Annotated in this window: 56 protein-coding genes, 1 tRNA gene and 1 pseudogene (1 of these 58 cut by a window edge); 18 read left to right on the forward strand and 40 right to left on the reverse strand. The window is 62.2% G+C overall.

The window, feature by feature from the left end; all coding sequences use genetic code 11:
* The first annotated feature begins 291 nt into the window (after window positions 1–291).
* The 3 genes and pseudogenes from FVF58_RS31570 (at window position 292) to FVF58_RS31580 (ending at window position 2,776) form a co-directional block, all read left to right on the forward strand.
* Window positions 292–1,160: pseudogene (locus FVF58_RS31570) on the forward strand (LuxR C-terminal-related transcriptional regulator).
* Window positions 1,161–1,278: 118 nt separating this feature from the next.
* The gene (locus FVF58_RS31575; RefSeq protein WP_149673697.1) at window positions 1,279–1,953 is read left to right on the forward strand and encodes an energy-coupling factor ABC transporter permease; all 675 of its coding nucleotides are present in this window, start codon (window positions 1,279–1,281) and stop codon (window positions 1,951–1,953) included.
* Window positions 1,954–2,119: 166 nt separating this feature from the next.
* Window positions 2,120–2,776, forward strand: a complete 657-nt coding sequence (locus FVF58_RS31580) for a BspC domain-containing protein (RefSeq protein WP_149673698.1) — start codon at window positions 2,120–2,122, stop codon at window positions 2,774–2,776.
* 120 nt (window positions 2,777–2,896) lie between these two features.
* Here the strand turns inward: FVF58_RS31580 and FVF58_RS31585 are convergent, their stop codons facing one another.
* Window positions 2,897–4,051: a M14 family metallopeptidase gene (locus FVF58_RS31585; protein WP_149673699.1), complete on the reverse strand. Its 1,155-nt coding sequence runs from the start codon at window positions 4,049–4,051 to the stop codon at window positions 2,897–2,899.
* Window positions 4,052–4,086: 35 nt separating this feature from the next.
* Entirely contained in the window at window positions 4,087–4,869 is a 783-nt protein-coding gene (gene yaaA, locus FVF58_RS31590; protein ID WP_149673700.1) for a peroxide stress protein YaaA, read from the reverse strand.
* A 57-nt stretch (window positions 4,870–4,926) separates the two neighbouring features.
* Between yaaA and FVF58_RS31595 the strand changes: the two genes are divergently transcribed.
* Together FVF58_RS31595 and FVF58_RS31600 are read left to right on the forward strand one after the other, a co-directional pair.
* Entirely contained in the window at window positions 4,927–5,424 is a 498-nt protein-coding gene (locus FVF58_RS31595) for a putative toxin-antitoxin system toxin component, PIN family (RefSeq protein WP_149673701.1), read from the forward strand.
* A gap of 153 nt (window positions 5,425–5,577) precedes the next feature.
* Window positions 5,578–6,750 carry a pyridoxal phosphate-dependent aminotransferase gene (locus FVF58_RS31600; protein WP_149673702.1) on the forward strand — a complete coding sequence of 391 codons (1,173 nt, stop codon included), beginning with the start codon at window positions 5,578–5,580 and terminating at the stop codon, window positions 6,748–6,750.
* A 106-nt stretch (window positions 6,751–6,856) separates the two neighbouring features.
* Here FVF58_RS31600 and FVF58_RS31605 read toward each other — a convergent pair whose 3' ends face one another.
* Window positions 6,857–7,504 (reverse strand): glutathione S-transferase family protein, encoded by a 648-nt coding sequence (locus FVF58_RS31605; protein WP_149673703.1) that lies wholly within the window; start codon window positions 7,502–7,504, stop codon window positions 6,857–6,859.
* 126 nt (window positions 7,505–7,630) lie between these two features.
* Here FVF58_RS31605 and FVF58_RS31610 point away from each other — a divergent pair, with 126 nt between their 5' ends.
* The 6 genes from FVF58_RS31610 (at window position 7,631) to FVF58_RS31635 (ending at window position 14,048) form a co-directional block, all read left to right on the forward strand.
* Window positions 7,631–9,199, forward strand: a complete 1,569-nt coding sequence (locus FVF58_RS31610; protein WP_149673704.1) for a 3-hydroxyacyl-CoA dehydrogenase — start codon at window positions 7,631–7,633, stop codon at window positions 9,197–9,199.
* Entirely contained in the window at window positions 9,196–9,984 is a 789-nt protein-coding gene (locus tag FVF58_RS31615) for an oxepin-CoA hydrolase, alternative type (protein ID WP_149673705.1), read from the forward strand. The genes FVF58_RS31610 and FVF58_RS31615 overlap by 4 nt, the downstream gene beginning before the upstream one ends.
* Window positions 9,985–10,017: 33 nt before the next feature.
* Window positions 10,018–10,734 (forward strand): histidine phosphatase family protein, encoded by a 717-nt coding sequence (locus FVF58_RS31620; protein ID WP_149673706.1) that lies wholly within the window; start codon window positions 10,018–10,020, stop codon window positions 10,732–10,734.
* Between the two features lie 20 nt (window positions 10,735–10,754).
* Window positions 10,755–11,861 (forward strand): phosphotransferase, encoded by a 1,107-nt coding sequence (locus FVF58_RS31625; protein ID WP_149673707.1) that lies wholly within the window; start codon window positions 10,755–10,757, stop codon window positions 11,859–11,861.
* A gap of 84 nt (window positions 11,862–11,945) precedes the next feature.
* Window positions 11,946–13,205 (forward strand): acyl-CoA dehydrogenase family protein, encoded by a 1,260-nt coding sequence (locus FVF58_RS31630; RefSeq protein WP_149673708.1) that lies wholly within the window; start codon window positions 11,946–11,948, stop codon window positions 13,203–13,205.
* Between the two features lie 141 nt (window positions 13,206–13,346).
* Entirely contained in the window at window positions 13,347–14,048 is a 702-nt protein-coding gene (locus FVF58_RS31635; RefSeq protein WP_149673709.1) for a glutathione binding-like protein, read from the forward strand.
* 128 nt (window positions 14,049–14,176) lie between these two features.
* On the opposite strand, the gene FVF58_RS31640 is transcribed toward FVF58_RS31635, so the two are convergent.
* The 30 genes from FVF58_RS31640 to FVF58_RS31785 all read right to left on the reverse strand — a co-directional run bounded on the left by FVF58_RS31640 (window position 14,177) and on the right by FVF58_RS31785 (window position 42,577).
* The gene (locus tag FVF58_RS31640; protein ID WP_149673710.1) at window positions 14,177–14,653 is read right to left on the reverse strand and encodes a MaoC family dehydratase; all 477 of its coding nucleotides are present in this window, start codon (window positions 14,651–14,653) and stop codon (window positions 14,177–14,179) included.
* The gene (locus FVF58_RS31645) at window positions 14,650–15,108 is read right to left on the reverse strand and encodes a MaoC family dehydratase (protein WP_149673711.1); all 459 of its coding nucleotides are present in this window, start codon (window positions 15,106–15,108) and stop codon (window positions 14,650–14,652) included. Before FVF58_RS31645 ends, FVF58_RS31640 begins: the two co-directional genes overlap by 4 nt.
* 35 nt (window positions 15,109–15,143) lie before the next feature.
* Window positions 15,144–16,271, reverse strand: a complete 1,128-nt coding sequence (locus FVF58_RS31650) for an acyl-CoA dehydrogenase family protein (protein WP_149673712.1) — start codon at window positions 16,269–16,271, stop codon at window positions 15,144–15,146.
* Window positions 16,272–16,281: 10 nt separating this feature from the next.
* Window positions 16,282–17,478, reverse strand: coding sequence for an acyl-CoA dehydrogenase family protein (locus FVF58_RS31655; protein ID WP_149673713.1), 1,197 nt, complete (start codon window positions 17,476–17,478; stop codon window positions 16,282–16,284).
* Between the two features lie 48 nt (window positions 17,479–17,526).
* The gene (locus FVF58_RS31660; protein WP_149673714.1) at window positions 17,527–17,952 is read right to left on the reverse strand and encodes a DUF1178 family protein; all 426 of its coding nucleotides are present in this window, start codon (window positions 17,950–17,952) and stop codon (window positions 17,527–17,529) included.
* Between the two features lie 196 nt (window positions 17,953–18,148).
* Window positions 18,149–18,673: a helix-turn-helix transcriptional regulator gene (locus tag FVF58_RS31665; protein ID WP_149673715.1), complete on the reverse strand. Its 525-nt coding sequence runs from the start codon at window positions 18,671–18,673 to the stop codon at window positions 18,149–18,151.
* Between the two features lie 51 nt (window positions 18,674–18,724).
* On the reverse strand, window positions 18,725–18,970 hold the full coding sequence (locus FVF58_RS53155) for a hypothetical protein (RefSeq protein WP_149673716.1): 246 nt from the start codon (window positions 18,968–18,970) through the stop codon (window positions 18,725–18,727).
* 317 nt (window positions 18,971–19,287) lie between these two features.
* Window positions 19,288–19,881, reverse strand: coding sequence for an NUDIX domain-containing protein (locus tag FVF58_RS31675; RefSeq protein ID WP_149673717.1), 594 nt, complete (start codon window positions 19,879–19,881; stop codon window positions 19,288–19,290).
* A gap of 43 nt (window positions 19,882–19,924) precedes the next feature.
* Window positions 19,925–20,221 (reverse strand): DUF2818 family protein, encoded by a 297-nt coding sequence (locus FVF58_RS31680; RefSeq protein ID WP_149673718.1) that lies wholly within the window; start codon window positions 20,219–20,221, stop codon window positions 19,925–19,927.
* Window positions 20,221–21,693, reverse strand: coding sequence for an NADH-quinone oxidoreductase subunit NuoN (nuoN, locus tag FVF58_RS31685; protein WP_149673719.1), 1,473 nt, complete (start codon window positions 21,691–21,693; stop codon window positions 20,221–20,223). The genes FVF58_RS31680 and nuoN overlap by 1 nt, the downstream gene beginning before the upstream one ends.
* A gap of 25 nt (window positions 21,694–21,718) precedes the next feature.
* The gene (locus FVF58_RS31690; protein WP_149673720.1) at window positions 21,719–23,209 is read right to left on the reverse strand and encodes an NADH-quinone oxidoreductase subunit M; all 1,491 of its coding nucleotides are present in this window, start codon (window positions 23,207–23,209) and stop codon (window positions 21,719–21,721) included.
* Between the two features lie 14 nt (window positions 23,210–23,223).
* Window positions 23,224–25,290, reverse strand: a complete 2,067-nt coding sequence (gene nuoL / locus FVF58_RS31695) for an NADH-quinone oxidoreductase subunit L (protein WP_149673721.1) — start codon at window positions 25,288–25,290, stop codon at window positions 23,224–23,226.
* A 17-nt stretch (window positions 25,291–25,307) separates the two neighbouring features.
* Window positions 25,308–25,613, reverse strand: coding sequence for an NADH-quinone oxidoreductase subunit NuoK (nuoK, locus tag FVF58_RS31700; protein WP_149673722.1), 306 nt, complete (start codon window positions 25,611–25,613; stop codon window positions 25,308–25,310).
* A gap of 20 nt (window positions 25,614–25,633) precedes the next feature.
* Window positions 25,634–26,320 carry an NADH-quinone oxidoreductase subunit J gene (locus FVF58_RS31705; protein ID WP_149673723.1) on the reverse strand — a complete coding sequence of 229 codons (687 nt, stop codon included), beginning with the start codon at window positions 26,318–26,320 and terminating at the stop codon, window positions 25,634–25,636.
* 203 nt (window positions 26,321–26,523) lie between these two features.
* Window positions 26,524–27,012 (reverse strand): NADH-quinone oxidoreductase subunit NuoI, encoded by a 489-nt coding sequence (gene nuoI, locus FVF58_RS31710; protein ID WP_063495298.1) that lies wholly within the window; start codon window positions 27,010–27,012, stop codon window positions 26,524–26,526.
* A gap of 14 nt (window positions 27,013–27,026) precedes the next feature.
* Complete coding sequence (gene nuoH / locus FVF58_RS31715; protein WP_149673724.1) at window positions 27,027–28,091, reverse strand: NADH-quinone oxidoreductase subunit NuoH; 1,065 nt, start codon at window positions 28,089–28,091, stop codon at window positions 27,027–27,029.
* Entirely contained in the window at window positions 28,092–30,425 is a 2,334-nt protein-coding gene (gene nuoG / locus FVF58_RS31720) for an NADH-quinone oxidoreductase subunit NuoG (RefSeq protein ID WP_149673725.1), read from the reverse strand.
* A 126-nt stretch (window positions 30,426–30,551) separates the two neighbouring features.
* Window positions 30,552–31,880, reverse strand: a complete 1,329-nt coding sequence (nuoF, locus tag FVF58_RS31725; RefSeq protein ID WP_149673726.1) for an NADH-quinone oxidoreductase subunit NuoF — start codon at window positions 31,878–31,880, stop codon at window positions 30,552–30,554.
* Window positions 31,877–32,362: an NADH-quinone oxidoreductase subunit NuoE gene (gene nuoE / locus FVF58_RS31730; RefSeq protein ID WP_149673727.1), complete on the reverse strand. Its 486-nt coding sequence runs from the start codon at window positions 32,360–32,362 to the stop codon at window positions 31,877–31,879. The genes nuoF and nuoE overlap by 4 nt, the downstream gene beginning before the upstream one ends.
* 131 nt (window positions 32,363–32,493) lie before the next feature.
* Entirely contained in the window at window positions 32,494–33,747 is a 1,254-nt protein-coding gene (locus FVF58_RS31735; RefSeq protein WP_149673728.1) for an NADH-quinone oxidoreductase subunit D, read from the reverse strand.
* 9 nt (window positions 33,748–33,756) lie between these two features.
* The gene (locus FVF58_RS31740; protein ID WP_149673729.1) at window positions 33,757–34,359 is read right to left on the reverse strand and encodes an NADH-quinone oxidoreductase subunit C; all 603 of its coding nucleotides are present in this window, start codon (window positions 34,357–34,359) and stop codon (window positions 33,757–33,759) included.
* A gap of 23 nt (window positions 34,360–34,382) precedes the next feature.
* Window positions 34,383–34,862 carry a NuoB/complex I 20 kDa subunit family protein gene (locus FVF58_RS31745; protein ID WP_006052903.1) on the reverse strand — a complete coding sequence of 160 codons (480 nt, stop codon included), beginning with the start codon at window positions 34,860–34,862 and terminating at the stop codon, window positions 34,383–34,385.
* A gap of 63 nt (window positions 34,863–34,925) precedes the next feature.
* The gene (locus FVF58_RS31750; protein ID WP_013339872.1) at window positions 34,926–35,285 is read right to left on the reverse strand and encodes an NADH-quinone oxidoreductase subunit A; all 360 of its coding nucleotides are present in this window, start codon (window positions 35,283–35,285) and stop codon (window positions 34,926–34,928) included.
* Window positions 35,286–35,447: 162 nt separating this feature from the next.
* Window positions 35,448–35,532 (reverse strand) — tRNA-Leu (locus tag FVF58_RS31755).
* A gap of 113 nt (window positions 35,533–35,645) precedes the next feature.
* Complete coding sequence (gene secG / locus FVF58_RS31760) at window positions 35,646–36,032, reverse strand: preprotein translocase subunit SecG (protein WP_149673730.1); 387 nt, start codon at window positions 36,030–36,032, stop codon at window positions 35,646–35,648.
* Between the two features lie 82 nt (window positions 36,033–36,114).
* Window positions 36,115–36,897: a triose-phosphate isomerase gene (tpiA, locus tag FVF58_RS31765; protein ID WP_149673731.1), complete on the reverse strand. Its 783-nt coding sequence runs from the start codon at window positions 36,895–36,897 to the stop codon at window positions 36,115–36,117.
* A 144-nt stretch (window positions 36,898–37,041) separates the two neighbouring features.
* Window positions 37,042–38,058, reverse strand: a complete 1,017-nt coding sequence (locus FVF58_RS31770; RefSeq protein ID WP_149673732.1) for an NAD(P)H-quinone oxidoreductase — start codon at window positions 38,056–38,058, stop codon at window positions 37,042–37,044.
* Between the two features lie 217 nt (window positions 38,059–38,275).
* The gene (gene pnp / locus FVF58_RS31775) at window positions 38,276–40,423 is read right to left on the reverse strand and encodes a polyribonucleotide nucleotidyltransferase (protein ID WP_149673733.1); all 2,148 of its coding nucleotides are present in this window, start codon (window positions 40,421–40,423) and stop codon (window positions 38,276–38,278) included.
* A gap of 365 nt (window positions 40,424–40,788) precedes the next feature.
* On the reverse strand, window positions 40,789–41,061 hold the full coding sequence (gene rpsO, locus FVF58_RS31780) for a 30S ribosomal protein S15 (protein WP_149673734.1): 273 nt from the start codon (window positions 41,059–41,061) through the stop codon (window positions 40,789–40,791).
* A gap of 196 nt (window positions 41,062–41,257) precedes the next feature.
* Window positions 41,258–42,577: a branched-chain amino acid ABC transporter substrate-binding protein gene (locus tag FVF58_RS31785; protein ID WP_149673803.1), complete on the reverse strand. Its 1,320-nt coding sequence runs from the start codon at window positions 42,575–42,577 to the stop codon at window positions 41,258–41,260.
* A 190-nt stretch (window positions 42,578–42,767) separates the two neighbouring features.
* On the opposite strand from FVF58_RS31785, the gene FVF58_RS31790 reads away from it, so the two are divergent.
* On the forward strand, window positions 42,768–43,319 hold the full coding sequence (locus FVF58_RS31790) for a hypothetical protein (protein ID WP_149673735.1): 552 nt from the start codon (window positions 42,768–42,770) through the stop codon (window positions 43,317–43,319).
* Between the two features lie 170 nt (window positions 43,320–43,489).
* On the opposite strand, the gene FVF58_RS31795 is transcribed toward FVF58_RS31790, so the two are convergent.
* The 6 genes from FVF58_RS31795 to ilvN all read right to left on the reverse strand — a co-directional run bounded on the left by FVF58_RS31795 (window position 43,490) and on the right by ilvN (window position 51,523).
* Window positions 43,490–45,037: a 2-isopropylmalate synthase gene (locus FVF58_RS31795; protein WP_149673736.1), complete on the reverse strand. Its 1,548-nt coding sequence runs from the start codon at window positions 45,035–45,037 to the stop codon at window positions 43,490–43,492.
* A 373-nt stretch (window positions 45,038–45,410) separates the two neighbouring features.
* A complete protein-coding gene (gene pssA, locus FVF58_RS31800; protein WP_149673737.1) occupies window positions 45,411–46,280 on the reverse strand; it encodes a CDP-diacylglycerol--serine O-phosphatidyltransferase in 870 nt (289 codons plus the stop codon).
* A gap of 23 nt (window positions 46,281–46,303) precedes the next feature.
* On the reverse strand, window positions 46,304–46,942 hold the full coding sequence (locus FVF58_RS31805; protein WP_149673738.1) for a phosphatidylserine decarboxylase: 639 nt from the start codon (window positions 46,940–46,942) through the stop codon (window positions 46,304–46,306).
* 116 nt (window positions 46,943–47,058) lie between these two features.
* On the reverse strand, window positions 47,059–48,759 hold the full coding sequence (gene ltrA / locus FVF58_RS31810) for a group II intron reverse transcriptase/maturase (protein WP_149673739.1): 1,701 nt from the start codon (window positions 48,757–48,759) through the stop codon (window positions 47,059–47,061).
* Between the two features lie 1,125 nt (window positions 48,760–49,884).
* Window positions 49,885–50,901: a ketol-acid reductoisomerase gene (ilvC, locus tag FVF58_RS31815; protein WP_149673740.1), complete on the reverse strand. Its 1,017-nt coding sequence runs from the start codon at window positions 50,899–50,901 to the stop codon at window positions 49,885–49,887.
* Window positions 50,902–51,031: 130 nt separating this feature from the next.
* Window positions 51,032–51,523: an acetolactate synthase small subunit gene (gene ilvN, locus FVF58_RS31820; RefSeq protein ID WP_042327505.1), complete on the reverse strand. Its 492-nt coding sequence runs from the start codon at window positions 51,521–51,523 to the stop codon at window positions 51,032–51,034.
* Here ilvN and FVF58_RS54275 point away from each other — a divergent pair.
* The gene (locus FVF58_RS54275) at window positions 51,522–51,656 is read left to right on the forward strand and encodes a hypothetical protein (protein WP_281291307.1); all 135 of its coding nucleotides are present in this window, start codon (window positions 51,522–51,524) and stop codon (window positions 51,654–51,656) included. The genes ilvN and FVF58_RS54275 overlap by 2 nt on opposite strands.
* Here FVF58_RS54275 and FVF58_RS31825 read toward each other — a convergent pair.
* Window positions 51,634–53,397, reverse strand: a complete 1,764-nt coding sequence (locus FVF58_RS31825; protein ID WP_149673741.1) for an acetolactate synthase 3 catalytic subunit — start codon at window positions 53,395–53,397, stop codon at window positions 51,634–51,636. The genes FVF58_RS54275 and FVF58_RS31825 overlap by 23 nt on opposite strands.
* 365 nt (window positions 53,398–53,762) lie before the next feature.
* Between FVF58_RS31825 and FVF58_RS31830 the strand changes: the two genes are divergently transcribed.
* From FVF58_RS31830 to FVF58_RS31850, 5 genes are all read left to right on the forward strand, one after another.
* Complete coding sequence (locus FVF58_RS31830) at window positions 53,763–54,326, forward strand: RNA polymerase sigma factor (RefSeq protein ID WP_073429561.1); 564 nt, start codon at window positions 53,763–53,765, stop codon at window positions 54,324–54,326.
* The gene (locus FVF58_RS31835; RefSeq protein ID WP_149673742.1) at window positions 54,323–54,745 is read left to right on the forward strand and encodes a DUF3619 family protein; all 423 of its coding nucleotides are present in this window, start codon (window positions 54,323–54,325) and stop codon (window positions 54,743–54,745) included. The genes FVF58_RS31830 and FVF58_RS31835 overlap by 4 nt, the downstream gene beginning before the upstream one ends.
* Before the next feature lie 16 nt (window positions 54,746–54,761).
* Window positions 54,762–55,520, forward strand: a complete 759-nt coding sequence (locus FVF58_RS31840; RefSeq protein ID WP_149673743.1) for a DUF3106 domain-containing protein — start codon at window positions 54,762–54,764, stop codon at window positions 55,518–55,520.
* Window positions 55,521–55,533: 13 nt separating this feature from the next.
* A complete protein-coding gene (locus FVF58_RS31845; RefSeq protein ID WP_149673744.1) occupies window positions 55,534–56,055 on the forward strand; it encodes an RDD family protein in 522 nt (173 codons plus the stop codon).
* Window positions 56,056–56,286: 231 nt separating this feature from the next.
* Window positions 56,287–56,542, forward strand: the 5' end (the start) of a protein-coding gene (locus FVF58_RS31850) for a UDP-2,3-diacylglucosamine diphosphatase (protein ID WP_149673745.1). Its footprint extends 686 nt past the window's final position; only the first 256 of its 942 coding nucleotides appear in the window; it begins with the start codon at window positions 56,287–56,289; its stop codon lies off the right edge, out of view.

Here is a 56,542-nt window from a genome sequence, read left to right on the forward strand (position 1 = left end):
TCAGGTAGGTAAGGTGGGCTGAGAGCATCGCGCCGAAAAGTTAACATCCCGGCGCGCCGTTTACAACTTCTTCCTGCTCCGCAAATGAAAATGCCGTTCAGTTCTTAACTGAACGGCATTACCCGCTAAGCGGGGCTTTTGCTTGTTGGCTCATCCTTCCTATGCCTTTTGGACAGGCCGTCAAATCGAAGGGAATTTGTCATCATAGGACGGCGACGAATCGCAAGACATCCTGCTCATATGCCGGATAGATGCGTCGCGCCACTTCGCCCGAATCATCTGGAGACATGCATGCGATTCTCGATACTCAACTCAAACGCGGAACGACGTGACGGACTCAAGGCAACTGCTGAGACAAATCGACCGGTTGGCACGCTTCACCGAAGCGCAGGACTGGCGGCAAATCGAACGCACGTTCAAGCGTCACCGGCCCGACCTGCTCGTGGTCGACTGGCAGGACTGGATGACTGTCGCGGATGCGCGCGAGCTACTCAGCTACTTCCCCGATCTGCGCGTCGCGGTACTGACCGACAACATGTCGCCGGCCACCGTGCGAGCGCTGATGGACGAAGGCGTGCTCGGCGTCATACCGCGCGAAACCGATCCGAGCCTGATCATACGTGCGTTGGAAATGGTGCTGCTGGGCGGTCACTACGTGCCACCCGGAGCACTGGCGCTCGATCCCCCGCTGCCGCCGGACACCGCCATCCGCATATTCGACGCGAAGAGCCCACCGCCCCGCCGCACCAGGCTTTCCAGCGGATTGTCGCCTCGTCAGGAGCAGATCATGCGCTGCGTTCACATGGGCAGCACCAACAAGATGATCGCGCGCACGCTCGGCATTAGCGAGGGCACGGTCAAGATCCACCTGACCAGCATATTTCAGCAGCTAGGTGCACCCAATCGCGCCGCCGCGGTCGCGCTCTACAACGGCTGGGACCAATCATTTGCAGGTGCTGCGAAACGGCGAGGGCACGGCGCGTCCCGTGATGGGGCAAGCCGGTGTCGTGCCTTTGCGACGCCACAAGCTGCGGCGCTTCCAGTATCCGTTGCCCGCCGACGACACGAGCGCCCCGCTGCCGATGGCAGCCGAGCCCAGCACGCCCTATGGCGACGCGCCGCCCGCCAAGCCGACGACGAAGCCGGGTACACAAGGTTAAACAGGGTATCCATCGCCGCGCGAGCGAACGCCTCGACACGCACTCTCAGGCGGCGTTTGCGTCGGCTGGCATGGAATCCGCTCACACCTTTTCTCGTCCAACGAGTAATATGAGATACATGGGTTTCCTCTACACACCGCTTCCGTTCTGGATCGCTGTCGGTGGCTGGATCGTCACCGCGATGGTGGTCGCGCTCGCGCTGTGGAAAAACCCTTTCAAACGTCTTCAAGACGGCACCCTGCAGCATGTCTGGCTTGCGATCATCGTCGCAGTGTCGGTGCTGTGGGCGAGCAATGCGTGGCTCGACGACGGCACCGTGATGCACCTGCTCGGCGCCACGCTCATCGTGACGCTATTCGACTGGGCGCTGGCACTGGTCGCAATGGCCGTGATCACGGGGCTTGCCGCGGTCGTCTTCGACGCCCCGTGGCAGGGCATCGCGCTGACTTTCCTCGTATACGGCGCGTTGCCTGTCGGCATCTCGACGCTGCTTCAGCGCATCAGCATTGCGTGGCTGCCGCGCAACCTTTTCATGTTCATCTTCGGCCAGGGTTTTGTCTCGCCCGCCATCGCGGTATCGCTCACCGCCGCCGGCGCGCTCGGCATCCACGTCGCGCTTGCCGATGGCTCGATGACCGTGGTGCCCGTCGGCTACGCTTTCAGCGTGCTTCTACTCGCCACCGGCGAAGCCTGGTTTACAGGCATGTCGACGGCCTTGATCGCGGTCTACCGTCCGGCATGGGTCACCACGTATGATGTGCGCAGATATCGTCTGGGCGGCCCCCGCACCTGACTCCCGCGAGCTTCCGACGCGTCTGCTCACCGGCTAGCCGCATAAGCGTGCACGCCCTTTCAAGCCCGCGCCCCGGAACAGGAAAAATATTTATGCGAGGATTGAACTACCCCCTCCCGGCGGGCATCTTACTTGCCTCTCGTCTTATCAGCGTCTAAAGAACTAGATGGATCGCACCAACATGCCGCGCCGATTGCTGCGGTTAGTCGGCCGGTTAGCAACCGTTGCAGCGGGACTCTCGCTCATCTGCGCCGCTCCCGCATTCGCCGCTCAACTTGAACAGCACAACGATCTCGTCAACAAATTCGTCAATGACCTGCATGCAGATCCGCTAGTCGCGGACTGCGCGGCTCATGGCGACTTTGTCGCAAGCACTTCGACTGTCTTCGATCACGTCGAATTTCCACCCAGCTCTTTCGACAGCGCGCACGCGTCGGTCACACCCTGGAACGATTCGTTCGACGAGGGCAAACAGCGCGTCAAGGTAGACAACATCGTCACGGTCGAAGGGCTTGGCATCCGTCAGAGCGGAGAAGGCGATCCTGCTGCGCTGAAATTCCGCTGCGGCTATGTGGGCGCTCAGATGCTGGCGTTCAGTTGGAACGATCCGGTGCCGCCGTCTCGCGCGAGTAGTAGCGGATCCGCGGGATCGGGAGCCGCGCCGGGAAAGCACAAGAGCACAAAAGGCAAGCACTCCACGAGCGACAAAACCACAAAGAAAGCAATCTCGAAGCCGTCCAAGTCGAACTCGGGCAAATCGTCGAAGGCGACATCGACCAAAACGGCCACGAAGAAAACTTCGGTGAAGAAGAAAGCGCACTGACGGGCACAGCCCAGGCCGCATCGCTGCCACACACGCCAGCGATGCCGCCCGCCACCATGAAAACGAGGCGCACACGTCACCGTGTGCGCCTCGTTTTTTGTCCCACGCTCCTGGCCCGCTTCAGGCAAATGTCTCGACGTGGTGCAGGATCGCCTGCAGCATCGCAGCGCCGAGCGACGCGCTGCGCTCGCCGTTCCAGCCCACCCGTTCGTCGGGCAGATTGGCGTTGTCCTTGAACGGCATCTCCAACGTCAGCGACAGGCAACCGAATTCGTTGCCGATGTACTTCGACGCGAGCTTCAACGCATCCTCACGATACTTGCTCGCGGCATAGCCGTACTTGTCCTGAAAGTCGGGACTCGCCTGCTTGAATGCTTCGATGAACGCTTTCTGCTCCTGTGCCTGCCGCTCGGTGAAACCCGGCAGCATTTCGGAGCCGGCCACGAACACGTAGGGCAGCACCTCGTCGCCGTGGATATCGAAGAACAGGTCGCAACCCGTCGCGTGAATCGCATCGCGCACCACCTGCACTTCTGGACTGCGTGCGGCGTCCGGCTCCATCCATTCGCGATTCAGGTTCGCGCCAACCGCGTTGGTGCGGAGATTGCCATGCACGCTGCCGTCCGGATTCATGTTCGGCACGATGTAAAACACCGCATGATCGTAGAGCTTGCGCGCGACCGGGTCGCCCGCCCAATCGCCCCAACCCGCGAGGCGCTTCACGAGCCCCTCGATAAACCACTCGGCCATCGTCTCACCCGGATGCTGGCGCGCGATCAGCCAGATCTTCTTTTTGGGCGTGTCTGCGGTTTGCGGCGTGCCAAGCGTGAGCAGCGACATGGGCCGGCCTTCGACGCTCCTGCCCAGTTCGGTAAGCGTGGCCTGCGGCATCTGCTGCACGGCGCCGAGAAACTCCGAATGACGCTCCTCGCTATATGGCTCGAAATACGCGTAGTAAATGCGGTCGAAATCCGGCGTGTGGTCGATGGTGAGCACACGGCCATCATACGAAGTCGGCACGCGGAACCAGTTCACCCGGTCATAGCTCGCCACCGCCTGATAGTCGCGCCAGCCTTCGGCGAACGCGCACGCGGCGGCATTTTCGAAAGTCATCACACAGCGCGTGCCCGCCGCGCCCGACACGCGGAAATAAAACCACTGCGCGAACTCGGCGTGGCTGTCCGGCCGCACGCGCAGACGGATATTGCCGGCGTCCTCACAGGACAGCACTTCAATCGCGCCCGCGTCGAAATTGCTTGTAATCGATAACGTCATGATGTTCTTCCCTGCTTCGGTGCGCGGCGAAACGCTTATTCAGCGACGCGGCGGCGGAATACGTAAGTGGAATCGTTCGAAGCCTCGGCGACGAACGCATAGCCTTCGGCGTCGAAGTCCTTCAACTGCTCGGGGCGCTCGACGCGGTTTTCCACTGCGTAGCGCGCCATCAGACCGCGCGCGCGCTTTGCATGAAAGCTGATGATCTTGTAGCGGCCGCCCTTCCAGTCCTCGAACACGGGTGTAACGACGGCTGCGTCGAGCAGCTTCGGCTTGACCGACTTGAAGTACTCCCCCGACGCGCAATTCACCAGCACGCGCGACGCCGCGGCGTTCCGGTTCAGTTGCGCGTTCAACGCCTGGGTGATGCGCTCGCCCCAGAACGCGTACAGATCCTTGCCGCGCGGATTGGCCAGACGCGTGCCCATTTCGAGGCGGTACGGTTGCAGCAGATCGAGCGGACGCAGCAGGCCGTAGAGGCCGGACAGTACCCGCACGTGATTCTGCGCATAGTCGAGATCGGCCGGCGACAACGTCTTCGCGTTGAGGCCCTCATACACGTCGCCATTGAAGGCGAGCACCGCCTGCTTGGCGTTGTGCGTGCCGAATTGCGGCGACCATTCGGCGTAACGTTGAAAATTGAGGTGCGCGAGCTGATCGGAAATATCCATCAGCGACGCGATCTGCTGCGGCGACAAACGGCGCAATCCGCCGATCAGTTCGGCAGCGTCGTCGACGAAATCGGGGATCGTGTGCTTGTCGACGTGCGGCGGGGTTTCGTAGTCGAGCGATTTCGCCGGCGACAGAACGATTATCATAGAGGCTTGCAGGCACGCCGTGCCTGGCGGTCAAAGACGAAAGCCAGATTGTAACGAATGCCCGGTTCCCATGCCTCACACGGCGCATTGCGCGTCGTCCTCGATTCCAATGTCTGGATCGATATTCTCGTGTTCGACGACACGCACACGCGGCCGATCGCAGCCGCGCTCGAAAGCGGCGCGCTGGCCGCGCTGATCGACGCGCGCTGCCTCGCCGAACTCGCCTATGTGCTCGACTATCCGCAATTCGTGCATCGAAACGTGGACAAGGCCGCCGCGCTCGCGGTCGTCGCGCGGCTCGCGCAAGTGGTCGATCCTGCCGCGCCCACGGAAGACGCGCGGCCCTTGCCCAAATGCAAAGACCGCGACGACCAGAAGTTTCTCGAACTTGCGCATGCCGCGCAGGCCGACTGGCTGGTTTCGAAAGATCGCGCGGTGTTGAAGCTCGCGAGGCGGATCGCGCGCGACTTCGGGTTCCAGATCGCACAGCCGGCGCCGTTCGTCGCCGCGCTCAGCGCTTCGTTGAGCGCCGCCGGCGAACCCGCGCCAGCGTGAGCGCGGCGGCATGCGCAACCCAGACCGAACGGCCAACGTGGGAACCATGGCGCGCACGCGGCGCCGCGATTCCCTACAATCAGGCTTCGTCCCTGGCTCACGACGCCACTCGCCTATTTCGCCAACTCACTCGCCCACGCTCCGGACAGCGCCATGAATGCACCGCACGACACGCCCACGAGTCCCTCGTTTCCTTCTCGCCTGCCGAATGTCGGCACGACGATTTTCACCGTAATGAGCGCACTTGCCGCCGAAAAAGGCGCGGTGAATCTGGGCCAGGGCTTTCCCGACTTCGGCTGTGATCCGCGCATTGTCGACGCGGTCGCGAACGCGATGCGCGACGGCCACAACCAGTACCCGCCGATGGCCGGCGCCGCGCCGCTGCGCGAGGCGATCTCGGACAAGATTGCGAACCTGTACGGCCGCCGCTACGACGCGACCACCGAGATCACCGTGACGGCGGGCGCCACGCAGGCCTTGCTGACCGCGATTCTCTGCACCGTTCATCCGGGTGACGAAGTAGTCGTGGTCGAGCCGACCTACGACAGCTATCTGCCGTCGATCGAACTGGCCGGCGGCACGCCGGTCTTCGTCACGCTCGACGCGCCCGACTATGCGATCCCGTTCGACAAACTCGCCGCCGCGATCACGCCGAAAACGCGGCTCCTGCTGATCAACACGCCGCACAATCCGACCGGCACGGTCTGGCGCGCGGAAGACATGCGCAAGCTCGAAGAGATCGTGCGCGGCACCAACGTGCTGATCCTCTCCGACGAGGTCTACGAACACATGGTCTACGACGGCGCGCCGCACGAGAGCGTCGCCCGCTACCCGGAACTGGCACAGCGCAGCTTCGTGGTGTCGAGCTTCGGCAAGACCTATCACGTGACGGGGTGGAAGGTCGGCTACGTGGCGGCTCCCGCCGCGCTCACCGCCGAGTTCCGCAAGGTGCACCAGTTCAACGTGTTCACGGTCAATACGCCGATGCAGATCGGTCTGGCCGAATACATGAGAGATCCGGCGCCGTATCTCGACCTGCCGGCGTTCTATCAGAAGAAGCGTGACTTCTTCCGCGCGGGCCTCGCGAAGTCGCGCTTCAAGTTGCTGCCGTGCACAGGCACGTATTTTCAGTGCGTCGACTATTCGGCGATCAGCGATTTGCCCGAAGCCGAGTTTGCCCAATGGCTGACCGGCGAAATCGGCGTCGCTGCCATCCCGGTCTCCGCGTTCTATCGCGAGGCGCACGAATCGGGCGTGGTGCGCTTCTGCTTTGCCAAGCAGGAGAACACCCTCGCCACCGCGCTCGAACGGCTGACGCGGCTCTAGGATGCCCTGCGCGATGCTGCGAACGAACCCATGTTCCTCGCTAGCGCGCGCAGCGGCCGATGGGTGCGTGGCACACGTTGGCCTGTCTCAGCGGCAGCGCCCCCCATCAAGCCGGGCGCGTCGCCGCGATATACGCCTTGCGGTCCTCGGTCACACGCTGCGCGGCCGGCCGCGCATTGATCGTCTTCACATAGCGCTTCCAGTCGAGGCCCGCGTCGAGCAGAAAATCGCGGCCGTAGATGGTCTGCGTCGCCATGCCCACCAGCGGCAGGCTCACATACCCAGCGGTATCCGCCACGCTGAAACGCTCGCCGCACAGATGCGGCCCGAGCTTCGCGATCCGCCTGAAACCGGCGATGTGATGCGCGAGCAGTTTCTCGACACGTCCTTTAGTCGCATCGCTCACAGTCCCGCCGAAAAACGCTTCCTTGTAGAGATTGCGCGCGGTCAGTTCGAGATGCACGTCGACGAACATGATCATCTCGCGCTCTTTGGCCGCCTCCCATGGGTCAGCGGAGAAAATCTGCTTGTCGGGAAAGCGCGCGGCCAGATACTCGACGATGCATTGCGATTCGCACAGATCGCCCTCCTCGGTCTGCAGATAAGGCACCTTGCCGAGCGGGGAATGCTCGAGCATGGCCTCGTCCTGGCTGGGCAGCACGGACACCTCTTCGAATGCAATGCCGTGTTCGAGAAGCACGAACTTCACTTTGTTGTAGTAGTTAGAGAGCGCGAAACCGCACAGCCTGATCATCCGGTGTCTCCTTCCTTCGAGTGGTATGAGACCGCGCAACACAGTCGCAGCAGCGGCCGTCGAACAATCATCCAGTAAATTGCACGATCGTGCTATTCTAAAATAACCATGGAGTCGAGCATCACAATGAACTCTCGCAATTTCAATATCGAGACCATCGGCATTGTCGGAACCGGTGCAATGGGTCGCGGCATTGCGCAGATCGCCGCGCTGGCGGGCCTGAAGGTGCGTCTGTACGACACCAACGCCGCTGCCGTCGGCGCTGCGCGCGATTACCTCGCCGAGACTTTCGCCAAACTGACGTCCAAAGGCAAGCTCGACGAGGCCCGCTCCCTTGCGGCGCTCGCCAACGTCAGCGGCGCGCAAGCGCTCGGCGAACTGGCCGGCTGCGATCTGGTCATCGAGGCGATCGTCGAAAAGCTCGACGTGAAGCAGGCGCTCTTTCGCGAACTCGAAACCGTGGTGAGTGGCCGTTGCGTGCTGGCGTCCAACACGTCGTCACTGTCGATCACCGCGATCGCCGCCGGCTGCACCGATCCGTCACGCGTGGTCGGCTATCACTTCTTCAATCCCGTACCGTTGATGAAAGTCGTCGAGGTAATCGACGGACTGCGCAGCGACCCGGCCGCGGGCGACGCGCTGATGGACCTCGCGCGCCGCATGGGCCATACGCCAGTGCGCGCGAAGGATATGCCCGGCTTCATCGTGAATCACGCGGGACGCGGCATGAACACCGAGGGCCTGCGCGTGGCGGGCGAAGGCGTGGCGAGCTTTGCGGACATCGATCGCATCATGCGCGAGCAGGCGGGCTTTCGCCTCGGGCCGTTCGAGCTGCTGGACCTGACGGCGCTGGACGTCTCGCATCCGGTGATGGAGTCGATCTATCATCAGTTCTACGAAGAGCCGCGCTTCACGCCGTCGCCGATCACCGGCACGCGGCTCGCGGGCGGACTGATCGGCCGCAAGACAGGCGAAGGCTTTTACCGCTACGTCGACGGCAAGCAGCAGGTGGCGGCCGAAGCGCCCGCGCCCACCGAACTGCCGAAAAGCGTCTGGGTCAGCGCGCGTTATCCGCAAGCCCATGACGCTGTCGTGGAACTCATCAACAAAGCCGGCGTGAAGCTCGATGACGGCGCCGCGCCCGCAGCGGACTCGCTGATCGTCGTGACGCCGTTCGGCCATGACGCGACCACAGCGGCGGTCGACGAAGCGCTCGATGCGAGCCGCGTCGTCGCCATCGACGCGCTCTTCCCGCTCGTCGGCGCGCAACGCCGCACGCTGATGACCACGCCGGCCACCACGCGCGCCGCACGCGACGCCGCGCATGCACTGTTCGCCGCCGACGGCGTGCCCGTCACCGTGATCCGCGACTCGACCGGCTTCGTCGCGCAACGCGTGGTGGCGACGATCGTCAACATCGGCTGCGACATCGCGCAAAAGCAGATCGCCACGCCGGACGACATCGATCTCGCCGTGACGCTCGGCCTCGGTTATCCGCGCGGCCCGCTCGCCCTCGGCGACGCGCTCGGCGCAAAAACCATCCTCGCGATTCTGCGCAACATGTTCAGCGTGCTCGGCGACCCGCGCTACCGTCCGTCGCCCTGGCTCGCGCGGCGCGCGCAACTCGGCCTGCCGCTGACCCAGCGCGACGCCGCGGACCTTCAATCGGACACACACACGGAGACCCACGCATGAGCGCCGAACTGCTGACCTCGCGACCGACCGAAAGCGAATCGACACTGATCCTCACGCTGTCGAACCCCGGCGCACGCAACGCGCTGCATCCGGACATGTATGCGGCCGGGATCGAAGCGCTCGACTCGGTGGAGCGCGATCCGTCGATCCGCGCCGTCGTGATCACCGGCGCCGACAACTTTTTTTGCGCGGGCGGCAATCTGAACCGCCTGCTCGAAAACCGCGCGAAAGATCCAGCCGTGCAAGCGGAAAGCATCGATCTGCTCGGCCAATGGATTTCGGCGCTGCGCCTGTCGTCGAAGCCGGTGATCGCCGCGGTCGATGGCGCCGCCGCGGGCGCGGGATTCTCGCTCGCGCTCGCGTGCGACCTGATCGTGGCCGCGGACGACGCCAAATTCGTGATGTCGTATGCACGCGTGGGCCTGACGCCCGACGGCGGCGGCTCGTGGTTCCTCGCTCAGGCGCTGCCGCGCCAGCTGGCCACCGAAGTGCTGATCGAAGGCAAGCCGATCGGCGCCGCGCGTCTGCACGAACTGGGCGTCGTCAACAAACTGACCAAGGCCGGCACCGCACGCGACACCGCTGTTGCCTGGGCCGACGAACTCGGCAAGATCTCGCCCAATTCGGTCGCCCGCATCAAAGGGTTGATCGGTGCTGCCGGCACGCAACCGCTGGCTGACCATCTGATCGCCGAGCGCGACAGCTTCGTCGCGTCGCTGCATCACCGCGACGGTCTCGAGGGGATTTCCGCGTTCCTCGAAAAACGCGCTCCGGTCTACAAATAAACCGCGCGTAAACCAGGAGTGAACCCAGCCACCATGCCCGACTACCAACTGCCCAAACGCCGCCGCATTTTCCTGATGCGTCACGGCGACGTCACCTACTTCGACGACTCCGGCCGCACGATCGACCCCGAGACCGTGCCCCTGAACGCGAACGGCCGCGAACAGGCGAGTGCGGCGGGCCGCGTGTTCGCCGAACAGCAGGTGCGGTTCGACCGCGTGATCGTCAGCGGTTTGCCGCGTACGGTTGAAACCGCGCAGCGGGTGCTGGCCGAAACCGGCCAGCACATCGAACTCGAGATCGAGCCCGCGTGGCAGGAGATTCGCGGCGGCAAGCTCGGCAGCATTCCGCAGCAGGATATCGAGGCGGCTTTTCTCGGCGTGTTCGACGGCATCGTGCCGGAAAGCACGCGCTTTCTCGACGGCGAAACCATCGGCGCATTGTTCGATCGCGTGCTGCCGGCGGTCGTGGCGCTACGCGAGGACAGTTCATGGGACACCGTGCTGCTGGTCCTGCATGGCGGCGTGAACCGCGCCATCCTGTCGCATGCGATCACCGCGGGCGGGCGCACGTTCTTCGGCCATCTGTCGCAGGCCACCGGCTGCATCAACGCGCTCGACGTCGGCGCCGCGCCGCGCGACTGGGTGCTGCGCACGCTCAACTATTCACCACCGTCGCCGCTGCATCGCGACGTGCGCAACACCACGATGGAAATGCTCTACGCACAATTCATTCAATACAAGCGTCGCTGAACCCGAACTGGAGGAGACACATGGTGAAAGCCACACAGACCGGCGAACCCGAGCACAAGCCGGATTATTCGTCCTTCGAGGGCACACGCCCGGTCAACGAGCGGCAGCGCTTCGACAGTGACGCGCTCGCCGCGTGGCTGACCCAGCATGTCGACGGGTTTTCCGGACCGCTCACGCTGGAGCAATTCGCCGGCGGCCAGTCCAATCCCACCTTCAAACTGGTCACGCCGTCGCGCTCGTACGTGATGCGCGCGAAGCCCGGCCCCGCCGCGAAACTGCTGCCGTCCGCGCACGCCGTCGAACGTGAATACCGCGTGATGCGCGCGCTGGCCGACACCGAAGTACCGGTCGCGCAAATGCTTGCGCTGTGCGAGGACGAAAGCGTGATCGGCCGTGCGTTCTACGTGATGGAGTTCGTCGAAGGCCGCGTGTTGTGGGACCAGTCGCTGCCCGGCATGACGCCCGCCGAACGCGCGGCGATCTACGATGAAATGAACCGGGTGATCGCGGCGTTGCACAGCGTCGACGTAGAAGCCGCGGATCTCGCCGACTACGGCAAGCCTGGCAATTACTTCGCGCGCCAGATCGGCCGCTGGAGCAAGCAGTACCTTGCGTCCGAGACCGAACCGATCGACGCGATGCAGCGCCTGATCGAATGGCTGCCGCAGCATATGCCGGCCGAAACGGGCGCGCGCGCATCGGTCGTGCATGGCGACTACCGGCTCGACAATCTGATCTTCCATCCGCACGAACCGCGCGTGCTCGCGGTGCTCGACTGGGAGTTGTCCACACTTGGCGATCCGCTCGCCGACTTCGCCTATCACTGCATGGCATGGCATGTCGATCCGGCGCAATTCCGCGGCATCGCGGGTCTGGATTGGGCCACGCTCGGCATTCCCGATGAAGCCCAATACGTCGAACGTTATTGCAAGCGGACCGGCTTCGAGATTCACGGCGACTGGAATTTCTACCTGGCGTACAACATGTTCCGCATCGCCGCGATCCTGCAAGGGATCATGAAGCGCGTCGTCGACGGCACCGCGGCCAGCGCGCAGGCGCTCGATGCCGGGCGTCGCGCGAAGCCGATGGCCGAGCTTGCATGGCGCTACGCGCAGAAAGTGCGTTAGCCGGGTTTGCGAGCCGAGCTACGCGCCCCAGGCTACGCGCCCCGATCCAACATCATCCGCTGTCCGTTACCCGCGAGGTCTCAGATGAATTTCGATTACACCCCGAAGGTTCAGGCATTGCGCGAAAAGCTGCTCGCTTTCTTCGACGAGCACATTTATCCGAACGAGCAGGTGTTCTATGCGGAGATTGCCCGCAATCGCCAGAACGGCAATGCATGGCTGCCGACCGAGCTGATCGAACAACTCAAACAGAAGGCGCGCGACGCCGGCTTGTGGAACCTGTTCCTGCCCGAATCGACGCGCGGCGCCGGGCTGACGAATCTCGAATACGCGCCGCTGTGCGAGATCATGGGCCGCGTGCCCTGGGCGCCGGAAGTATTCAACTGCAACGCGCCCGATACCGGCAACATGGAGACGATCGAGCGCTACGGCAGCGAAGACAACAAGCGCGAGTGGCTCGAACCGCTGCTGCAAGGGCAGATCCGGTCGGCGTTTCTGATGACCGAGCCGGAAGTGGCGTCGTCCGATGCGACCAATATCCAGACCAGCATCGTGCGCGATGGCGACTACTACGTGATCAACGGCCACAAGTGGTGGTCATCCGGCGCGGGCGATCCGCGCTGCAAGGTCTACATCGTGATGGGCAAGACCGATCCCGACGCGCCGCGCCACCAGCAGCAGTCGATGATCCTCGTTCCTGCCGACGCCGCCGGCATCACCGTGCACCGCCCGCTCACCGTGTTCGGCTACGACGATGCGCCGCACGGCCACATGGATATCACGCTCGACAACGTGCGCGTGCCCGCCACCAACCTGCTGCTCGGCGAAGGCCGCGGCTTCGAAATCGCCCAGGGCCGGCTCGGGCCGGGACGCATCCATCACTGCATGCGTTTGATCGGACTCGCCGAGCGCGCGCTCGAACTGATGGCGAAACGCTCGCTGCAACGCGTCGCATTCGGCAAGCCGGTTGCGGCGCAAGGCGTCACCCAGGAGCGCCTCGCCGAGGCCCGCTGCATGATCGAACAGGCGCGCCTTCTGACGCTGAAAACCGCGTACATGATGGACACCGTCGGCAACAAGGGCGCGCGCGGCGAGATCGCGATGATCAAGGTGGTCGCGCCGAACATGGCGTGCCAGGTGATCGACTGGGCGATCCAGGCGCATGGCGGCGGCGGCGTCAGCGACGACTTCCCGCTCGCGTATGCGTACGCATCGGCAAGAACGTTGCGCTTCGCCGACGGCCCCGACGAAGTACACCGCAACGCCATTGCCAAGCTCGAACTCGCGCGTCATATGGATGCGGGCGCGTCCGCTCGCGCGGAGATGCCGGTCACGCGGGTCTGAGCCTGTCTGTGTGCGCGGGTTGGTTGCAGACGGCGCGAGCCGCCTGCCGCATCCCAAGCAGCATCGTGCGATCTATGCTCTAATTTTCGTCAATGTCGGCGCCCTGTTTTGCGGCGCCGCTTTCACGAACAAGGAGCCAGAATGATCGATGTCTATAGCTGGGCGACCCCGAACGGCCACAAGGTTCACATCATGCTAGAAGAGACGGGCCTACCGTACAACGTGCACGCTGTGAACATCGGCGCAGGAGACCAGTTCACACCCGAATTTCTCGCGATCAGCCCGAACAACAAGATCCCGGCGATCGTCGATTCCGAGGGTCCGAAAAGCGCCGACGGCAAATCGTTCGCACTGTTCGAGTCCGGCGCGATCCTGATTTATCTCGCCGAGAAAACCGGCAAGTTTCTGCCGTCCGATCCGGGCGCGCGCTATACGGTGCTGCAATGGCTGATGTTCCAGATGGGCGGCCTGGGTCCGATGCTTGGGCAAACGCACCACTTCCGCATCTATGCGCCCGAGAAGCTCGACTATGCGATCAATCGCTACACGAACGAAACGCGGCGCCTGTATGGCGTAATGGACACGCAACTCGGCAAGACGCAGTACCTCGCGGGCAACGACTATACGATCGCGGACATCGCCGCCTTTCCGTGGACACGCTCATGGCAAAACCAGGGCGTCGAACTCGATGCGTTTCCAAACGTGAAACGCTGGCACGAAGAGATTGCGGCGCGGCCGGCGGTGGTGCGCGGCGTCGAAGTGCTGGCGTCCGCCCGTGTACCGCTGATGGACGACAAGGCGAAAGAAGTGCTGTTCGGCGCGACGCAATACGCGAAGCATTAGTTTTTGCGGCGACGCACCGGCGTTGGCAGTTGCCTCCGCTGGCCGCCTACACCACGGCAGCAATAAGAAAGCGCGAACGGCATGAATGCCGTTCGCGCTTTTTCTTGCGACATGTCCGCGCCGCAGCGTTAAAAGTAATGCCGCGTGATGAACTCCGCGACGCACACCGGACGGTCACTGCCCTGCTTCTCCAACGTCACGGTCCACTCCACCTGCACGCCCGCGTTGTCGATGTCGCCGACGGATTCCACTGCGAATTTCCCACGCAGCTGCGAACCGACCAGCACCGGTGATGTGAACCGCACGCGGTTCAGTCCGTAGTTGACGCCCATGCGTTGTTCGAGCGCTAGCGTCTTGCCCAGCAAAGCAGGGATCAACGACAGCGTGAGAAAACCATGCGCGACCGGACCACCGAATGGCGACTCGCGCCTTGCCCGCTCCGGGTCGACATGAATCCATTGGTGATCGCCGGTGGCCTCGGCGAAACGGTCGACCTTGGTCTGATCGACCGTCAACCACTCACTGTGCAACGGCTCGGCACCGACCAGCGCACGCAAGGCCGCCGCATTGCGGAAGGCAGCGACAGGCGCCGCGCTGGCCGTCATGATAAGGCTCGCGGATTGGACAGCCCGAACATGCCCTTCGAGCGCACCGTGATCACTGTTTCGCCATGCTGATTGATTCCCTCCCAACACGTCGACACGATGCCGCGATCCGGTTTGCTCTCCGAAACGCGCTTGTCGACCACGACGTTCATCATCGTAATCGTGTCGCCGACGCGCACCGGCTTCAGCCAGCGAATCTCGTCGATGCCGGGCGAGCCCATCGACGTCGAGTCCGCGAGCACGTTGCGCACCAGCATGCCCATCATCACCGAACAGGTATGCCAGCCGCTTGCCACCAGGCCGCGAAACGGCGACTCGGCCGCCGCGGCTTCGTCCAGATGAAACGGCTGCGGATCGAACTTCTGCGCGAATTCGACGATCTCCTCACGCGTGAACGTGTGTTTGCCGACTTCGATGGTCGTACCGACCACCATGTCCTCGAAACTGACTCTCATGGTCGCACCTCCTTTTTATCCGGTTGAGCGGGCGATCAGGCTTCGGCGGTCGCGAAGCCGGGCAACGCGGCAAACCGCGCGAGATGGTGATCGACATCGCCCAGCGTGGTTTCGATGATGGCGAGGCGCTTGAACAGATGCGCCGCGGCCACTTCGTTCGTGACGCCCATACCGCCATGCAGCTGAACCGCCTGCTGCCCGACGAAGCGCGCGGCCTGACCGACCCGGACCTTGGCTGCCGAGACCGCGCGGCGACGCTCGTCGGCGTCTTCGCTGCTGTAGCGCATGGCGGCCAGATAGGTGATCGAACGCGCCTGCTCAGCGTGAATCAGCATTTCGACCATTCGATGCTGCAACGCCTGAAAGCGTGCGATCGGCTGGCCGAATTGCTGTCGCGTCTTGGTGTAGTCGACAGTCGCGATATTCAGCGCGTCGAGCGCGCCGATCGCCTCTGCGCACAGCAGCAAGGTGCCGTAGTCCGCGATATGTTCGAGCGCCGCCGCGCCCGCATGTTTGCCGGCGAGCCGGCGCGCGGGAGTGCTGTTGAACACGAGCGTGGCGGCGCGTTGACCGTCGATCGTGCGGTAGTCCGTGATCTCGACGCCGGCCGCGTCGCGCGCGACGACAAAGAGCGCGATCTCGCCGTTCAACCGGGCCGGCACGATCCACGCGTGCGCTTGCGCGCCATGCAGCACGACCGATTTCGTGCCGCTCAATGTCTGCTGTTCGCCCTCCGCGCTCGCGGTCGTGGCGACTTCAAACAGGTCGTAGCGCGCGTGCGGCTCGTGAAATGCGACGGCCAGCATGATCTCGCCCTGCGCGGCGCGTTCAAGCAATGACGCGTCTTCGCCCTCGCCGGCGCCTGCCAGGCGCAGCGCCTCGATGCCGACCGCGGTCGCCCAATAGGGTTCGACGACCAGTGCGCGGCCGAGCTCCTGCATGACCACCAGCATATCGATGGGGCCGCCGTTGAATCCGCCTTGCGCTTCGGGCACGGGCAATGCAGTCAAGCCCAGTTCCGTCAAGGCGGCCCACTGTGTGTCCGACACACCGGCCTCCGAGCGCACGATCGCCTGACGTGCTTCGAAGCCGTAGCTCTTGTCCAGATAGCGGCGCAGCGCGTCGGCGAATTGCTGCTGTTCGTCGTTGAAAGTGAAGTCCATGCGCAGCTCCTCAAAGTCCGAGAATCATCTGAGCGATGATGTTCTTTTGAATTTCGTTCGAGCCGCCGTAAATCGACGTCTTGCGGAAGTTGAAGTAGTACGCGGCCAGCGGCGCGGCATCGTCGTCGCCGGCCACGCTATGCTCGCGTTCGCCTTCGAGGAACTGCGGGTCGAATGGCGCGGCAAGCGGCCCGATTGCCTCGAACATCAGCTCCGTGAGCGCCTGTTGCACTTCCGTGCCTTTGATTTTCAGCATCGACGCTTCCGGTCCCGGTCCACGCCCGCCTGCCTCATTAGCGACCACGCGTTGCACGGTGACTTCGAGCGCCATCAGCTCGATCTCGAGGCTCGCGACTTTCGCGGCGAAAACCGGATCTTGCAGCAACGGTTTGCCGTTCTTCTTCTGATCCAGCGCAACGCGCTTCAGGAATACGAGTTCGCGCTTCGACTGCCCGACGCGCGCAATGCCCGTACGCTCGTGGCCGAGCAGATACTTCGCATAAGTCCAGCCGCGATTCTCCTCACCAACCAGGTTTTCGACCGGCACCCTCACGTCTTCGAAGAACACCTCGTTGACTTCGTGCTCCTCGTCGAGCGTGATGATGGGGCGCACGGTGATGCCCGGCGTTTTCATGTCGATCAGCAGGAAGGAGATGCCCTCCTGCTTCTTGGCGCCACTGTCGGTGCGCACGAGGCAGAACATCATGTCTGCGTATTGGCCCAGTGTGGTCCAGGTTTTCTGACCGTTGACCAGATAATGGTCATCGACGCGCTCGGCGCGGGTACGCAGCGACGCCAGATCGGAACCGGAGCCCGGCTCGGAATAGCCTTGGCACCACCAGTCGGTGCCGTCGAGAATACGTGGCAAATAATGGCGCTTCTGTGCCTCATTGCCGTATTTCATTAGCACGGGCGCCACCATCGAAACACCGAATGGCAGCACGGACGGCGCGCCGATACGCGCGCACTCTTCTTCCCAGATGTGCCGTTGGGTCGCGTCCCAGCCCGGGCCGCCGTATTCTCGCGGCCACGCGATTGCCGACCAGCCGCGCGTGCCGAGCAGCTTGTGCCAGCTTGCGAAGTCTTCGCGGGAAAGACGCTTGTGATTGAGCACCTTGTCGCTCAGCTCGCGAGTCAGATTCGCTTCGAGCCAGGCGCGGATGTCGGCGCGGAACGCGTCGTCAGCGGGGGAATAGTCCAGATTCATGCGTCGTGTCTCCTGGCCGCGACCACCCGCCGCCAGAGAGCCACTGCGCTATTGCAGCGGTTCCTTCAGAGCAGCCGGGACCGGTAGCGGCATCACTTCGATGCCTTCTTCGACCAAGGCACGCGCATCTTCAGGTGTCGTAACACCGCGAATATTGCGTGCGGGCGCTTCGTTGTAGTGAATGCGCCGCGCTTCCTCGGCGAAGCGGTCGCCCACGTTCTCGGTCTTTTCCAGTACCTCTCGCAGAGCGCGCATGACACGCGCCTGCATTTCACCTGCGCCCGCCGGCTGCTTCGTCTCGGTCGCGCCCGATAGATTCAGGCGCGGTGCCGACGGCAAACGGCTCACTTCGTTCGCACCGCAGATCGGACATTCGACGAGCTTGCGGGACTGCTGCGATTCAAAGTCATCAGCCGAAGCGAACCAGCCTTCGAACCGATGGCCATGCGGACACTGTAAATCGAGGACCTTCATGTGGAATCAGGGCTTGCGTGCCAGTTTAGCGCAAAATCAAATTTTGTGAACGGTCGTTCGCAAAATTTCACGGACGCCGCACCAACGCCGGACATTGTTGCCAAATCGAACGTGGTGCGCGATTTTACCGCTTTGCGCCGAGAGCTGCCGATCACATCGAGCCCGCTGCCTCTGCGCATGAGCCGCCGTCGGGTTGCTATGCGACCAGACTCGCGAGTTGGCGGTTGAACCGCGGCTCGAGTTCACGCACTTCCTTGGCAAGATTGATCTGCTTCGCCGATTTCGCGACATCCGCCACGTCTGCCTTGATGTCGTACCCGCCGCGCTCGGTTAGCCAGTCGAGAATGTCCGACAGATGCCAAACCGATGCACTGCCCTCGTGGACCGGCGCAGGGAAGTCGATTGCGTGACTCAGCATCAGCTTGCGCATGTTCTGCCGCGACACGCCGGCAACCTCGGCAACGTCGGTGAGACCGACGAAATCCGGCCCCGCCTCGACCAGCCGCGCGGAGGGCACCGCTCGTTTGACGTCTTTGAGTGCGCTGACCAGCGCCTCGAACGCGGACGCAGCTTCGCGAGAAAAGAGCAGCGCGATGCGGCCTGGCTGCCCCACGCCCACGGTTGCGTCGTCGCAGCCTGCTTCGCCCAGACGCTCGACGATCTCGTCGACATCGCAATCGTGCGCTGCCAGCCGGTACTTCAAGGTGAACACATATTCCATACGTTACTCCTGCCTTGATCCAACCTAACCTTTCGGCATTAAATCAATCTGCTACCGGCCAGCAGTGCAGTTGTCGACGATGCGCCGCAAGTGCCTTGCGTGGTTGCCCGGATTTTTCGGCGTACTCCAGACGCTCGATATGCAGAACTCTCCGCAACGACATTCCGCGTCTTTGTAAGGACAGTAAATCTTGCCCCAGGCGTGGCCTTTCCCGCCGCTCTGAACGCGCCAGCCGTTTTTCTCCGCATAGGCCAACGCGGCCTCGATTTCCTTTTTAGAGTGGCTTCCTCTGACCATCGACACCCTCCCAATTTAGCGGGTGGAGTCATGGTTGTCAAGTGACAACCATGACTCCACCCGAAATCAAATCCATCTCATATCGTTCGTTATCCAAAACAAAGATAATGGCAAACGCCACAATCAGAGATTCATACTAGCGTTATGAGGGTCGCCGCGCGAGACGGCCGGATGGTATAGGAAGAAGACACAGTTTTTCAGCCATTGCGCCGCATACTCGCTCGAAATCGCGTCCAACAATGACAAAGCCCCTTCCGGTCATAGACCGACAGGGGCTTCCTTTTCGCAGATTCAAAGCGGCCGCGCGCCGCAGCGCGTTATTCCGGCGCCGCGGTCGGCCACGCGCCCGACAACACCTTCTCCAGCCAGAACGTGCCGATGATCGTCTTCACATCGGTGATCTTGCCGGTGCGCACCCACTCGGACACCTCCGCCACAGTCGCCGTGAAGAGTTCGAGAAACTCGCCGTCGTCGAGCTTGCGCTCGCCCGCCGTCAGACCGCGCGCGATGTAGATATCAATGAATTCGGTGGAATAGGAAATAATCGGATGAACGCGCGTCAAATACACGTATTCACGCGCCGTATAGCCGGTTTCCTCGCGCAGTTCACGGATTGCGCAGGACAGCGCGCTCTCGTTCGGGTCGAGCTTGCCGGCCGGATATTCGACCATCACCTTGCCCATTGGATAGCGGTACTGGCTCTCCAGCAGCACGCGGCCGTCGTCGAACAACGGAATCACCATCACGGCGCCCGGATGCTGCACGTATTCGCGAGTCGCCTGCTTGCCGTCCGGCAAGCGCACGGTATCGCACTTGACCGTCAGAAACGGACCTTGATGGACCGTCTTGCTGTCGACACAGGTCTCGGTAAGCGCAGCGTCGTGATCGGGAAGATCGGGAAGTTCAGCCATATGCGGACCTCAGGACAGCCTGGTGCGCGACGGCGAGACGCCGTCAGCGGCGTTTGACGAGATATTGGAAGGTAAAGCCGGGAAATGCGAGCACGACGAACAGTGCGAACGTAATCGCGTAGAACTGCCAACCCTGTTCGAAGCGGTTCCCCGCTCGCGCTTCGAGCAGAAAACCGAGCGCGCCGACCACGAAATACAGCACGATCAATTCGGCTATGCGGATCCACGCACTCTTCTTCGCCGCTTTTAACGGCACGGCGGCAAAGAGGCGCTGATTCAGGAAAGGGAGGTTGGCGCCGACCAGCGCCAACAACACGATAAACCAGCCTGCTGCCGACATCAGAGCAGCAGCGTGTGCTGGATAGCCTGCAGGCAAGCCTTCAACAGCGGATCCGGCACGATACCGAGCACCAGCACGGCAACACCGTTGAGCGCGAGCAAAGCGCGCGTGCTGGTGTCGGCCATGATGGGCGACTTGTCTTGCGGCTCGTCAAAATACATCAGCTTGACGATACGCAGGTAGTAGAACGCGCCGAACAGCGACGTGATCACGGCCAGCACCGTGAGCCATGTCAGACCGGCATTCATGGTCGCCTGCAGCACCGCGAGCTTCGCGTAGAAGCCCACCGCGGGCGGAATGCCGGCGAGCGAGAACATCATGATCATCATCACGAACGCGAACACCGGGCTGCGTTGATTCAGGCCCTTGAAGTCCTCGAGCGTGTCCGCTTCGAAATCGCGACGGGCCAGCAGCATGATGACGCCGAAGGTGCCGAGCGTCGTAATCAGATAGACGATGCTGTAGAACATCGCCGAACCGTACGCGTTGGCGGCGCCCACAGTCTTCTGGTCGACCACGCCGGCCAGCAGTCCGAGCAGCACGAAGCCCATGTTCGAGATCGCCGAATACGCGAGCATGCGCTTGACGTTACGCTGCACGATACCGGTGATGTTGCCGACGATCAGCGACAGCGCCGCCAGAATCACCAGCATTTGTTGCCATTCGACCGCGAGCGGCAGCAGACCCATCACGAGGAAGCGCAGACCCCACGCGAATGCCGCGACCTTCGGGCCGCCGCCGACGATCAGCGTCATCGCCGTCGGAGCACCCTGGTACACGTCGGGCACCCACATGTGGAACGGCACCGCGCCCATCTTGAACGCCACGCCGGCCACGATGAAGATCACACCGAACAGCAGCACGCTCGGATCGTAGTGGCTCGTGCCGATTGCCTTGAACACTTCGTTCAGGTCGAGCGAGCCGGTCGCGCCGTACAGCATCGAGATGCCGTACAGCAGGAACCCGGAAGCCAGCGCGCCGAGCACGTAGTACTTCATCGCGGCTTCGTTCGACTGCGCCACTTCGCGACGCAGCGCGATCACGGCGTACAGCGACAGCGACATCAGTTCCAGACCGAGATACAGCGTCAGGAAGTTGTTGCCCGAGATCATCACGAGCTGGCCGAGCAGCGAGAACATGCCCAACAGGAAGAAATCGCCGCGGAACAAACCGCGATCTTCGAGGTAGCGGCGCGAATAAACGATCGACACGGCGTAGCCGAGCGACACCACCGCCTTCATCACGTTGGCGAACGGGTCCACCACGTACATGTGGCCGAAGAAGTAGCGCACTTGCGGGTCGAACGCGTTCATCGCAAACCAGATGCCGGCGACCAGCGTCGAGAAGAATGCGATGAAATACGTGGTACGGCGACCGTCCTGGCCGACGAACGTGTCGTTGAGCCACGCGACGACAACGGCGAACATCACCAGTGCGTCGGGCAACAGAGCAGTCATAGGGGCGTTTTGCATGGTCTTTAAATTCCTCCGCTCGGCGTTACTGAGGCAACGGCAGCTTCGACTGCGCAACGTGGGAGAGGAGGTTTTCCACGGATACGTGCATCACATCGGTAAAGGGCTTCGGATACAGGCCCATGAACAGCGTCAGTGCGGCGAGCACTGCCAGCATGAAAAACTCGCGACGGTTGATGTCGAGCAGGCCCTTCACGTGATCGTTGGCGACCGCGCCGAAGTACACCCGCTTGTACATCCACAGCGTGTAGGCCGCGCCGAGAATCAGCGTGACTGCCGCACCGCCCGCGATCCAGAAGTTGTACTGGACGGAAGCCAGAATCACCATGAACTCGCCGACGAAACCGGAGGTGCCCGGCAAGCCGCAATTGGCCATCGCGAACAGCATTACGAATGCCGCGAACTTCGGCATCACGTTGACGACGCCGCCGTAATCGGCGATCTGACGCGAGTGCATGCGGTCGTACAGCACGCCGATGGTCAGGAACATCGCGCCCGACACGAAACCGTGCGAAATCATCTGCACGATCGCGCCTTCCGCACCGAGCTGGTTGAAGATGAAGAAGCCAAGCGTGACGAAGCCCATGTGTGCGATCGACGAATACGCGACCAGCTTCTTCATGTCGGCCTGCACCATCGCGACCAGACCGATGTAGATCACCGCGATCAGCGACAGCGTGATGACGACGGGCGCGAGGAAGTGGCTTGCGTCAGGCGTGATCGGCAACGAGAACCGCAAGAAACCGTATGCGCCCAGCTTCAGCATGATCGCGGCCAGCACGACCGACCCGCCGGTCGGCGCTTCCACGTGGGCGTCAGGCAACCACGTGTGCACCGGCCACATCGGCACCTTCACCGCGAAGGCCAGGAAGAACGCTATGAACAGCAGCACCTGTGGCGTCATCGCGATCTGCGCGTGCTGCCACGTGGCGAGGTCGAACGTGCCGGTTTCCACGTACAGGTACAGCAACGCGACCAGCATCAGCAGGGAGCCCGCCAGCGTGTACAGGAAGAACTTGAATGCCGCGTACACGCGGTTCGCCCCACCCCACACGCCGATGATGATGTACATCGGGATCAGCGTCGCTTCGAAGAACACGTAGAACAGCATGCCGTCGGCTGCGCTGAACACGCCGACCATGATGCCCGACAGGATCAGGAACGCCGCAAGGTACTGCGCGACGTTCTTCGTGATCACTTCCCACGCGGAGATCACGACGATCACCGTGATCAATGCGGTCAGCACCACGAACCACATCGAGATGCCGTCGACACCCAGATGATAGGTAATGTGGAAGCGTTCGATCCAGGTCGCCTGTTCGACAAACTGCAGATCGGCGGTGCTCGAATCGAAACTGGTGATCAGCGGGATCGTCACGAGGAAACTGACGACCGAGCCGATCAGCGCGATCCAGCGCGCAGGTGCCGGGTTCCGGTCGGAACCGATAGCCAGGACCAGGAGACCGACGAGGATCGGTAACCAGATCGCGATGCTGAGAATCGGATAAGCGTGCATTAGTGTCCCTCGCCTTATTTGCCGCCGAGCGTTACAAACAGGGTCAGGAGCCCCAACATGCCGAGAATCATGGCAAACGCGTAGTGGTAGATGTAGCCGGATTGGAGGAAACGGATCACGCCGGCAAACCACCCGATAAAGCGTGCGCTGCCGTTGACGATGCCGTCGATCACGACGACGTCGCCTTCCTTCCAGAGACCACGGCCAATTGCCACGGCGCCCCGTGCAAACACGACTTCGTTGATCTTGTCCATGTAGTACTTGTTATCGAGCAACGTGTAGATCGGGCCGAATGCGCGCTTGATCACAGCCGGCAGGTCCGGACGAACCAGATACAGGAACCACGCGACCACCACGCCCGCGAGCGCCAGCCAGACCGGCAGACCCGACACCGAGTGCAGACCCATCGACGCCCAGCCCTGGAACTCTTCGGCCATCTCGTGCAGCGCCGGATGGTTTTCGCTGATGTAGATCACCTTGTCGAACGCCACGCCATGCTGGAAGAAGTCGCCGAACAGCATCGGACCGACCCCGATCGCACCGATCACCACCGACGGTATCGCCAGCAGCACCAGCGGCAGCCACACCACCCACGGCGTTTCATGCGGCTCGTGAGCGTGGTCGTCGTGACCGTGGCCATGAGCGTCGTGGCCATGAGCGTGATGCCCATGCGCCGCGGCTTCCGCGCCCATCGGCGATTCCGGATGCTTCGGGTCGCGGAAGCGCTCCTTGCCGTGGAACACCATGAAGTACATGCGGAACGAGTACAGCGCAGTGACGAACACGCTCGCCACCACCGCGAAGTACGCGAAACCCGAACCCGGCAGATGCGACAGCTTTACCGCGTCGATGATCGAGTCTTTCGAGTAGAAGCCCGAGAAGAACGGCGTGCCGATCAGCGCCAGCGAACCGACCAGCGACGTGATCCACGTGATCGGCATGTACTTGCGCAGGCCGCCCATGTTGCGCATGTCCTGGTCGTGGTGCATGCCGATGATCACCGAACCCGCGCCGAGGAACAGCAGCGCCTTGAAGAACGCGTGCGTCATCAGGTGGAACACGGCGACGGAGTAAGCCGACGCGCCGAGCGCGACCGTCATGTAACCGAGCTGCGACAGCGTGGAGTACGCCACCACGCGCTTGATGTCGTTCTGGACGACCCCGAGGAAGCCCATGAACAGCGCGGTGATCGCGCCGATGACCAGGACGAACGACAGCGCCGTATCCGACAGTTCGAACAGCGGCGACATGCGCGTGACCATGAAGATACCGGCCGTCACCATGGTTGCCGCGTGAATCAGCGCGGAAATCGGCGTCGGGCCTTCCATCGAGTCCGGCAGCCAGACGTGCAGCGGGAACTGCGCCGACTTACCCATCGCGCCGATGAACAGGCAAATGCAGGCCACCGTCAGCAGACCCCAGTCCGTGCCCGGGAAGGTCAACGCGGCGAGTTCGGTGCGCTTCGCGAAGACGTCGCCGTAGTTCATCGAACCGGCGAACGCGAACAGCAGGCCGATGCCCAGCAGGAAACCGAAGTCGCCGACGCGGTTCACGATGAACGCCTTCATGTTCGCGTAGATCGCGCTCTCACGCTTGAAGTAGAAGCCGATCAGCAGGTACGACACGAGACCCACTGCTTCCCAGCCGAAGAACAGTTGCAGGAAGTTGTTGCTCATCACGAGCATCAACATCGAGAACGTGAACAGCGAGATGTACGAGAAGAAGCGCTGGTAGCCGTCGTCGTCGGCCATGTAGCCGATCGTGTAGATGTGCACCATCAGCGACACGAAGGTCACCACGCATATCATCATCGCCGTCAGCGAGTCGACCAGGAAGCCGATTTCGAATTGCGTCTTGCCGATCGCCATCCATTGATAGACGGTCGCGTTGAAGCTTGCGCCGTCCATCACCTGGAAGAACACGATGGCCGAGAGGATGAACGAGATCGCGACGCCGAGGATCGTGACCGAGTGCGCACCGGCTCGCCCTACCGCCTTCCCGAACAGTCCTGCAACCAGGCAACCGGCGAGCGGTGCCAACGGGATGGCCAACAGCAGGTTTTCATTGAGTATCGTGGACATAACCGCTTTTCCTGAAATTAACCTTTGAGCTGATCGAGATCCTCGACATTGATCGTGTCGAGACTACGGAACAGGGTCACCAGAATTGCGAGGCCGATCGCCGCTTCCGCCGCTGCAACCGTCAGCACGAAGAAGACAAAGATCTGGCCATGCACGTCGCCCAGATAATGCGAGAACGCGACGAAATTGGTGTTTACCGCGAGCAGCATCAGTTCGATCGCCATCAGGATGATGATGACGTTGCGGCGGTTCAGGAAAATGCCGACGACGCTGATCGCAAACATGATCGCGCCGAGGACAAGGTAATGGGCAAGGGTCAACATGATTTCTATCTCCTGTCCGCTCAGCTGTTTTTAGCAGGAGCCGACTCGGCCGCTGCTGCAGCTGCGGCGGCTTCTTCTGCCGCGACGGTTGCCGCGGTTTTCTCCGACGCCATCTTCACGATGCGTACACGGTCCTGCGCACGCACCTTGACCTGCGCGCTGACGTTCTGTCGCTTGCTGTCTTTCTTGTGGCTCGTGGTCAGCGCGATTGCCGCGATGATCGCCACTAGCAGCACGAGGCCGGCGATTTCGAACGCGAAGATGTAGTCGGTGTAGATGACCTTGCCGATCAGGCGCGTGTTCGACCAGTCGCCCATACCGTTCGCGGCCGCGGAGGTGTCGCGCAGCGCCGTGCCGGTTGCGCCGTAGCCGTGCCACAGGATCAGCGCGGTTTCGATCACGATGATCGCGCCCACCAGCGTGGCCATCGGCACGAAGCGTTTGAAGTCTTTGCGCAGCACGTCGAGATTGATGTCCAGCATCATCACGACGAACAGGAACAGCACCATCACCGCGCCGACGTAGACCAGCACCAGCAGGATCGCAAGGAACTCGGCCTCCAGCAGCATCCAGATCGCGGCTGCGTTGAAGAACGCCAGCACCAGAAACAGTGCGGACGATACCGGGTTGCGCGAGGTGATCACCTTCAGCCCCGAGACAACCAGGAGCAGCGCGAAGATGTAGAACAGTACGGTCGTGAATTCCATGATTACCGGTTCATCGTTAGGCCATCGTCAGGCATTGTTCTTTGGCACGCGTACTTGGCAAAGCGGGCGAAACCGCCCGAACTGCTGCACAGGTGCGCCGTGCCGCGGCGTTCAGGCCGCGGCGCTCGGCCCGACAACAGGCCGTGTTACTGCTTTTACTGCTGCGTTTACCGCCGCGTTTACTGCATTAACAGCGAAGCGCTTCAACGATACGGTGCGTCGGCTGCCTTATTCGCAGCGATCTCCGCTTCGTAGCGATCGCCGACGGCCAGCAGCATGTCTTTCGTGAAGTACAGGTCGCCGCGCTTCTCGCCGTGATACTCGAGAATGTGCGTCTCGACGATCGAATCGACCGGGCAGCTTTCTTCGCAGAACCCGCAGAAGATGCACTTGGTCAGGTCGATGTCATAGCGCGTCGTGCGGCGCGTGTTGTCTGCGCGTGTTTCCGATTCGATCGTGATGGCGAGCGCCGGGCACACCGCTTCGCACAGCTTGCAAGCGATGCAGCGCTCCTCGCCGTTCTCATAACGGCGCAGCGCATGCAGGCCGCGAAAACGCGGCGAGATCGGGGTCTTCTCTTCCGGGAACTGCACCGTGATCTTGCGCTGGAACGCATAACGTCCGGTCAGCGCGAGGCCCTTGAGCAGCTCCGTCAGGAAGAAGGTCTTGAAAAAGTTTTGGATTGCGGTCATGGGTTCATCCGCCCTTAATTCCAGATGTTCAACGGCGACATGATCCAGAAGCCGACTACCACCAGCCACACCACGCAGACCGGAATGAAAATCTTCCAGCCCAGACGCATGATCTGGTCATAGCGGTAGCGCGGGAACGTAGCGCGCGCCCAGATGAACACCGACAACAGCAAGAAAACCTTGGCGACGAGCCATACGATGCCCGGGATAAACGACAGGAAGCCGAACGGTGCGCTCCAGCCGCCAAGGAACAGGGTTGCAGCCAACGCCGAGATCACGATCATGTTGATGTATTCGGCGAGGAAGAACAGCGCGAACGCCATCCCCGAGTAGTCGATCATGTGGCCCGCGACGATTTCCGACTCGCCTTCCACCACGTCGAACGGGTGACGGTTCGTTTCGGCGATACCCGAGATGAAGTACACGACGAACATCGGCAACAGCGGCAGCCAGTTCCACGACAGGAAGTTCAGGCCGTGCGACGCGAAGAAGCCGTGCTCCTGCGAACTGACGATGCCCGACAGGTTCAGCGTGCCCGCCGTCATCAACACGACGACCAGCGCGAAGCCCATCGAAATTTCATACGAGACCATCTGCGCCGCGGCGCGCATTGCGCCGAGGAACGCGTACTTCGAGTTCGACGCCCAACCGGCGAGAATCACCCCGTACACGCCGATCGACGAAATCGCCATCGCGTACAGCAGACCCGCGTTGATGTCGCCGAGCACCGCGCCGGCCTGGAACGGAATCACCGCCCATACCGCGAACGCCGGCACCACCACCATGATCGGCGCGATCAGGTAAATCCAGCGGCTCGCTTGAGCCGGCTGAATCACTTCCTTGAGCAGGAGCTTCAGCACGTCGGCGATCGGCTGCAGCAGACCTGCCGGACCGACGCGGTTCGGGCCGAGACGCACGTGCATCCAGCCGATCAGCTTACGCTCCCACAGAATCAGGTAAGCCACGCACAGCAGGATCACGACGGCCACCACCAGGATGCGCACCAGCGCCCACACCGTGGGCCATGCCACACCGAGAAGCTGGGTGCCGCCCGAGTTGATCGTATCGAACAAGCTCATTTACGCCTTCTCCACCAGCAGTTCACCGAACAGGCTGCCCAGCGCCGCACCGGCAGGCGTAGCCGCCGATACGCGGACGACCGTCTCCGCAAGATTCGCGTCGCGCACGGCCGGCAACTGCACCGATTGCTCGCCCTGGCGCACGCGCACGGCGTCGCCTTCCTTCAAACCCAGTTTGTCGAACAGCGCGGCCGGCAAACCGACCGAGTTCGCCGCGCGTGCCGCCGCGGTGAGATGCAGCGATTGCGCGCGACGCACCAGCGCGTCGGCGTGATAGATCGGCACGTTGGCGATCCGCTCGAACTTGCCTTCCGCCGCCTTCGTCGACTTGCCGCGCGCGACCGCGACGCCGGTCTTGTTCGACAGGCGCGAGGTCAGCTCGCCGTCGCCCAGCGCGGCATTGCGCACTTCTTCCGCTGTGTCGAATTCGAAACCCGGCGCGCCGAGCAGGCTGCCCAACACGCGCAACACTTTCCACGCCGGGCGCGCGTCGCCCAGCGGACGCACCACGCCGTTGAACGTCTGCACCGTGCCTTCGGCATTGACGAACGTGCCGGCGGTTTCCGTGAACGGCGCGATCGGCAGCAGCACGTCGGCGTATTCGGCGCCGATCTGGAACGGCGACATCACCACGACCATTTCGGCCTGCTTCAGCGCGGCCAAAGCCTGCGCCGGATTGGCCGTGTCGAATTCCGGTTCGACGTTCAGCAACACATAACCCTTGCGCGGCTGCTCGAACACTTCGCGAGCGTTCAGGCCACCCTCGCCCGGCAGCGCGTTCACGAGATGCGCGCCGACCGTGTTGGCCGCTTCCGAGAGGAAGCCCAGCGTCGCGCCGGTCGCGTCGGCAATCCATTGCGCGGCCGCATGAATGACCGCGAAGTCCGGGTGACGGACCGCGCCGTTGCCGAGCAGCACGAGACGGCGTTCGCCTGTGGCGAGCGACTTCGCGACCTGCTTGTTGGCGTCGGTCGGCTGCGTGCCGCCGAATGCGTCCGGCAGCGCCACGCCGTTGGCTTCCGACACCGCGCCGGCAATGCCCGCCAACGCGTCGAGCCATGCCGACGGCGCCGCAACCACGCGTTTTGCTTGCGGAATCAGTGCGTCGTCGCTGGTGGCCTGCACGAGCGTGAGCTTCGCGCCGTTCTTCGCCGCCTGGCGCAGACGCGCTGCAAACAGCGGATGATCGCGGCGCAGATCCGAACCGATCACCAATGCGGCGTCGACGTTCGACAGATCGGCGATGGACGCGCCGAGCCACGGTGCACCGTTGACGGGTGCCGAGAAGTCCGACTGACGCAGACGGAAGTCGACGTTCGGCGTGCCGACTGCTTGCGCGAGCTGCTTAAGCAGAAACAGTTCTTCGACCGTGCTGTGAGCGCTGCCGAGCGCGGCCAGCGCGTTCGCGCCGTGGTCGCCCTTGATGCCCTTCAGGCCCTTGACCACGTACTCGAGCGCGGTCTGCCAGTCGGTTTCGACCCACTGGCCGCCCTGCTTGAGCATCGGATGCGTCAGACGTTCGGGGCTGTTCAGGCTTTCGTAAGAGAAGCGGTCCTTGTCCGAGATCCAGCATTCGTTGATGGATTCGTTTTCGAACGGCAGAACACGCATCACGCGATTGTTCTTGACTTGCACCACGAGGTTCGCGCCGACGGAATCGTGCGGGCTCACCGACTTGCGGCGCGACAGCTCCCACGTGCGGGCGCTGTAACGGAACGGCTTGCTGGTCAGCGCGCCGACCGGGCACAAGTCGATCATGTTGCCCGACAGTTCCGAGTCGACTGTCTTGCCGACGAACGACGTGATTTCCGAATGCTCGCCGCGACCCAGCATGCCGAGTTCCATCACGCCGGCGATTTCCTGGCCGAAGCGCACGCAGCGCGTGCAGTGAATGCAACGCGACATCTCTTCCATCGAGATCAGCGGGCCGACGTTCTTATGGAACACCACGCGCTTTTCTTCGCTGTAGCGCGATGCCGACTTGCCGTAACCCACGGCCAGATCCTGCAACTGGCATTCGCCACCCTGGTCGCAGATCGGGCAATCCAGCGGGTGGTTGATCAGCAGGAATTCCATCACGGCTTGCTGGCCCTTCACGGCCTTGTCCGACTTGGTGCGCACGATCATGCCCGCCGATACCGGCGTCGCGCATGCAGGCACGGCCTTCGGCATCTTCTCGACATCGACGAGACACATCCGGCAGTTGGCCGCAATCGACAGCTTCTTGTGATAGCAGAAATGAGGAATGTACGTGTCGACCTTATGCGCAGCCTGGATCACCATGCTGCCTTCAGGCACCTCTACTTTCTTGCCGTCTATTTCAAGTTCAACCATGATGGTCAATCTTCCTTAACCTGTTACCGCTCAATCGTTCCAGTTCATCGCCCGTTTTCAGGCGACGAATCCCGCGGTTGACGTATTCGTCTGGTGGGTAGCTAGTCAGCCATTCAGCTGGTCAACTCACGCAGCTACTGTTTCCGACGCCGCCGCCGCGCCGGCATGACCGCCGACGAGGCAATGCTTGTGGGCGACGTGATATTCGAATTCGTCCCAGTAGTGCTTGAGCATGCCGCGAACCGGCATGGCCGCTGCATCGCCGAGCGCGCAAATCGTGCGCCCCATGATGTTTTCCGCGACCGAGTTCAGCAGATCCAGATCTTCCGGACGGCCGAGCCCATGCTCGATCCGATGTACGACGCGGTACAGCCAGCCCGTGCCTTCACGGCAAGGCGTGCATTGACCACACGACTCTTCGTAGTAGAAATAGGACAGCCGCAACAGCGAGCGCACCATGCAACGCGTCTCGTCCATCACGATGACCGCGCCAGACCCGAGCATCGAGCCAGCCTTGGCGATCGAGTCGTAGTCCATGTCGGTTTGCATCATCATCTCGCCTGGCACCACAGGCGCCGACGAACCGCCAGGAATCACGGCCTTGATCTTCTTGCCGCCACGGATACCGCCCGCGAGTTCCATCAGCGTCGCGAACGGCGTGCCGAGCGGAATTTCATAGTTGCCCGGACGCTCCACGTCGCCGGACACCGAGAAAATCTTGGTGCCGCCATTGTTCGGCTTGCCGATTTCAAGGTAATTCTGCGCGCCGACTGCGAGCAGGAACGGCACTGCGGCGAACGTCTCGGTGTTGTTGATCGTGGTCGGCTTGCCGTACACGCCGAAGCTCGCCGGGAACGGCGGCTTGAAGCGCGGCTGGCCTTTCTTGCCTTCCAGCGATTCGAGCAGCGCGGTTTCTTCGCCGCAGATGTAGGCGCCGTAACCGTGGTGCGCATGCAGTTCGAACGAGAAGCCCGAACCCATGATGTTCTCGCCGAGGAACCCGGCGCGGCGAGCTTCGTCCAACGCTTGTTCAAAGCGCTTATAGACTTCGAAAATTTCGCCGTGGATATAGTTATAGCCGACCGTAATGCCCATCGCGTACGCGCCGATCGCCATACCTTCGATCAGCGAGTGCGGATTGAAGCGCAGGATATCGCGGTCCTTGAACGTGCCCGGTTCGCCTTCGTCCGAATTGCAGACGAGGTACTTCTGGCCCGGGAACTGACGCGGCATGAAGCTCCACTTCAGACCGGTCGGAAAGCCGGCACCGCCACGGCCGCGCAGACCCGACGCCTTGACGTCGGCGATCACCTGCTCGGGCGGAATCTTTTCTTCCAGAATGCGGCGCAGCTGGGCGTAACCGCCGCGCGCCACATAGTCTTCGAGATGCCAATTGTCGCCGTTCAGGCCGGCGAGAATCAGCGGTTTGATGTGACGATCGTGTAAAGACGTCATTTCGAAAGTTCCTCGAGCAGCTGGTCGATCTTCGCGCGGCTCATGAAGCTGCACATGCGATGGTTGTTCACCAGCATCACCGGCGCGTCGCCGCACGAACCCATGCACTCACCTTCTTTCAGGGTGAACTTGCCGTCGGGCGTGGTTTCGCCGAAGTCGATGCCGAGCTTCTGCTTCAGGTATTCAGCGGCGCTGTCGGAACCGCCGTCCGGACCGAGCTGGCAAGGCAGGTTCGTGCAGAGTGTGATCTTGTGTTTGCCGACCGGCGAGGTCTCGTACATCGTGTAGAAAGTAGCTACTTCCTGCACGGCGACTGCCGGCATGCCGAGATAGTCCGCGACGAACTGCATGAGTTCGGGAGACAGCCAGCCATGCTCTTCCTGAGCAGTGGCCAACGCCGACATCACGGCGGACTGTTTCTGATCGGCGGGATACTTCGCGATCGCACGATCGATTTCTTTCAGGCCTTCAGCTGAGATCATTTTCAGACACGACTCTTTCAATTCCTACCGAACGAAAACCCGTCGCTCACGTCACACTGCGACAGACCCGGCGTTCCTTTGCTTGACGCGCGCTTCGGTGCAATCTGAAGCCGCGCGCCGATGAATACGTCCTAGCGATCCACTTCGCCGAACACGATGTCCTGCGTGCCGATGATCGTCACGGCGTCGGCGATCATGTGACCGCGCGCCATTTCGTCCAGCGCGGACAGGTGCGCATAGCCCGGTGCGCGGATCTTCAGGCGATATGGCTTGTTCGCGCCGTCCGAGATCAGGTAGATGCCGAACTCGCCCTTCGGATGTTCGACAGCGGCGTACGCCTCGCCTTCGGGAACGTGGAAGCCTTCCGTGAACAGCTTGAAGTGGTGAATCAGCTCTTCCATGTTCGACTTCATACCGACGCGCGACGGCGGCGCAACCTTATGATTATCGATCATCACAGGGCCCGGATTCTTGCGCAGCCATTCAATGCACTGTTTCGCGATCCGCGTCGATTGGCGCATTTCTTCGACGCGAACCAGATAGCGGTCATAGCAGTCGCCGTTCACGCCGACCGGAATGTCGAAATCGAGCTTGTCGTAGACTTCGTACGGTTGCTTCTTGCGCAGATCCCACTCGATGCCCGAGCCGCGCAGCATCGCGCCGGTCATACCGAGTTGCAGCGCGCGTTCCGGGCTGACCACACCGATACCGACCAGACGCTGCTTCCAGATCCGGTTGTCGGTGAGCAGCGTTTCGTACTCGTCGACGCACTTCGGAAAACGCGTGAAGAAGTCGTCGATGAAATCCAGCAGCGAACCCTGGCGGTTCTCGTTCATCCGCGACAATGCCTTCGCATTGCGGATCTTCGAAGCCTTGTATTGCGGCATCGCGTCCGGCAGATCGCGATAGACACCGCCTGGACGATAGTAGGCCGCGTGCATCCGTGCGCCGGACACCGCTTCGTACACGTCCATCAGATCTTCGCGTTCGCGGAACGCATACAGGAATACCGCCATTGCACCGACGTCGAGCGCGTGCGCGCCGATCCACATCAGGTGGTTCAGCACGCGCGTGACTTCGTCGAACAGCACGCGGATGTATTTCGCGCGCACCGGTACGTCGATGCCGAGCAGCTTTTCGATCGCCATCACGTAGCCGTGCTCGTTGACCATCATCGACACGTAGTCGAGACGGTCCATATACGGCACGGACTGGATGAACGTTTTGGTTTCGGCGAGCTTTTCAGTCGCGCGATGCAGCAGACCGATGTGCGGATCGGCGCGCTGGATGACTTCGCCGTCCAGTTCGAGCACGAGGCGCAGCACACCGTGCGCTGCCGGATGCTGAGGACCGAAGTTGAGCGTGTAGTTCTTGATCTCTGCCATGGCGTTCTCTTAGTGTTTCAGACCGCCATAGCGATCTTCGCGAATCACGCGCGGCGTGATCTCCCGCGGCTCGATCGTCACAGGCTGATAGACGACGCGCTTCTCTTCCGGGTCGTAACGCATTTCGACGTAGCCGGAGACAGGGAAATCTTTACGGAACGGGTGACCGATGAAACCGTAGTCGGTCAGGATACGGCGCAGGTCCGGGTGGCCTTCGAAGACGATACCGTACAGGTCGAATGCTTCGCGCTCGTACCAGTTGACCGAATTCCAGATTTCGACGACGGACGGCAGGATCGGCACTTCGTCGTCCGGTGCGAACACGCGCAGACGCAAACGCCAGTTGTTCTGCACCGACAACAAATGCAGAACGGCCGCGAAACGCGGACCGTCGTAAGCGCCGTCGGCATAGGTCTGATAGTCTACGCCGCACAGGTCCACGCATTGCTCGAAACCGAGCGCACGGTCGTCACGCAGACGCGTTGCCACGTTGAGGTAGTCGCTTGCCTTCACGACGATCGTCAACTCACCGATTGCCTCGGTGGTGCTCAACAGGAGGCCGCCAAAGGCCGCCTCGAGGTTCGCTTTCAGGGTCTCGAGTTTGCTTGCCATATTGTGGGGAGGAGGCGTTGGCCTTATTGACGGGCGATGGTGTTGGTGCGGCGAATCTTGGCCTGCAACTGGATCACGCCGTACACCAGCGCTTCTGCGGTCGGCGGGCAACCCGGCACATAGACGTCGACCGGCACGATCCGGTCACAGCCGCGCACCACCGAATAGGAGTAGTGGTAATAGCCGCCGCCGTTCGCGCACGAACCCATCGAGATCACCCAGCGCGGCTCGGCCATCTGGTCGTAGACCTTGCGCAGAGCGGGCGCCATCTTGTTGCACAGCGTGCCGGCGACGATCATCACGTCCGACTGACGTGGACTCGGACGAAACACCACGCCGAAGCGGTCAAGGTCATAACGGGCAGCACCCGCATGCATCATCTCGACCGCGCAGCACGCAAGACCGAACGTCATCGGCCACAACGAGCCGGTGCGCGTCCAGTTGATCAGTTTGTCTGCCGTGGTGGTGACAAACCCTTCTTTCAAGACCCCTTCGATACTCATTTGCTTTCCACTCCAGACGGGGCGGCAAGCCTTGGCCACCCACGCAAACCGGCGATTAATCCATCATTCCCAGTCGAGGCCGCCTTTCTTCCAGATATAGGCAAAGCCCAGCAGGAATTCGAGCAGGAAAATCATCATTGCCATGAAGCCAGGCCAGCCGATATCGCGCAAGGCCACGCCCCACGGGAACAGGAACGCGGTTTCAAGGTCGAAAATGATGAAGAGAATGGCGACGAGGTAATAGCGCACGTCGAACTTCATGCGCGCATCTTCGAATGCTTCGAAGCCGCACTCGTACGGTGCGTTTTTCTCGGTATCAGGCTTGTTGGGACCAAGAATCTTGCCGATACTGACCAGCGCTACGCCTAAACCGGTGCCTACAACGAGGAACAACAAGACGGGGAAATAGGCTGCGAGGTTCAAGACTATCCTCTATCGGTTGGTTCTGAGTGCCGCCAAGAGCATAGCACTCCTGACGCGAAATCACTTCCGAAATGCACATGCCGCAAGTCCAACGCAAGCCGTGCCCTGAAAGTGAAAATGCCAGCCGAAGCGAAGCAAGCGGCTGGCATTTAGATAACATTTTGGTGCCGACGGCGAGACTCGAACTCGCACAGCTTTCGCCACTACCCCCTCAAGATAGCGTGTCTACCAATTTCACCACGTCGGCACTGCATGCAATCCGGGAAAACAACTTGTAAAACCCGCGAATCGCTTCAAGACTTGAATTGTAACTTGTTTAAACAGTTTGTTCAACGCACAAAAGGCACTTTGAACGAAAATTTATTTCGGCACGTCAGTCGCGGGGAGCGACGCAGCCGATGCCGGCGACGCAGCCAATGGAGCCGAGCCAGCGGCCGGCGCGGAAGCCGCGGATCCGGCAACCGGCGCGGTTACCGCCGCGCCCAGCAAGCCTGCGGAAGGCTTCGAGCGATACGCGCCGAGATAAGTGAGCGCCAGCGTCGTGACAAAAAACACTGCCGCGAGCACTGCCGTGGTCCGCGACAGGAAGTTGGCCGAGCCGGTTGCGCCGAACAGGCTGCCTGATGCGCCGCTGCCAAAAGCAGCGCCCATATCGGCGCCTTTGCCGTGCTGCAGCAAGACAAGGCCAATGACCCCGAGTGCCGACAACAGCTGAACGACGATAATCAATGTTTTCAAATACAGCATCACACTCACCTGAGTCTTTATTTAACCGCGTCACACACAACGTGTTCCACGGGATGGGGTCATCCTCGCCGAGACGCCCTGCTTAACCGGCGACGCTGGTTGCGGCCGCCGCCTTGCAGATCGCCAGGAAATCCTGGTCCTTCAACGACGCGCCGCCGATCAGGCCGCCGTCGATATCCGGTTGACGGAACAATTCTTCCGCATTTTCCGGCTTCACACTGCCGCCGTACAACAGCGGCACATCCGCCACCGCCTCGCCCTTTGCCGCCAGACGCGAACGCAGAAACGCATGGACTGCCTGCGCTTGTGCCGCGCTTGCGCTCTTGCCGGTGCCGATCGCCCAGACCGGCTCGTAGGCGACGACCAGACGGGCCGCCTCCTGCACCGACACTTTCGCCAGCACTTCGTCCAGTTGCGCGCCGACCACCTGCTCGGTCGAACCGGCTTCGCGCTCTTCGAGCGTTTCGCCCACGCAGACGATTGGCATCAAACCCGCTTCGAGCGCACGCTGCGTCTTGACCGCTACCAGTTCCGCGCTTTCGCGATGATAGGCACGACGCTCCGAGTGTCCGACGATCGCCAACGTTGCGCCGAAATCCGTCACCATCGGCGCAGCCACTTCGCCGGTATAGGCGCCATGCGTGAACGCGGATACGTCCTGCACGCCCCACACAACCGGACTGCCTTCGAGCAACGACTGAGTCTGCGCGAGATAGAGGCTCGGCACGCACACGCCGACACGCACGTCGGCCGGCAGTTCGCCCGCGCCTTGTGCCACGGCCTGCAACAGCGTGACATTCGCGGCGAGACGCCCGTGCATCTTCCAGTTACCGACTACCAGTTTGCCTCGTTGTTGTTTCGACATCGTCTCGTCTTGTTCCGTCTTGCGTGGCGGCGGACTTCGTTTGCGCCTACAGTCCGCCTTCCGGATTCATTCGGCGTGCGCAAAACGCGCAATTTTACTGCGTGGGGTGGATCGGGTCAAACCGACCGTGTCAACCCGGCCGTGTCAAGCGTCCTGACCCCAAGCCAGCACGATCTTGCCGACGTGCGTGCTGCTTTCCATCAGCGCATGCGCGTCGGCGGCCTGCGCGGCCGGGAACACGCGGTGCACCACCGGCTTGATGCGGCCCGCTTCGAGATGCGGCCACACGTGCTCTTTCAGTTGCGCGGCGATCTTCGCCTTGAATTCGATTGGCCGCGGACGCAGCGTCGAGCCAGTCACGGTCAAACGGCGGCGCAACACTTCGTTCAGGTTCAACTCCGCTTTCGCGCCACCCAGCAGCGCAATCAGCACGATGCGGCCACCCTCGGCCAAGGCCGTGAGTTCGCGCGGCACGTAGCTGCCCGCGACCATGTCGAGGACCACGTCGACGCCACGGTCGTTGGTCAGCGACTTGATCACTTCGACGAAATCTTCCGTCTTGTAGTTGATCGCCCGCTCGGCGCCCAACGCCTCGCACGCGCGGCACTTTTCATCGGAGCCGGCGGTCGCGAACACGCGATAGCCGAGCGCGTGCCCAATCTGGATCGCCGTCACGCCGATGCCGCTCGAGCCGCCCTGCACCAGCAGCGTTTCGTTCGGCGCGCCTTCGCCCTTGCCGAGTTGCGCACGGTCGAACACGTTGCTCCATACCGTGAAGAACGTCTCGGGCAACGAAGCCGCTTCGACATCCGACAAACCCGCCGGCACCGGCAGACATTGCAGCAGCGGCGCGGCCGCGTATTCCGCGTAGCCGCCGCCGGCCAGCAACGCGCAAACGCGATCGCCGATCTTCAGACCGAACGGGTTGTTCTTCTCGTCGATCGTGCCGCCGACGATCTCGCCCGCCACCTCCAGCCCCGGCAGATCGGATGCGCCCGGCGGCGGCGCATAGCCGCCCTTGCGCTGGAACACGTCCGGACGATTGATGCCGGACGCCGCCACCTTGATCAGCACCTCGCCCGCTTTGGGCTGCGGCGTGGGCCGCTCAGCCAGCTTGAGGACGTCCGGCGCACCGAATTCGGTGATTTCGATCGCTTTCATCTGCGTCAACTCCAAGATTGGATTGCGTTGCATACCCTTGCGTACCCGTTGCTCGTCGCGACAGACTCGAATCGTCTGACCTGCGGCACAGCGCCCGATGCAACTAGAGTACCCGCTTGTCTGCGTTTGCATATGTGCGCAACGCAATCCACCCTGCACCCTGCATGAAAAACGGCCGGCGCGCATTCACGCTGCCGGCCGTTGCCCCACTACCGCATTACTGCGGCGTCGGTTCGCCTTGCGGCGCGCCGTTCGCGGCGTCGTTCAGCAACGCCTTGGCCGACAACCGCACGCGGCCCTTCTCGTCCGTCTGGATGACCTTGACCTTCACCTGCTGACCGTCTTTGAGATAGTCGTTGATGTCCTTGATACGCTCGTTGGCGATTTCAGAGATATGCAGCAGACCGTCCTTGCCCGGCAGGATGTTCACGATCGCGCCGAAATCGAGCAGCTTGAGCACGGTGCCTTCATACACTTGGCCCACTTCGACTTCCAGCGTGATGTTCTCGATGCGCTTCTTCGCTTCGGCCATCCCTTCGCTGCTCGTGCTCGCGATGGTGACGATGCCGTCGTCCGAAATGTCGATCGTCGTGCCGGTTTCTTCGGTCAGCGCGCGGATCACCGAACCACCCTTGCCGATCACGTCGCGGATTTTTTCCGGGTTGATCTTGATGGTGATCATGCGCGGTGCGAATTCCGACAATTGCGTGTTCGCGCCCGACACCGCCGAGGTCATCTTGCCGAGGATGTGCATACGGCCTTCCTTCGCTTGCGCGAGGGCGACCTGCATGATCTCCTTGGTGATGCCCTGGATCTTGATGTCCATCTGCAGCGCGGTCACCCCTTGCTCGGTGCCCGCCACCTTGAAGTCCATGTCGCCGAGGTGATCTTCGTCGCCCAGGATGTCGGTCAGCACGGCGAAACGATTGCCTTCGAGGATCAGGCCCATCGCGATGCCGGCGACGTGCGCCTTCATCGGCACGCCGGCGTCCATCAGCGCGAGGCAGCCGCCGCACACCGAAGCCATCGACGACGAACCGTTCGATTCGGTGATTTCCGACACGACGCGGATCGAGTAGCCGAATTCGTCGGCGCTCGGCAGGCACGCGGCCAACGCGCGCTTGGCGAGACGGCCGTGACCGATCTCACGGCGCTTCGGCGAACCGACGCGGCCCGTTTCGCCGGTTGCGAACGGCGGCATGTTGTAGTGGAGCATGAAGCGCTCGCGGTACTCGCCTTCGAGCGCGTCGATGTTCTGCTCGTCGCCCTTCGTGCCCAGCGTGGCGACCACCAGTGCTTGCGTTTCGCCGCGCGTGAACAGCGCCGAGCCGTGGGTACGCGGCAGCACGCCGGTACGGATTTCGATCGGGCGCACGGTGCGCGTGTCGCGGCCGTCGATACGCGGCTCGCCGTTCAGGATCTGCGTGCGGACGATCTTCGCTTCGATGTCGAACAGCACGTTGCCGACAGTGGCCTTGTCGGCCGCTACCGTGCCCGCTGCCGACGCGTCTGCCTCGAGCTTCGCCGACGTCGCTGCGTAGACTTCCTTCAGCTTGGTCGAACGCGCCTGCTTGTCGCGGATCTGGTAAGCGGCGAGCAGATCGGCTTGCGCCAGTTCCGTCACGCGCGCGATCAGCGGCTCGTTCTTCGCCGCCGGTTGCCAGTCCCACTCCGGCTTGCCGCCTTCGCGGACCAGTTCGTGGATCGCGTCGATCGCGATCTGCATCTGCTCATGGCCGAACACCACGCCGCCGAGCATCACTTCTTCGCTCAGTTGCTGCGCTTCGGATTCCACCATCAGCACCGCGCGTTCCGTACCGGCGACGATCAGGTCGAGCGCCGATTCCTTCATTTGCGGACGCGTCGGGTTCAACACGTATTCGTTGTTGATGTAGGCTACGCGCGCTGCGCCGACCGGGCCGTTGAACGGCAGGCCGGACACCGCCAGCGCCGCCGACGCGCCGATCAGCGCGGGGATGTCAGCGGGGATTTCCGGGTTCAGCGACAGCACGTGGATCACGACCTGGACTTCGTTGTAGAAGCCTTCCGGGAACAGCGGACGCAGCGGACGGTCGATCAGGCGCGAGATCAATGTTTCGCCTTCCGACGGACGGCCTTCGCGACGGAAGAAGCCACCCGGGATCTTGCCGGCGGCATAGGTCTTTTCGAGGTAGTCGACGGTCAGCGGGAAGAAGTCCTGACCCGGCTTGGCCGTCTTGGCGCCGACCACGGTCGCCAGCACGACGGTGTCTTCGACGTCGACGATCACCGCGCCGCTTGCTTGACGAGCGATTTCGCCGGTTTCGAGGCGAACGTTATGTTGTCCCCACTTGAACTCTTTGACGATCTTATTGAACATAGTCATTGCTTTTCCTCATCGTAGTGCCGCGCGGACCAGAAGCGGCGCGGCAACGCCAGACCGGCGCCGCATGGGAAGAGTAGTGTTATGCCATTCCAGAGAACCACGCCCTACGTCGAGTACGTGCGCGAACCGCTGGAATGACACAAAGCTCTGCCCTGAGGCCCGGCCGTGTTTCTTTTTTGCTGCCTGCTCTACTGCCTTGTTACTGCCTTGTTTACTGCAAGTACTGCTCTTTCCTGCACCCGCCGCATGAACCGGCACGCCACTGCGGAGCACAGGCGATGCGCGTCACATGAAGCGCACCGTGCAAAAACAAAATGCCTGTATCAGTGGAACTGACACAGGCATCTTGCTGAACGACTGGCCGATTACTTACGCAGACCCAGCTTCTCGATCAGGCTGCGGTAACGATCCGCGTCCTTGCCCTTCAGGTAGTCGAGCAGCTTGCGACGGCGGCTCACCATGCGCAGCAGACCGCGGCGGCTGTGGTGATCTTTCGCGTGTGCCTTGAAGTGAACGGTCAGTTCGTTGATGCGGGTCGTGAGCAGCGCGACCTGAACTTCGGGGGATCCGGTGTCGTTAGCTGCGCGTGCGAATTGCGCAACGACTTCGGACTTCTTGCTTGTTTCAACTGCGGACATGTCGATTTCCTTGAGAACTAGACAGGCGGTCACGGAAGAAAGGCCGTGCCGTGGAATACCCCCGTGTGGCAGACAAATATGACAACCTGCTTCACAACGGGACGCGTATTGTAGCACAGCCCAATCCGGTCGCGAACCCCGCTGCGGCGGGCTGGATCATGCGCGATGCGCGGATTGCGCCATCGCGCGCCGCGCGTCAGGGCCGCTGCATCTTGCAGACGGTCGGCAGCACGGTACGCTCGGGCGGCAGCGCCAGCACCGTGCGGAAGCCGTAGCCGGAGCCTTCGTTGTCGAAACGCACGCCTGGCTTGCCGGCTTTGTCCATTTCCATCACGTACAGCGGCTGGATCAGTTGATGGTCGTCGGCGCGCATCCACGATGCGTGGAAGCCGTTGTCGAAGCGGATGCCTTCAAGCGCCCGCGCGACCGCCGTCGGATCGGCGCTGCCGGCGCGGTTCATCGCCGCTGCAAGGGTTTCGATCATCAACGGCATGCGCAGCACCGGGTAATCGTCCTGCGCGGCCGGGAAACGGGTCCGGAACATGGTGTACCACGTGTCGGAAGCGGTGCCGCCCGCGTTCGGATGCCAGTCGGCGACCGCGATCACGTGGCCGACGCCGGCGTCGCCCAGCGCGGCCGGTGCGCCGAGGCTGTTGCCGTAGAACGTGTAGAACTTCGTATCGAGCCCCTGCTCGCGCGCAGCCTTGACGAGCAGCGTCAGGTCGTTGCCCCAGTTGCCCGTGATTACCGCGTCCGCGCCGCTCGCGCGGATCTTCGCGATGTAGGGCGCGAAGTCTTTCACGCGGCCGATCGGATGAAACTCGTCGCCGACCACCGCAATATCCGGGCGTTTCGCCGCCAGCGCCGAACGCGCGAGGCTGCTGACATCGTGGCCGAAGCTGTAGTCCTGATTCAGCAGATACACCTTCTTCACCGCACGGTCGCGCTGGATCACGTCAGCCAGCGCATCCATGCGCATGCCCGCGTGAGCGTCGAAGCGGAAATGCCAGAAGCTGCAGTCGGCGTTGGTCAGCGCGGGGTCGTCGGCGGAATAGTTGAGCAACAGCGCGCGGTTGTCGGGCTCGCGGCGGTTCTGCTTGTCGATCGCGCCGATCAGCGCGGCCGCGACCGCCGAGCTGTTGCCCTGCATGACGTAGCCGATATGGCGGTCGGCGGCCGCGCGCAGTTGCGTGAGCGCCTCTTCGGTGCTGCCCTTGCTGTCCAGCACGACCAGTTCAAACGGATGCGCGCCGTCGGCAAGCTTCACGCCGCCGTGCGCGTTCACCTGCTCGACGCCGAAGCGCAGATTGCGCTCGACCGCCGCGCCCGCATTCGCGAACGGGCCGGACATGCCTTCGATCAGCGCGAGCTGGATCGGCGCGCCGCCAGGCTTGCCAGTCGGCCCGCTGGACGGGTTCGCCGCCGGGTTTGCCGGCGACGCGCCCGCCGCATAAGCCGCCGCAGCCATCGAAATCGTTGCCAGCGCCACTGCCGCCGCCCGTTGCCACATCGCCATCGTGATTGCCCCGCCTGAATCGTCGAAGCGCGGATCATAGGACGTACCGGACGGAATAAGCAAGCCAGCCTGGCCGTTACCGTACCAGGCGCAGCGGCCTGCACGAAGCGCGGATCTTTTACCGCAGCGCATGTCAAAATGTTGCGTCTCGATGATAAAAAACGCTACTCAAACGCCATCGGAGGAACACATGTCGAACTCCCATCACTCCACGGGGGCCTCGATCGGAACGCCGGCCGCCGCACGTGTGCGCCGCGCGGCGCTGGCCTGCCTGTGCGCGCTGGCGTTGGCCGGCTGCGTGCAGCCCTGGCAGCAATACAGCCAAGGCGCGGACGAATCGACCATCATCGCGCGCCTCGGGCCGCCGCGCGAAAGCTACGACCTGCCTAACGGCGGCAAGCGGCTGATGTGGCCGACCCAGCCGATGGGCGAAACCACCACCGCCGCCGACATCGACGCCGCCGGCAAGATCGTCAACGTGCGCCAGGTGCTGCAACCCAACGAGTTCTATCGGGCCGAAATCGGCAAATGGACCAGGAGCGACGTGCTGGTGAACTTCGGCCGCCCGGTCGAAACCTCGTACTTCCCGCTGATGAAGCGCGAGGTCTGGACCTATCGCTACCTGGAAGACAACGTCTGGTACATGCTGTACAGCTTCTACTTCGACGAACAGGGCATCGTGCGGCTCACGCAGAAAACCCCTGACCCGTTGCACGATCCGGATCGTCGCTCGTTGTTCTGAGCGGGCGCCCGAACGTGATGCGCGACGCGCGAGGCCAATGAACTCATCGCGTGCGCGCGACGCGCGACACAGCAAAACAAAAGCCCCGTACCTGCAACGGCACGGGGCTTTTTCCATTTCACTTCCGACAAACGCTCACGCGGTCACGCCAGCGGCGCACCTCGTCCACCTCACTCCGAGCGCTGCGGATTGAGCTTGTCCGCATTCGAATACAGCTTGTTGAGCGCCGAGATATACGCCTTCGCGGAAGCCGCGACGATATCCGGATCGGTGCCCACGCCATTGACGATGCGTCCGCTCTTCGACAGCCGCACGGTCACTTCACCTTGTGCCTGCGTGCCGGTGGTGATCGCGTTGACCGAGTACAGCAGCAGTTCGGAACCGCTGCCCACTTCGCTTTCGATCGCGTTGAGCGTGGCGTCGACAGGGCCGTTGCCGCGCGCTTCGCCGGTGATCTCCTTGCCCTCCACCGAGAACACGACCTTCGCGTGCGGCTGCTCGCCGGTCTCCGAATGCTGCGACAGCGCCACGAACTTGTAGTGCTCGCGCTCCTGCGCTTCAGCCGATTCCTCGGTGACGATCGCGATGATGTCCTCATCGAAGATTTCGGACTTGCGGTCGGCCAATTCCTTGAAATGCGCGAACGCGGTGTTCAGTTCCGCTTCGCTGTCGAGCCCGATCCCGAGTTCCTGTAAGCGCTGCTTGAACGCATTGCGGCCCGACAACTTGCCGAGCACGATCTTGTTCGCGCTCCAGCCCACGTCTTCGGCGCGCATGATTTCGTAGGTATCGCGCGCCTTCAGCACGCCGTCCTGGTGGATGCCGGACGCGTGCGCAAACGCGTTCGCGCCGACCACCGCCTTGTTCGGCTGCACGACGAAACCGGTGATCTGCGACACCAGCTTCGACGCCGGCACGATCTGCGTCGTATCGAGACCCAGCTCGAGGCCGAAGTAATCCTTGCGGGTCTTCACCGCCATCACGATTTCTTCGAGCGAGGTGTTGCCCGCGCGCTCGCCGAGGCCGTTGATCGTGCACTCGACCTGGCGCGCGCCGCCGAGCTTCACGCCGGCCAGCGAGTTCGCCACCGCCATGCCGAGGTCGTTATGGCAATGCACCGAGAACACCGCCTTGTGCGAGTTCGGAATGCGTTCGCGCAGCGTCTTCACGAGCTGGCCGTACAGTTCCGGCACGCCGTAGCCAACCGTGTCCGCGATGTTGATGGTGGTCGCGCCCTCGGCGATCACTGCTTCCAGCACGCGGCACAAGAAGTCCATTTCCGAGCGGCTGCCGTCTTCCGGCGAGAACTCGACGTCGTCGGTGAACTTGCGCGCGAAACGCACCGCCAGCTTCGCCTGCTCGAACACCTGGTCCGGCGTCATGCGCAGCTTCTTTTCCATGTGCAGCGGCGACGTCGCGATGAACGTGTGGATGCGGAAGCGCTCGGCCGGCTTGAGCGCGTCGGCCGCGCGCTGGATGTCCTTGTCGTTCGCGCGGGCCAGCGAGCAGATCGTGCTGTCCTTGATCAGGCCTGCGATCGTGTGAATCGAATCGAAGTCGCCGTTCGAGCTCGCCGCGAACCCGGCTTCGATCACGTCCACTTTCATCCGTTCGAGTTGCTTCGCGATACGGATTTTTTCCTCTTTCGTCATCGACGCGCCGGGCGATTGCTCGCCGTCACGCAACGTGGTGTCGAATATGATCAGTTTGTCGGACATGTCGGGTCTCCTGGGGAGTCGTTCGGATGTGGGGATCGGATATTGGAGTTCGGGTGCTTGCGCCACCGCTGGCGACGCTCAACCGCAGACGAGGTAGGCCCAGGGCAAAACGACTAGCGGCGATCAGCGCGGCAGCCGCGCCAGTGCCAGCACCAGCGCGCCGGCCGGTGCGCCGGCTTGTTGAGACTCGCATGGCGGCTCAAAAGCGCACGTGAACACAGTCATCCGATGACTATAGCGGCATTCCCGCCGCCACGCAATTAGCGTCAGACCTGCCTCTGAAGCACCATCCGGCGGGCTCGCCGAAAGAAAAAACGGCAGCCCGAAGGATGCCGTTTTTGCATGTCACTACCACGATAGCCGACGTAGCCCGCTACCTGTCGTGCACCACCGAACGGGCCGGATTCGCCCTGCCCCGCACCGCCTGATAGCCCCAGAACACATAGCCGGACAAACCGTACAGCACGAACAGGCCGAACAGCATCAGCGGCGGATCGGACGACACCAGCACGAACGCGACCACCACCAGTAGGATCACGCCGAACGGCACGCGATGCCGCACGTCGAGCGCCTTGCCGCTATAGAACGGCGCATTCGACACCATCGTCACGCCGGCGTAGATGGTCAGCACGAACGCAACCCACGGCAGCCAGACCAGCTTCAGCGGCACGCGGTTGTCGGTGGCGAGCCATACGAAACCGGCGATCAGCGCCGCCGCGGCCGGGCTCGGCATGCCCTGGAAGAAGCGCTTGTCGACCACGCCGATATTGGTGTTGAAGCGCGCGAGCCGCAACGCCGCGCCTGAGCAGTAGACGAAGGCCGCGAGCCAGCCCCAGCGGCCGAGGTCTTTCAGAATCCACTCGTACATGACGAGCGCGGGCGCGACGCCAAACGACACCATGTCCGACAGGCTGTCGAACTGTTCGCCGAACGCGCTTTGCGTATGCGTCATACGCGCGACGCGGCCGTCCATGCCGTCGAGCACCATCGCCACGAAGATCGCGATGGCCGCGATTTCGAAGCGCACGTTCATCGCCTGCACGACGGCGAAAAAGCCGCAGAACAGCGCCGCCGTGGTAAATGCGTTCGGCAGCAGATAAATGCCGCGTTTTCTCAGGAACTGCTGGCGCTGCGCGCGCCGGCTCTCGACGACCGGCGACTCCGCGACGATCGGCTTGTTGCGGCGGAACGGACGCGGCAGCGGTCCGCTGTTACGGGGTCGACGCGGTTTGAATGCGGCCATTCGGAAACCTCCTGTGTGCCGCTTTAGAGTTCAGCGAGGATCGTGGACGACGCGGACACCTTTTCGCCGATCGACACACGCGGACGGCTGCCCACCGGCAGATACACGTCGACGCGCGAGCCGAAGCGGATGAACCCATAACGCTGGCCACGGGTAAGCGGCTCACCAGTACGCACATAGCAAAGAATGCGCCGCGCGATCAAACCGGCGATCTGCACCGAGGTCACCGTCTGGCCGCCGGCCATCTCGATCACCACCGCATTGCGCTCGTTTTCGAGCGACGCTTTGTCCACCGCGGCATTCAGATATGCGCCCGGGAAGTATTCGACCTTGGAGATCGCGCCATCCACCGGCGAACGCTGCGAGTGGACGTTGAAGACGTTCATGAACACGCTGATCTTCAGCGCTTCACGGTTCGCGTACGGATCATGCGCGGTTTCGACCGCGACGATGCGCCCGTCGGCCGGACACAGCACGGCGTTGGCCTGGGTGGGAATCGGGCGGGCCGGATCGCGGAAGAACTGCACGATGAAGATCAGGATCAGCCAGAACAGCCATGCAATGCCGAACCCCGCGAAGGCGTGAACCAGTAATGCAACGACGGCCGCGATGGCGATGAACGGCCAGCCTTCTCGCGCGATGATCGGATGAGGGTAATTCATGGATGGCTTCTGTTTTTTGGAGGGTAGCCCCCCTTCCTCGCGGAAGAGGGGCCCCCTAAGAACCGTACGTGCGAGTTTCCCCGCATACGGCTCAAATCTACAATCAAAGCCCTGTCTTAGGACCGGGCCGGCTTAGTTACCGCAATTTTACCTGCGTGCACCTGCTGATGGCAGTGCGGGTGAAGCAGAACCCTGTTCGAGAGAGCGTCCGTACCACCGTGCATCCGATACTCCAGATGATGGTCATGCCAGCCGGTCTCCTTCGTCAGCGCACAGCCGCAATGCGAGCAAAGCCCGTCTTGCGACATGTATAGCGAGACCCATTGCTTCCGATAGCGCATTGAGTGTTCCATGCGCGCCTGTCGCAACTGCTCGCCATACTGCTCCCACTCGGGATCAAAGGGATTGAATGCACCTTTGACCTTTCTGTGTCGCTTAATTTCCGTACCGCTAAGTTGGTACAGGCTAAGCAACCCCTTACTGCCGTCGTCACGAGCTACAGGAACAGCGAACACCCAGTTCCGATTGCCCTCCGAGTGAAAATATTTCTTCTTCACCCAGTCGGCATTCTTGTTCAGGTGCCGCCTCGTCGACCACCGCCAGAGTCTTCGGAAAATCAAAGACTCCATGCGGCTGTATGCCTCTTTGGCGACCACGGGACTGTGATACTGCGCCCAGCCTCGTAGCATCGGGTTCAGCAGTCGAATCAGATTCTCCTGCTTCACCGTCTTGTGACCGCTGATCGTATCCGCCACCTTGCGATAGAACGTTTGCACGTTTTTCTTGCTCGGCTTGATGAGCAGAGTCCCCGAATACTTACGGAAATTCCACCCCAGGAAATCAAAGCCCGAATCGATGTGCGTGATACGCGTTTTCTCCTCGGACAGTTGCAGACCTCGAACGGCAAGGAATGCTTCCACCCAGGGTCGGACTTCCTGCTCCAGCAACTCTTGCGAGTCACCGGTGATCACGAAGTCGTCCGCGTACCGCACTACATTGACTTTAAGCTTGTTGGCTTTTGCGATCCCAAACTTCGCACTGAGGTGCGCCAGCAGTTCTCGCTCCAGCCCGTTCAGCGTCACATTCGCCAGCGTCCGAGAAATGATTCCTCCTTGCGGCGTACCGGCCTCTGTCGCCTGAAGCTGCCCCTTGTAAATCAGGCCAGCTTTCAGCCATTTCCGGAGGATTTCCTTGTCCATCAGGACATGGGTCTCCATCCAGTTGTGGCTAATATGGTCGAAGCATCCCTTGATATCCGCCTCCAGCACCCAACGGGCAGAGCCCTTCTGGGACATGGCGACGAAAATCTGTGACATGGCGTCAGCCGTCGAGCGGTTTAACCTGAACCCATACGAGTTCGGGTCGCTCGTCGATTCCGACACCGGCTCTAGAGCCAGCAGATACAAGGCTTGCATCGCCCTGTCCCGCATGGTCGGAATGCCCAGAGGGCGCTCCTTTCCATTGGCCTTGGGGATAAAGACTCTCCGTAAAGGCAGAGGCTTGTATCCACGCCGCTTCAACCTGCCGACAGCAAGCCATCGGCTCTCAGGCGAGTCCCAAAGTTCGCGATCGACTCCAGCCGTTCGCGCACCCTGATTCTGCGTAACACGTCGTACCGCATACAGCTTCGCGGACAACGTGCGGGTCAACATCCGTTGCAGGGCTCTCCCCCTGCGCCAGTTGCCTTCCCGCGTCGCCTTCGCAATTCGAATCTGCATCCCTCTCACGTTCCGTTCAACCCGCCGCCAATCTACGGCGTACCAGTTGTCCGGCGCGTGGGAAAGCGCAGATCCGTCCTTTCGGACAGATACTCTCATGCTGCTCTCCTACTCGAAGAAGTGAATCCCGAGCGGAGAACAGATCGCCCCTTGCGGGAGCGATCTGCTCCCGCAAGGGGGTTAAAAACGTATGCTGACGGTCCGGAAGCCCGACAGCAATCATCTTCCAGCTAAAGGGTTAGTCAGCCATCTTGCGACGGTAGACCAGACGGAAGTCTGCCCGCTTTCGCGTGGGGTAATGTCCCAACCCCTATCCGACCCATTACAGACCGGCTTTCGCTTTCTCCGTCATCCCATACCTGCACAATCAACAGCGTCCCTCACGGTTCGCCTGCCAGTCAAACTACGACCGGCAACCATACAGGCTTACCACGTTCCCGGCATGTCACACGACTGACTTAGGTTCTGCCTATTCCCCGGCGGTCCGATGACGACGTAACCCGAATTTACAGCGGGTTATCCGACCGCACACCTGTTTGGTTGATGCCTGTCAGCAGCTTTGGCACCGTCCTACTTACGAGGTTTATCAGCAGTTCACTTGCATTAACCGTATCAGCCAGCCTAGCGCCTCAACCCCTTTGCTGCTTGGAGTCTCTGAGTGAATACCTCGCGGCATTCACGCACCCATTACTTCTGGGGGCTACATTGTCAGAAGAGCTTCACACCCCACCGTTGCCAGTGACGCATGTCTTCGTAGGCTACTGCTGGTCGTACAGCAGGTTCACTTCACACGCCATACTGCTGACGTGCCCGAACAATGACACACCGAGCTTGCGCTCGTGCTTGCAGCGATCCGTTGCCCAAAGGCTCGGGAGTTACATACGACAATCCGCTTTGTTAGCGGTATTGAAGCCGCTAACTCGGCGGAACCTGACGGTAATCAGGTCAATGCAAATGCGGGCGAAGATACAAGTATCGACGTCCGCCTACGGCAGCGATTCCAGGCAACTTCACCAAGTCTCGCTTCGCTACACAGGGGTGGCCTCAAGGTGCCACCAAATGGGACGGCCTTCGCCGTCCAGTCGATGCGACGCGTGTCGCACGTAAAACCGTAGGATAGCAAAAGCCGCCCAGGGTTCAGCACCCTTGGACGGCTTTTTGATTTGTCCGGCCGGCGCGCGAACGCGACGAATCGGACTTCAGCGGTGAATCGCCGGTAATCGCTTAGTTCTTCGACTGGTCGACCAGCTTGTTCTTCGCGATCCACGGCATCATCGCGCGCAGCTTCGAACCGACCTGTTCGATCTGGTGCTCGGCCGTCAGACGGCGGCGCGATTGCAGCGTCGGTGCGCCGGCCTTGTTTTCGATGATGAAGCTCTTTGCGTACTCGCCCGTCTGGATGTCGGTCAGCACGGCCTTCATCGCCTTCTTCGTTTCAGCCGTCACGATGCGCGGACCCGTCACGTATTCGCCGTATTCGGCGTTGTTCGAGATCGAGTAGTTCATGTTCGCGATGCCGCCTTCGTAGATCAGGTCGACGATCAGCTTCAGTTCGTGCAGGCACTCGAAGTACGCCATTTCCGGCGCGTAGCCCGCTTCCACCAGCGTTTCGAAGCCGGCCTTGATCAGGTCGACCGTACCGCCGCACAGCACGGCTTGCTCGCCGAACAGGTCGGTTTCCGTTTCTTCGCGGAAGTTGGTTTCGATGATGCCGGCACGGCCGCCGCCGTTCGCCGCTGCGTACGACAGCGCGATGTCACGTGCTGCGCCCGACTTGTCTTGCGCGACCGCGATCAGGTGCGGCACGCCGCCACCTTGCGAGTAGGTGCCGCGAACCGTGTGGCCCGGTGCCTTCGGCGCGATCATGATGACGTCGAGGTCGGCACGCGGAATCACTTGACCGTAGTGAACGTTGAAGCCGTGCGCGAATGCCAGCGCCGCGCCTTGCTTGATGTTTGCGTGCACTTCTTTCGCGTACACGTCGGCGATCTGCTCGTCCGGCAGCAGCATCATGACGACGTCCGCGCCCTTGACGGCTTCCGCCACTTCCTTGACTTGCAGGCCGGCGTTCTCAGCCTTGCTCCACGATGCGCCGCCCTTGCGCAGACCGACCGTGATCTTCACGCCGCTTTCGCTCAGGTTCAGCGCGTGCGCATGGCCTTGCGAGCCATAGCCGATGATGGTGACCTGCTTGCCCTTGATGAGGGAGAGATCGGCGTCCTTGTCGTAGAAAACTTTCATGTCGGTTCCTTGGCTAGATTCGATGAATCAATGAAATTCAAATACTGCGAATAGTGTGTTGCTGGCCGGGCTCGTCAGGCACGCCCGGCGGTTCGATCGAGACGTCAAATTACGGCTGAAGCGCCGCGCGTCAAACCTTCAGAATGCGCTCGCCTCGACCGATGCCCGAGCTGCCCGTGCGGACCGTTTCGAGAATCGCCGTGGAGTCGAGCCCTTCGATGAAGGCGTCGAGCTTGTCGGCCGCCCCCGTCAGTTCGATCGTGTAGGTCTTTTCGGTGACGTCGATGATGCGGCCGCGGAAAATATCCGACATCCGCTTCATCTCCTCACGTTCCTTGCCGACCGCTCTCACCTTGATCAACATCAGCTCGCGCTCGATGTGGGCGCCCTCGGTAAGGTCGACCACTTTCACCACCTCGATCAAGCGGTTCAAATGCTTCGTGATCTGTTCGATCACGTCGTCCGAGCCAATGGAGACGATGGTCATGCGCGACAGCGAACGGTCTTCGGTCGGTGCCACCGTCAAGGTTTCAATGTTGTAGCCGCGTGCCGAGAAGAGACCGACCACGCGTGATAACGCGCCCGGTTCGTTTTCCAGCAGGACGGAAATGATGTGTCTCATGATTCGCTTCTTCCAGATGTTTGTCGATGTCTGCGAGCAGTGCGGCGCCGCTTCGTCCGCCCGCGCCTTTTTTGAAGGCGTGCATGACGAAGTCGGCTGCCGGGCCGTCGTTATAGATCTTCCGAACCCATGAGCATCTCGGTGATGCCCTTGCCGGCCTGAACCATCGGCCAGACGTTTTCGGTCGGATCGGTCTGGAAATCGAGAAACACCGTGCGGTCTTTCAGGCGCAGCGCTTCCTTGAGCGCCGGCTCCACATCGGCCGTGCGTTCGATACGCATGCCGACATGGCCGTACGCTTCAGCGAGCTTCACGAAGTCCGGCAGCGCATCCATGTACGAATGCGAATAGCGCTTGCTGTATTCGATCTGCTGCCACTGGCGCACCATGCCCAAATAGCGGTTGTTCAGCGAAATGATCTTCACCGGCGTGTCGTACTGCTTGCAGGTCGACAGCTCCTGGATGCACATCTGGATCGAGCCTTCGCCCGTGATGCACAGCACGTCGTCGTCAGGGTGCGCCATCTTCACGCCCATCGCCGCCGGCAGGCCGAAGCCCATCGTGCCGAGACCGCCGGAGTTGATCCAGCGGCGCGGCTTGTTGAAGCGATAGAACTGCGCCGCCCACATCTGGTGCTGGCCGACGTCGGAACACACGAAGGCATTGCCGTCGGTCAGCTCCCACGCCTTTTCCACCACGTACTGCGGCTTGATGACGTCGCTCTTGCGGTCAAACTTCAGGCAGTCTTTCGCGCGCCAGGCTTCGATGTCTTTCCACCAGTCGGCGAGCGCCGCGGTGTCCGGGCCATGCTCGGCCGTCTGCAACTGCTCGATCAGTTCTTTCAGCACTTCCTTCACATCGCCGACGATCGGAATGTCGACCTTGACGCGCTTGGAAATGGAAGAAGGATCGATGTCGATATGGATGATCTTGCGCGGACGCGACGCGAAGTGCGTCGGGTCGCCGATCACGCGGTCGTCGAAGCGTGCGCCGATCGCGATCAGCACGTCGCAGTGCTGCATCGCCATGTTGGCTTCGTACGTGCCGTGCATGCCGAGCATGCCGAGGAATTTCTTGTCGCTCGCGCGGTAGCCGCCCAGTCCCATCAACGTGTTGGTGACCGGGTAGCCGAGCAGGTCGGCGAACTGATTCAGCTCACGCGACGCATCCGCGAGAATGATGCCGCCGCCGGTGTAGATGTACGGGCGCTTCGCCGACAGCAGCAGCGAGACCGCCTTGCGGATCTGGCCGGAGTGGCCCTTCGTGACCGGGTTGTACGAGCGCAGCGAAACGCTCCTGATCGGTTCGTACTGGCAAGGTGCCTTCGACACATCTTTCGGAATGTCGATCAGCACCGGGCCGGGACGGCCGGTACGGGCGATATAGAAGGCTTTCTTGACGGTGGCGGCGAGATCGCGCACGTCCTTCACGAGGAAGTTGTGCTTCACGCAGGGACGCGTGATGCCGACCGTGTCGCACTCCTGGAACGCATCCTGGCCGATCGCGGCAGTCGGCACCTGGCCGCTGATCACCACCATCGGGATCGAATCCATGTAGGCGGTGGCGATGCCGGTCACCGCATTGGTGACGCCGGGGCCGGAGGTCACGAGGCACACACCGACCTTGCCGGTGGAACGCGCATACGCATCGGCGGCGTGGACCGCAGCCTGCTCGTGGCGCACGAGAACGTGCTGGAATTTGTCCTGCTTGTACAGCTCGTCGTAAATGTAGAGTACCGAGCCGCCGGGATAGCCCCAGATGAACTCGACGTCTTCGTCGGCCAGTGCCTTCATGAGCACGGTGGCGCCGATAGAGTCAGCTTCGTGAGGGGGGGTCGTATCCGACGTGGAGAATTCCGCGCTGGGCATATTCATCTATTCACCTTTCGAATTTTCGGCAAAAAATTGATCGGGTGCTCTCTGCCGGGCTTGTGGCTCGGGTTCAAGCGGCGCGTCCAGTTGACAGGTGAGCTTCTTGGGCCACACCTCAATTGAGACAAGTCACTTATGTTGCGAACCAGCGAAGATATCTGCTGCCGCGCATGCGGTCAAGCAAATATTGCCCTGGCGCCCTGTCCCCTCATCCCGGGATTGACCGCATTCGTCGCGCATCCTGTTATGTGGATGCAAGGTAGACCACGTTTCACCCCCAGGTCGGGCAAAAGTTTGTTAGGATCCGCGAGCTTTACGACATTTTTCGACCGATTACGCGCACGCTCGCTGCGCCGACCCCCAAACGGATGGCATCAGACAAGGAACTCGCCGATTTTCTGGCGGGCGTCGAAAGGCGCGCATTCAAGCAGACGGTCTACGCCGTGCGGGACGACGACGCCTCGCTCGACATCGTGCAGGACGCGATGATCAAGCTCGCCGAAAAGTACGGCGACCGTCCGGCGGCCGAATTGCCGTTGCTGTTTCAGCGTATTCTGCAGAATGCGATGCACGACTATTTCCGTCGTGCCAAAGTACGCAATACGTGGGTTAGCCTGTTTTCGTCGCTGGGCAATGCCGACGACGACGAATTCGATCCGCTGGAAACATTCGAGGCCCAGCAAGGCTCGGCCGGCGCCGAGAGCAACGAGCAGAAACTCGAGCGCGAACAGGTCTTGCAGTCGATCGACGACGAGATCCAAAAATTACCGGCACGTCAACGGGAGGCGTTTCTCATGCGTTATTGGGAAGATATGGATGTCGCCGAGACTGCCGCCGCGATGGGCTGCTCCGAAGGCAGTGTGAAAACGCACTGCTCGCGAGCCACGCACACGCTGGCGCAAGCGCTCAAGGCCAAAGGAATCACGCTATGAGCTCCCTCGAAACAAAAGAACTCGAGTTCGCGCGCCAGGTGCGCCGTGCGCTCGACGAAAACGCCGCCAGCATTCCGGCCGCCACCGTCGATCGACTCGCCGCGGCGCGCCGAGCCGCGCTCGCCCGCAAGAAGCCCGAACCCGTCAGCGCGCCGGCGTTCGTGCCCGCTTTCGCCGGCATGGCGGCCGGTCTGCCGCAAGTCGAAATCCCGCGGCGCCGCCGTTCGCCGCTGCGCCGCTTCGCGCTCGCGTGGCCGCTCGCCGCGCTGGTTGTGAGCCTTGTCGGCATTGCGTACTGGGAGGACCAGCAGCGCACCGCCGAACTCGCCGATATCGATGCCGCCATGCTTAGCGACGACCTGCCGCTCAATGCCTATCTCGACCACGGTTTCAACGCGTACCTTTCACGCGCCCATTGAGCGGGAGATTTTTCGGGTGAGTTACAAGCGCGGCCTAGCCGTTGTTTTCGGATGCGCGATCGCGGCCCTGGTGTCGTTCGCGGCGACGTATCCGCGCTTTCACCCGAGCCCGTCGTCGCCCACCGGCGCGCTCGCGCCCGGCGGCAACGCGACCGCGAGAGCGCCCGCCCCGACGCTAGCCGTCGAATTGCCTGGCCTGCCCGGCAGCAACAGCCCGATGGCATGGTCGCGCCTGAGCGCGGCCGAGCATGTCGCGCTCGCGCCGTTCGAAGCCCAGTGGGATTCGTTCAGCGACGAACGCAAGCGCAAGTGGATCAAGATCGCATCGCGCTACCCCAAAATGTCGCCCGACGCGCAAAAGCGCCTGCATGAGCGCATGAGCGAATGGGTGCGCATGACGCCCGATCAGCGGCGCGTCGCCCGCGAAAACTATCAGGTGTCGAAGGAATTATTGCCGCGCGAGGCACGTCAGAACGCGTGGAAGGCCTATCAGCAGCTGCCCGAGGAACAGAAGGAGCGGCTTGCCGCCAGCGAGCGCAAGCGGCGGCCGAGCGTCGTCAGCGCGCCGCCGCTCGCGCACAAGGAAATCAAGGGAATCGACCGCATCGTCAACGCGCGCGAGCACGGCGCAAGCGGCCTGGCGGCCGCGAGCGCCGCGCCGGCGTTGCCGAGTCCGGCGGCCACGCCGGCCATTCCGGCCCCGGGCAGTTTCGTGCCCGCCACGCCGTTGCCGGTGTCGCCGGCCGAAGCGCCGTCGATCTTCAACGGCTCCTGAGCGGCGCCCCACCGTGTCCCAGCCGCTCGCCACCTCGACCCTGCCCGCCGACGCGCCCGGCACCGCCCCCACCGTTCGCCGGCGGCTCGCGGCCCTGGTCTACGAAACGCTGATTCTGTTCGGCGTGGTGTTCTTCGCTGGCTATCTGTTCAGCACGCTGACGCAGCAACGCGACGGGCTGACTCATCACAACCTGCTCGCCGCATGGATCGGCCTCGTGGTCGGCCTGTACTTCGTGTGGTTCTGGACCCACGGCGGCCAGACCCTGCCGATGAAAACCTGGCGCTTGCGAGTCGTCGCCGCCGACGGCTCGCCGCTCTCCGCCGGCCGGGCGATCGCCCGTTACGTGCTCGCGTGGCTGTGGTTCCTGCCGCCGCTCGCGCTGCATCCGCTGCTCGGACTGCGCTTGCCGCAGACGCTGGCGATCGCCGGCATCTGGTTCGTGCTGTGGACCGCGACCGGCCTCTTTGGCGCGCAGCGTCGGTTTCTGCACGACCGGCTTGCGGGCACGCGCGTGATCGCTATGGCGCGCTGAGCGACCGCGCCGGGCGGCCACGCCAGGCATGTCTATCACCCTCGGTTAGCCGCCCGCATCATCCCAGCCGCTGCACGGCTCGCCTCAACCGCTCCCCGTTGCAACGTCACTAGCGTCCGCGCCTGCTCCCCCCCCGCAGTCCCCCAGCAGTAATAAGAACTTCTCATGACTGTCATGGCACCGTCACGCGCGCCCGGCCCAATACGGGCACCGCAACTCGACGCGTGAGCCATGGACCACAAAACGTCCGCGACTTCCCTGTTCCGCCAGACCGGCCCGAGCGTCGACCCCGTCGCGTTCCGCCCGGACCCGAGCCCGGCTCACCACGGCCTGCCGCTGCCCGTGACGCCGCCACGCGACGACCATGCCGCCCATCCCGAAGACGAGCACGCCGACCCGCACCGCTACCGCACCATCTGGCTGTCCGACATCCATCTCGGCTCGAGCGGCTGCCAGGCGCCCTATCTGCTGGACTTCCTGCGCCACA

Origin of the sequence: Paraburkholderia panacisoli (assembly GCF_008369935.1) — a bacterium.
Classification (GTDB): domain Bacteria; phylum Pseudomonadota; class Gammaproteobacteria; order Burkholderiales; family Burkholderiaceae; genus Paraburkholderia; species Paraburkholderia panacisoli.

Bases quoted from the DNA above. Each gene is read 5' to 3' on its own strand.
- nuoE (WP_149673727.1), bottom strand. From the start codon at position 32,362: ATGATCTCAGCTGAAGGCCTGAAAGAAATCGATCGTGCGATCGCGAAG.
- FVF58_RS31605 (WP_149673703.1), bottom strand. From the start codon at position 7,504: ATGATCAGGCTGTGCGGTTTCGCGCTCTCTAACTACTACAACAAAGTG.
- FVF58_RS31630 (WP_149673708.1), top strand. From the start codon at position 11,946: ATGAATTTCGATTACACCCCGAAGGTTCAGGCATTGCGCGAAAAGCTG.
- FVF58_RS31635 (WP_149673709.1), top strand. From the start codon at position 13,347: ATGATCGATGTCTATAGCTGGGCGACCCCGAACGGCCACAAGGTTCAC.
- FVF58_RS31600 (WP_149673702.1), top strand. From the start codon at position 5,578: ATGAATGCACCGCACGACACGCCCACGAGTCCCTCGTTTCCTTCTCGC.
- ilvC (WP_149673740.1), bottom strand. From the start codon at position 50,901: ATGAAAGTTTTCTACGACAAGGACGCCGATCTCTCCCTCATCAAGGGC.
- pnp (WP_149673733.1), bottom strand. From the start codon at position 40,423: ATGACTATGTTCAATAAGATCGTCAAAGAGTTCAAGTGGGGACAACAT.
- FVF58_RS31740 (WP_149673729.1), bottom strand. From the start codon at position 34,359: ATGGCAAGCAAACTCGAGACCCTGAAAGCGAACCTCGAGGCGGCCTTT.
- FVF58_RS31595 (WP_149673701.1), top strand. From the start codon at position 4,927: ATGCCCGGTTCCCATGCCTCACACGGCGCATTGCGCGTCGTCCTCGAT.
- FVF58_RS31645 (WP_149673711.1), bottom strand. From the start codon at position 15,108: ATGAGAGTCAGTTTCGAGGACATGGTGGTCGGTACGACCATCGAAGTC.
- FVF58_RS31660 (WP_149673714.1), bottom strand. From the start codon at position 17,952: ATGAAGGTCCTCGATTTACAGTGTCCGCATGGCCATCGGTTCGAAGGC.
- FVF58_RS31770 (WP_149673732.1), bottom strand. From the start codon at position 38,058: ATGAAAGCGATCGAAATCACCGAATTCGGTGCGCCGGACGTCCTCAAG.
- FVF58_RS31575 (WP_149673697.1), top strand. From the start codon at position 1,279: ATGGGTTTCCTCTACACACCGCTTCCGTTCTGGATCGCTGTCGGTGGC.
- FVF58_RS31825 (WP_149673741.1), bottom strand. From the start codon at position 53,397: ATGAATATGCCCAGCGCGGAATTCTCCACGTCGGATACGACCCCCCCT.
- nuoG (WP_149673725.1), bottom strand. From the start codon at position 30,425: ATGGTTGAACTTGAAATAGACGGCAAGAAAGTAGAGGTGCCTGAAGGC.
- FVF58_RS53155 (WP_149673716.1), bottom strand. From the start codon at position 18,970: ATGGTCAGAGGAAGCCACTCTAAAAAGGAAATCGAGGCCGCGTTGGCC.
- FVF58_RS31745 (WP_006052903.1), bottom strand. From the start codon at position 34,862: ATGAGTATCGAAGGGGTCTTGAAAGAAGGGTTTGTCACCACCACGGCA.
- FVF58_RS31580 (WP_149673698.1), top strand. From the start codon at position 2,120: ATGGATCGCACCAACATGCCGCGCCGATTGCTGCGGTTAGTCGGCCGG.
- FVF58_RS31830 (WP_073429561.1), top strand. From the start codon at position 53,763: ATGGCATCAGACAAGGAACTCGCCGATTTTCTGGCGGGCGTCGAAAGG.
- FVF58_RS31680 (WP_149673718.1), bottom strand. From the start codon at position 20,221: ATGTCGGCAGCAGGCTGGTTTATCGTGTTGTTGGCGCTGGTCGGCGCC.
- FVF58_RS31735 (WP_149673728.1), bottom strand. From the start codon at position 33,747: ATGGCAGAGATCAAGAACTACACGCTCAACTTCGGTCCTCAGCATCCG.
- nuoN (WP_149673719.1), bottom strand. From the start codon at position 21,693: ATGCAAAACGCCCCTATGACTGCTCTGTTGCCCGACGCACTGGTGATG.
- ilvN (WP_042327505.1), bottom strand. From the start codon at position 51,523: ATGAGACACATCATTTCCGTCCTGCTGGAAAACGAACCGGGCGCGTTA.
- FVF58_RS31790 (WP_149673735.1), top strand. From the start codon at position 42,768: ATGTCGAACTCCCATCACTCCACGGGGGCCTCGATCGGAACGCCGGCC.
- FVF58_RS31655 (WP_149673713.1), bottom strand. From the start codon at position 17,478: ATGAATCTGGACTATTCCCCCGCTGACGACGCGTTCCGCGCCGACATC.
- yaaA (WP_149673700.1), bottom strand. From the start codon at position 4,869: ATGATAATCGTTCTGTCGCCGGCGAAATCGCTCGACTACGAAACCCCG.
- FVF58_RS31705 (WP_149673723.1), bottom strand. From the start codon at position 26,320: ATGGAATTCACGACCGTACTGTTCTACATCTTCGCGCTGCTCCTGGTT.
- FVF58_RS31835 (WP_149673742.1), top strand. From the start codon at position 54,323: ATGAGCTCCCTCGAAACAAAAGAACTCGAGTTCGCGCGCCAGGTGCGC.
- FVF58_RS31620 (WP_149673706.1), top strand. From the start codon at position 10,018: ATGCCCGACTACCAACTGCCCAAACGCCGCCGCATTTTCCTGATGCGT.
- FVF58_RS31785 (WP_149673803.1), bottom strand. From the start codon at position 42,577: ATGGCGATGTGGCAACGGGCGGCGGCAGTGGCGCTGGCAACGATTTCG.
- FVF58_RS31615 (WP_149673705.1), top strand. From the start codon at position 9,196: ATGAGCGCCGAACTGCTGACCTCGCGACCGACCGAAAGCGAATCGACA.
- FVF58_RS31610 (WP_149673704.1), top strand. From the start codon at position 7,631: ATGAACTCTCGCAATTTCAATATCGAGACCATCGGCATTGTCGGAACC.
- tpiA (WP_149673731.1), bottom strand. From the start codon at position 36,897: ATGTCGAAACAACAACGAGGCAAACTGGTAGTCGGTAACTGGAAGATG.
- FVF58_RS31795 (WP_149673736.1), bottom strand. From the start codon at position 45,037: ATGTCCGACAAACTGATCATATTCGACACCACGTTGCGTGACGGCGAG.
- nuoL (WP_149673721.1), bottom strand. From the start codon at position 25,290: ATGTCCACGATACTCAATGAAAACCTGCTGTTGGCCATCCCGTTGGCA.
- FVF58_RS31650 (WP_149673712.1), bottom strand. From the start codon at position 16,271: ATGGACTTCACTTTCAACGACGAACAGCAGCAATTCGCCGACGCGCTG.
- FVF58_RS31690 (WP_149673720.1), bottom strand. From the start codon at position 23,209: ATGCACGCTTATCCGATTCTCAGCATCGCGATCTGGTTACCGATCCTC.
- FVF58_RS31675 (WP_149673717.1), bottom strand. From the start codon at position 19,881: ATGGCTGAACTTCCCGATCTTCCCGATCACGACGCTGCGCTTACCGAG.
- FVF58_RS31640 (WP_149673710.1), bottom strand. From the start codon at position 14,653: ATGACGGCCAGCGCGGCGCCTGTCGCTGCCTTCCGCAATGCGGCGGCC.
- nuoI (WP_063495298.1), bottom strand. From the start codon at position 27,012: ATGACCGCAATCCAAAACTTTTTCAAGACCTTCTTCCTGACGGAGCTG.
- rpsO (WP_149673734.1), bottom strand. From the start codon at position 41,061: ATGTCCGCAGTTGAAACAAGCAAGAAGTCCGAAGTCGTTGCGCAATTC.
- FVF58_RS31585 (WP_149673699.1), bottom strand. From the start codon at position 4,051: ATGACGTTATCGATTACAAGCAATTTCGACGCGGGCGCGATTGAAGTG.
- FVF58_RS54275 (WP_281291307.1), top strand. From the start codon at position 51,522: ATGATTCGCTTCTTCCAGATGTTTGTCGATGTCTGCGAGCAGTGCGGC.
- FVF58_RS31665 (WP_149673715.1), bottom strand. From the start codon at position 18,673: ATGGAATATGTGTTCACCTTGAAGTACCGGCTGGCAGCGCACGATTGC.
- ltrA (WP_149673739.1), bottom strand. From the start codon at position 48,759: ATGAGAGTATCTGTCCGAAAGGACGGATCTGCGCTTTCCCACGCGCCG.
- secG (WP_149673730.1), bottom strand. From the start codon at position 36,032: ATGCTGTATTTGAAAACATTGATTATCGTCGTTCAGCTGTTGTCGGCA.
- FVF58_RS31625 (WP_149673707.1), top strand. From the start codon at position 10,755: ATGGTGAAAGCCACACAGACCGGCGAACCCGAGCACAAGCCGGATTAT.
- nuoF (WP_149673726.1), bottom strand. From the start codon at position 31,880: ATGACGTCTTTACACGATCGTCACATCAAACCGCTGATTCTCGCCGGC.
- pssA (WP_149673737.1), bottom strand. From the start codon at position 46,280: ATGGCCGCATTCAAACCGCGTCGACCCCGTAACAGCGGACCGCTGCCG.
- nuoH (WP_149673724.1), bottom strand. From the start codon at position 28,091: ATGAGCTTGTTCGATACGATCAACTCGGGCGGCACCCAGCTTCTCGGT.
- FVF58_RS31805 (WP_149673738.1), bottom strand. From the start codon at position 46,942: ATGAATTACCCTCATCCGATCATCGCGCGAGAAGGCTGGCCGTTCATC.
- nuoK (WP_149673722.1), bottom strand. From the start codon at position 25,613: ATGTTGACCCTTGCCCATTACCTTGTCCTCGGCGCGATCATGTTTGCG.